We start from the raw sequence: 56,066 nt of genomic DNA on the forward strand, positions 1-56,066 counted from the left end.
GCGGATCGAGTGGACAAGCCGAAGCAGTAGTAGTGCTGCAGGACTGGACTGATGAAGACCCACACCAGGTGCTGCACAACCTGAAGAAAGACGGCCACTACTATGCGCTGAAGAAAGACAGTGTTGTCAGCATAGCGGGGTATCTTCAGCGCGGGGCGATGGGCAACTGGTGGGAGAGCCGCTGGACGCGTATGGGCGCCATGGATGTGGCCGACGTCGGCTACGATGCATTTCTGGCCAATGGTGAGCCGGAAATACGCTTGTTTGAGCACGCGCTGCCGGGCGAGCGAGTGCGCTTGCGCCTGATCAATGCCGGCGCCTCGACTTACTTTCTATTGCACTCTGCCGGCCTCGATAGCCGAGTGATTGCGGCAGATGGTCTCGATGTGAAACCGGTGCCAGTGGACGAAGTGCTGCACGCGGTCGCTGAAACCTACGATCTCGAAATCGCTGTACCTGATAGCGGCGCAGCGGAACTGCGAGCAAGCGCACAGGACGGCTCGGGTTATGCCTCTATCCTGATTGGCCGCGGCGCGCCGCGCCACGCCGAGCCGATGACGCCGCCGGATCTGTATGCCAGCCACAGTGGGCACGACATGACAGGAGACGGCGCGCACGACCATCATCACATACACCACGGGGGGCCGCGCAGGCTAGCCTACAGTGATCTGGATACGCTGGAGGCGCAGCGTTACGCCGGTGGCCCCGAGGCACGCACGATCGACCTGCGGCTCACCGGCAATATGGAAACCTACAACTGGTCGTTCAACAATATTCCGCTGTCCAGGGCAGACAAGATTCTGGTGGAGCGGGGAGAAACCGTGCGTTTCAGGTTTATCAATGAAACCATGATGCATCACCCGCTGCATCTTCACGGCCACTTTTTCCGCGTCATTACGGCCGCCGGCAAGGGCCCTATGAAGCACACCGTTGATGTACCCCCGTTGGCGACGGTGGAAATCGAATTCCTGGCCAACGAGGAGCAGGACTGGTTTTTCCACTGTCACAACCTCTATCACGCCAAGACCGGTATGGCGCGAGTTGTTCGCTACAGTGACTACAACGGCAACCCCGAATTCATGGCGGCGAAAAAGAGCAGTCCAGACATTCGCGACACTGATTTCTATTTCGCCGCCGAACTGAAGCTGCATAACCAGCTCGGTATGGCCGAAGGGTGGACTGCAAATGCACGGCATCGATTCGAATTCGAGGCACAGAGCCTGGACTGGGAGGAGGAGCGCGGAGACCTCGCGTATCTGTACCGGTTGAACCGTTGGACCCAGGCCCTTGCGGGGCTGGAGAAAGAGGCTGGCGAAGATGTCGAATACCGGCTTGGGCTGCGCTATGTGCTGCCGATGATGGTCGATATGGATCTTTATCTGACGGACGAAGGGGATGTAGAGGTCGCATTTGACACTCATTTTCAGCTGACCAAGCGTGTCCAGGCCCACTGGGAGTGGGAATCTGAAGGCGAATACCACCTGGGAGTGGAATATCGTTTCAACGAGCGCATTTCGGCGGAGGCCGCCTATACTGACACTGTGGATGCCTCGCTGGGGGTGAAACTCCGCTTCTGACAGCAGGCGTCTCCAGGGGGGATTGTGCATTCATAATATGAATAGCAACAATCCCGACTATCTATTTCAGTTATGCTGATCCCGGGACTACTATTCCCACCACTGACTGGCTGACCTCGGTCGCCCGCCATCCCTAGTCCCCAACCGAACAGAGGTACTCACATGTCTACCCTCCAGAACGACATCAACGACATCACCCAGCTGTGCAGCCAGAATGGCTCTCCCTGGGACGGCATCAGCGCTGAATCTGCCGCTCGCATGCGCGCTCAAAACAAATTCAAAACCGGTCTGGATATTGCCCGGTACACCGCCGGCATTATGCGTAAGGACATGGACGAGTACGATGCGGATCCCGCCAAGTACACTCAGTCTCTGGGTTGCTGGCACGGCTTCATTGGGCAGCAGAAGCTGATTTCCATTAAGAAGCACTTCAACACCACCGACAAGAAGTACCTGTACCTCTCCGGCTGGATGATCGCCGCGCTGCGCAGCGAGTTTGGTCCGCTGCCTGACCAGTCTATGCACGAGAAGACAACTGTATCCGGCCTTATCGAAGAGCTCTACACCTTCCTTCGCCAGGCTGACGCTCGTGAACTAGGCGGTCTGTTCCGTGCCCTGGACGATGCCCGTGAAGCTGGCGACGAAGTTGCCCAGAAAGATCTGCAAAACCAGATCGACAACTTCGAGACACACGTTGTGCCCATCATTGCTGACATCGATGCCGGTTTCGGCAACGCTGAAGCCACCTACCTGCTGGCCAAGAAGATGATCGAGGCCGGTGCCTGTGCTATCCAGCTGGAAAACCAGGTATCTGACGAAAAGCAGTGTGGCCACCAGGACGGTAAAGTAACTGTTCCTCACGAAGACTTTCTCGCCAAGATCCGCGCCGTACGTTATGCCTTCCTTGAACTCGGTGTTGAAGACGGCGTCATCGTTGCCCGTACCGATTCCCTGGGTGCTGGCCTGACCAAGCAAATCGCGGTAACTCACGAAGTGGGTGATCTGGGTGACCAGTACAACAGCTTCCTCGACGTTGATGAGCTCGAGCCCGGTGACATGAATCACGGCGACGTGATCATCAACCACCACGGCAAACTGGTTCGTCCCAAGCGCCTGCCTTCCAACCTTTATCAGTTCCGTAAGGGCACAGGTGAAGATCGCTGCGTACTGGACAGCATCACCTCGCTGCAGAATGGCGCTGACCTGCTGTGGATTGAGACTGAGAAGCCTCACATCGGCCAGATCGGTGGTATGGTAAATCGCATCCGCGAAGTCATCCCCAATGCCAAGCTTGTATACAACAACAGCCCGTCCTTCAACTGGACCCTGAGCTTCCGTCAGCAGGTATTTGATGCCTGGACTGAAGAAGGTAAGGACGTATCTTCATACGACCGTGACCAGCTGATGAGTGCCGACTACGACGACTCTGAACTGGCTGCTGCGGCCGACGACAAGATCCGTACCTTCCAGGCGGACGCTGCTCGCGAAGCGGGTATCTTCCACCACCTGATCACTCTGCCCACCTACCACACTGCGGCCCTGTCTACTGACAACCTGGCCAAAGAGTACTTCGGTGACGCAGGCATGCTGGGCTACGTGGCTGGCGTACAGCGCAAGGAAATCCGTCAGGGTATCGCCTGCGTTAAGCACCAGAACATGGCTGGCTCAGACATGGGCGACGACCACAAAGAATACTTTGCTGGTGACGCTGCCTTGAAGGCCGGTGGTAAAGACAACACCATGAATCAGTTCGGCTGATTCTCGGTGTGACAAAAAAGGCGGGCTGGATAGCCCGCCTTTTTTTTGCCTGAATTTCACTTCGATTTCACCTGTCGCAAATTAGTGTAGGCTTGGTTCCAGCTTATAGATTCCCTGAGTTAGCGTGAAATTACTCCTGATCGAAGACAACAGTACTATCGCCAGCCAACTGGTCACCTTTTTTGAGGGCCTCGGCTGGGCCGTCGACTATGCCGCTGCCGGCCGGCAGGGTGTTGAGTTGGCCCGTGGCGCTGTGTTTGATGTGCTGGTGTTGGACCTCAATTTACCCGATATGGATGGCCTGGAAGTGTGCCAAACGCTCAAGGCCGAGCTCGACTACAACTTGCCAGTCCTGATGCTGACTGCGCGAGATGCTTTCGCCGACAAGGCCTCAGGTTATGGCCAGGGGGCGGATGACTACGTCACAAAACCCTGTGACTTGCGCGAGCTTAAATTGCGCTGCGAGGCCCTCGGGCGGCGCCACCAACTGCACAAGACCTCTGAGATCAGATTGGGAGATCTTACGCTGGCCACCAAAAGTCAGGAAGCCTGGCGTGAAGATGTCCCTCTGAAACTCACCCAGATCGGGTTTCGCATTCTGCTTGAACTGGCCGGGGCCTACCCCGGAGCCGTGACACGCTCGCAACTAATGCACTCCCTGTGGGGTGACGACCCGCCGGATAGTGACGCCTTGAGATCGCATATCTACAGTCTACGCAATGCGCTGGACAAGCCCTTTGCCAAACCCATGCTGAAAACCCTGCCCAATGTGGGCTACCGCCTGGTGTGCGATGAAACCTAGCATCCAAAAGCGCCTGTTCGGCATTCTTGTGCTGTTCGTGCTTGCCCTTACCCTGTTGTGGGCGGGCCTGTCACTGATGCTTGCCTATATCGTGGAAGACGAGATCATTGATCGCGTCTTGATCAGTGAGATCGCCGTGTTACAGCAAGCGTATCTCAGTACGGGCGAATTCTCCCAGCCTATGTTGCCCGAAGTGTCAGTTTACGCAGACCTCGAATCCGCTCCAGAGGCACTACAGACTTTAATCGTGCCCGGTGTGGGCGGGGAAATCTTCACCCCTGATAAAACCCACTATCACTATCGCTGGTTGAAGCTTGCGAACACCGCGCCGGCACTGCTGGTCGCCGAAGTTTCTCCGTGGTTGGTGGTGAGTAGAATGTCTGCGCCGCTGCTGATTCTGTTACTCGCCGGTTTTGCGGTGGCATTGTTGTTCAGTCTGGTTGCGGCATTCTACATCTCACGCATGACCACCCGGCCATTGCGTGAATTGACGCAGGCAATCGAGCAGGAGCCGCGACCGAGCCCGCTGCCTCATGTGGCGCAGGGCGATGAAGTCGGTGTGCTTGCTGCGGCGATGGAGGCCGCACTTGCCAGCCTTCAACTCGCACTTGAGCGAGAGACGACATTCACTCGCGATGTCAGTCATGAACTGCGCACACCACTGACGTCACTGCGCAACGCCATTCTATTATTGCCGGATTCGCTCGCTGAAAATGAACAGGTGGAGCAGTTAGCTACCTCCAGTGCCGCGATCGAGAGCTTGCTGACAACACTGCTGGCCCTGGCGCGAGCAGAGTCTTCAATCACGGCAGCGCTGCCCATACGTGCAATGATCGAGGGGTTGCTGCTGGATCGCGCAACGTTGCTGGAATCTGAAAGCTTCGACATTGAACTACACGTGCCCGACCGCACAATGGTGCAGGGTAACGAACAGATCACACAGCTGTTGCTAGGTAATCTGATCGACAATGCGATTCACTACGCGGCACCAGCGCGATTGTCTATTCGCATTGAAAGCGACGGCCTGACGTTTGCGAACCCGATCAATGCATCCGCCCGTTCGCCGCACGCAGCGAGCCTGGGGCACGGGCTCTCGCTGGTGCGACGGCTCGCTTCGACCCAGGGGTGGACAGTACAGCTCCAGGAATCTGCAGATACGTTCAGCATCCGTTTGAACTGGTAAAAAACTCTTCAAATTTCACGCCCGCTTGACATGTAGAGGCGCATTCTTATCCCATCAAACAGCTCATAAGGAGAGTATGACGATGTGGAAGGGTATTGGAGTTTCAGTTCTTGGAGTAGTGGCAGTGACTGGCGGATTTGTGGCCTGGCTGTTCAGCCTGGTGGATCATACTGTTGCGGCAGATCTGCCTACGAAAGTCCCCGGAGATTTACCTTACTATCAGCAGCGAGTGCCGCAGGATAGAGGCAATATTCTAATTGTCCTGACGAGTGAAACCATCATGGGAGACACCGGCAAGCGCACCGGTTACGAGCACACTGAATTGTCCCGGGCGTATTATGTGTTCACGGTAAATGGTTTCGAAGTCGACATTGCCAGCCCCTTGGGCGGTGAGCCCAGTGCCATTATCGATGATGAAGATATGGGGGCTCTCGACTACGCTTTTCTGAATGACGCAGAGGCGATGGCAAAGGCCCGCAATACATTGCCGCTAGAGTCAGTTGCTGGTGAAAACTACGAGGCGATTTTCTTTGTGGGGGGTAAAGGCACCATGTGGGATTTTCCAGACAACCCGGACATCCACCGTCTGGTGAGACACTTTGCTGATCAGGATAAGGTCGTTGGTGCCGTCTGCCATGGCCCGGCTGCATTGGTGAATGTTGAGCTGGACAATGGAGAAGCGTTTCTTGCGGGCAAGCCGGTGACTGGATTCACGAACGAAGAAGAATTGTTTCTTATTCCCGATGCCGCCGGAGTGTTCCCGTTTCTGTTGGAGGATCGTCTGCGCGAGCGGGGTGCCAAAGTCTCGGTAGGCATGCCGTATCTTGAGAACATCGCTGTCAGCGAGAGGTTGGTGACCGGCCAGAATCCGTGGTCTGTGTATGCGGCCGCCGAGGAAATGGTCACGCAGTTGGGTTATTCACCGGTGTACAGGGATGCAACGCGAATTGAGAATAGCATCGATGTACTTGGGCAGTATTACCTCTTGGGCAAGGTTGGTGCTCGTGAGGCGGTCGATGGACTGGTCGCGCAGGAGAAAGCATTCGATCGCAATCTGATAGTGATGCACAGCATTGTCGCTGGCATGCAGTGGCGCATCAAATCCGCGCTGGAGTTATTGGTGCTAGCCCAACATGCCAAGAAAGTGACAGCGGGATAGCACCAGAGGAGATTTGGGCTTGTCTTACTGGTCGAGGCCGCCCATCAGCATGTATTTGATTTCTACATAGTCTTCAATGCCATACTTCGATCCCTCGCGGCCTGAGCCCGATTCTTTCATGCCGCCAAAGGGCGCCATCTCGTTGGAGATGATGCCCTCGTTGATCCCGACAATACCGTAATCGAGGGCTTCCGCTATGCGCCATACGCGACCGATATCGCGGGTGTAGAAGTAGGACGCCAGGCCGAACTCGGTATCGTTAGCCATGGCGATAACTTCTTCCTCTGTGCTGAAGCGCACCACCGGCGATACCGGGCCGAAGATCTCGTTGCGGAACACAGCCATCTCCGAGGTAACGTCTGTTAGTACGGTGGGCTGGTAGAAAGAGCCGCCCATAGCATGGGCTGCACCACCTGCGGCGACTCTGGCGCCCTGGGCGATGGAATCCTGCACAAGCTTGTCGACATCATTCATTGCCTTCTCGGTCACGAGAGGGCCAATGATCACACCCTCTTCGGCACCATTGCCCACGGTCAGTTCTTCGGTGGCTTTGACAAACTTGGCCACGAACTCGTCGTAGACGCCGTCCTGTACAAACAAGCGGTTGGAGCACACGCAGGTCTGGCCAGCATTACGGTATTTGGAAATCATTGCCCCGGTGATCGCTGAATCGATATCGGCATCATTGAAAACGATAAAGGGTGCATTTCCGCCCAGCTCCATGGAGGTTTTCTTCATGGTGGTGGCACATTGCTGGACCAGCATCTTGCCGATGGGGGTGGAACCAGTGAACGTCACTTTGCGCACGGTGGGATTGGATGTCATCTCGGCGCCGATCTTGCTGGCGCCGCCAGCGACCACGTTCAGTACTCCTGCGGGTACACCCGCTCGTTCAGCGAGCTCCGCCATGGCGAGGGCAGACAGGGGCGTTTCCGAAGCGGGTTTGATCACGATGCTACAACCGGCGGCGAGGGCAGGTGCGGCCTTGCGTGCAATCATGGCATTGGGGAAGTTCCAGGGCGTGATGGCCGCCACTACACCTACAGGCTGCTTGATACAGACAATCCGTTTGTCACTGGAGGGGCCGGGAATAACATCGCCGTCGATGCGCTTGGCTTCTTCGCCGAACCACTCGATAAAAGATGCGCCGTAGCCGATTTCGCCGCGAGACTCAGCGATCACCTTGCCTTGCTCCGCTGTCATCAATTGGGCCAGGTCTTCCTGGTTCTCCATCATCAGGTCGAACCATTTGCGCAGTACCTGGGCGCGGGCCTTGGCCGGTACTTTTTTCCAGGATTGCATTGCAGCGTCAGCCGCCGCTATGGCGCGTGCGGTTTCAGTTGCGCCGACACTGGCCACCTGGGTGATTAACTCGCCGGTGGCGGGGTTTCTCACATCAAAAGTGGCACCATCGTCCGCATCTACCCATTGGCCATCAATGTAGGCTTTGTTCTGCAGCAGGCTTGGATCTGTGAGGGTCAGGGGCATTATTACGTTCCTTTAACAGTCGTTAGATTGATTCTGAGATTAGCACGGGCGACACTGAATGACGCCATAACAAAAAATAGGAGATCACCATGTCTGGATTCGACAACTGCGTTGCCCTCGTCACTGGCGGTGCCAGTGGCATAGGTGAGGCCACTGTGCGGGCTATTGTCGCCCACGGCGGCCGCGCTGTAATCGCCGATCTGCAAACGCAGCGGGGCGAGGCCCTGGCTGATGAGCTCGGCGACGCTGTTCGATTCATCGAGACCGACGTCACCAGTGAAGCAGCAGTCGAAGCCGCGGTTGCCGAAGCGGTGAGTAGCTTCGGCTCTCTCACCGCTCTGGTCAATAACGCCGGAGTGGTAGGTGCGGTGGGTTCTATTGCCGACACCAGTGTGGAGGCGTATCAGCGGACTATGGATATTCACTGCAAAGGCAGTTTTCTCGGTGTTAAACACGCTGCGCGAGTGATGCCGCGTGGGAGCGCCATTGTATCGCTTGCGAGCACGGCGGGCCTTATCGGAGGGCAGGGGCCGCATGTCTATACGATGGCCAAGCACGCGATTATCGGGCTCACCAAGTCGGCCGCTTCTGAGCTGGCGACCAAGGGTATTCGAGTGAATGCAGTCGCCCCCAGTGGCACTGTAACGCCCATGGTGAATGCGCTCGGCCTGGGTGACGCTGAGGCCACGGCAGCGGCTCTCGCGGCAGCATCCCCGCTGGGCATTGCTTGTATGCCCGAGGATATAGCCGATGGAATATTGTTCCTGTTGAGTAATGCATCGCGTCATATTACTGGCCAGACCCTGGCGATTGATGCGGGCCTGACCACGGCAGGAATGACGCCACCGCCGTTTTTCGACGAGGAGCCACAAATGTTGCTGCAGGCTGGTCAACGAGAGCAGGGCTGACGTTGTTCACGGCTTGCGTCTGTTGTCGCGGTGGTAGACAGCGTCATCCTGACGCCCGCCGCGCAGGGTGCCAGGGGCCAGTTCAAAATAGGGGTCGTTAGTGGGTGCACTGCGGCTCCAGTCCACTACTTCGCTGCGGTAAGCGAGTTTCCAGATGCCATTACGACATTCGTAGCGATCCAGGTAACGTCCTGCGATGATCATGTCCTCGAAACCGTCTTCGGCAGGAACCTTGTGGTAGGCCTGAAAATAGATCTCGCCAAAGGCTTGGTTGCCGTCTATGTCGATTAGTGTATTGCCGATGAAATGTTGGTTGGCGACGTGGTCTTTCAGTGCGCCCAAGGCAAAGTCGATAAACTCACCAGGGCTGGCGTTGTAAAAGCCGTACTCACACCAGCCATCGTCCCAGAACTGTGCCAGCAGGAGGTCGCGGTCAAGCCTGTCCAGGCCGCGCATGTACAGACTACTGATTTCCTGAATCGTCTGTTTTGCCAGTAACTGCTGTAGTTGTGCATCCATGCGTTCAGGCCTTCCGGAAAAATTGAATTGAAGGATCGTCGTCTCCAGCCGTGCCTTTGCTGAGTGCGACAAAGCCCTCAGACTGGCGCTCGTCCGTGATCGCTCGAGTGCGGCTCCAGTCCATCACGACATGTCGGTGCACCATGCGCCAATGGCCATCGCGTTTCTCGAGCCTGTCCAGGTAGCGGCCGCTGAAGCACATCTCCTGTTCAGCGCCCCGCAATAGGTGGGCGGCCTCCACATAGCTTTCGCAATGGGCCTGTTCCCCATTTATCTGAATAGTGAAGTTGCTTACACAGTGACGGGTGAGTTCGTAGACAGGGGCGAGGGCGGGGCCTATCAGCTGACAAAATTCAGCGGCGGGCCCAATGAAGTTGCCATAGTTCACTTCCGCTTCTGGCCAGTAGCAACTGGCGAGGAGGGTGCTGTCATTGCGATCGAGGCCACGGCAGTGGGCGTGCAGGATGTCGCTGATGGCCAGCTGGTCTGGGGGTGTCGCTGTCATGGCAGTTTTCCTGATTCTTGCCGCCCAGCCTTGAAAGGTAAGCCGGCTCGGCACATAATTATAAAAACAGTCAATCCTGATTGTATTAGCGTGGGCTATTGCCGTCCAGTCACGCAGGAGAGGATATGTCCGAAGAGACATTGGGAAGCGCCAGGGCCAGTGGCCCTACCGTTGCTGAAACCATTGCCGCTGATGCGGTGCCACCGCCACAGCCCTTGCTCGAACAACGCTATGAATTCCTTGGCGATGCCGATATCGATTGCAGTCGCTATACCTCGAGCGAGTTTGCCAGGCTGGAGGATGAACGCCTGTGGGCGCGGTGCTGGCAGTGGGCTTGCCGCGAGGAACATATCCCAGACGTGGGTGACAACTACGTCCACAATATCGGGCCCTGGTCGGTGATCGTGGTGCGAAGTGCGCCCGATACTGTGCAGGCCTTCGTAAACGCCTGTACCCACCGGGGAACCCGGATACTCGATGGGGAGGGGGCTGGCTACAGTAATCAGTTCACCTGCCCCTTCCACGGTTGGGGTTGGAGCCTCGACGGGGAGTTGGCGCAGTTGCCCGGCCGTTGGGATTTTCCGCACGCCGGGGATAAAAGTCACAGCCTGCGGCCGGTGGCCTGTGAGCTATGGGGTGGCTTTGTATTCATCAATCTCGATTCGAATGCAAAACCGCTCGAGGACTACATGGATGTCCTGCCTGAGCATTTTCAGCATTTTCCGCTCGAGCGAAGGCGCATCAGGGCCCACGTGCAGAAAGTGCTACCGGCCAACTGGAAGGCGGCCCAAGAGGCGTTTTTGGAGGCCTACCACAACTTCGAAACACACGATGCGCCCAATGGCGCTAATACCCAATACGATGTCTTCGGCAAATACGTAACGCGATTTATCCACAATATCGGCTGCTATAGCAGCGAATCACTGGACGACTATCCCGGCGATAAGTGGCGCTCTCCGCCGCTCACAGAGAACGAGATGCTCCAGATCCTTTCGGTATTCGGTCTGGAACACGAGGAAGTGCCCGAAGGTGAAACCGCCCGTAGTGTTGCTGCGGCAGATTTGCGCAAGCGTCTGGGCGAAGCCTGGGGAGTGGATCTCACGGCAGTAAGCGACGCATTGATGCTGGATTCTATCGAGTATCATCTGTTCCCGAATATGTTTTTCTTCCCGGGAATTACAGTACCGATGGTGTACCGCTTTCGCCCCAATGGTGACGACGTGAACACCAGCCTGTTTGACATAATGATCCTGGAACCCCTGGCTGACGGGGCGGAGCACCCGGAGCCTCCGGAGCCCGTGAAACTCGATGTAGAGCAGTCTTATACAGAGGCGGAAGTGCTGTCCTGGCTGGCGCCCGTATACGACGAAGACACCGGGAACCTTCACTTGCAGCAGCAAGGGTTGCGCGGAAGCAAAAAGCGAGGCATCACATTGGGCAATTACCAGGAGGCGCGTATTCGCCGCGTGCATATGACGCTGGATGAGTTTCTGCAGGAGGGCGAGCTATGAGTGATGGCAATTGGATCAAAGTGGCCGCGCTGGATAAAATTCCCGTGGGCAAGAGTTTGTGCGTCGAACTGGAGGGCAAGGAGATTCTGCTCTGCCACACGGCTGACGGTGTATACGCTATAGATAATCTCTGCACGCATGGTGCCGCGCGACTCTGCGAGGGCAAGCTCAAGGGCAACAGAGTGTTGTGTCCGATGCACGGCGCTGCCTTCGATGTGCGCGACGGCACCGCGCTGACGCGGCCTGCGGTCACGCCTCTGGGCAGTTATCAAGTAAGACTAGACGGAAGTGATGTCTTGCTAATCGCGAGATAAGCTACTCAGATCGCCAGTAAGACAAAGTGAGTTTATTGTGTTTCCTGAAGTGTGACCGTGTTTTTCATTAAACCCAGATAGGTGCCGAAGCTCAAAACAACATCGCCTTCGCCCAGGTAAGGCCATGGAAGGAGTAAGTTAGCCAGGCTGAAAATCACGCCGTCGGGCGTCCCGGTCAGAATGGGTGTGCCAGTCGGGATACCGTCGCATGGTGCAAGCCTGATGGTTGTGTTGCCCAATACGTAGTCGGAGTTACAGTCATCCAGGGCATTTGCCAGAATTTGCGGAGGGCTCCAGATCATGTCTCCCGCCGGTGCATGTTGTCTGGGATCCAGGTTTACATAGAGCGATATTACGATCTCGGTGTAGAGTTCCGGGTCCCTTGGAATCAAAAAAAGTGGTCCAATTGGAAAGTGTGTGATGCCGCCCTTGCCAGAGGGAAATCCTGTTTTTCCCATTTCTCCGCGGGTTTTCAGGTCCTTCACCAGCAGCCATCGATCCGTGAAGTCCCCGCAAAGGGTATATCCGAAGCTGATTTCTTTCTGGCCTTTGTAGTCTGACAGAGGGAAGGCACAAAGCTCGACTTCATAGTCCAGACGCGTGCCTTTGTGAACAGCCGCGTTCCATGGCGTCATCGTGGATAGCTTGGGAAATAGAAATGGGCCGTCTTCATGGCCCACTTCTTCAGCGTGTTTGCTGAAATTCGTTCCAGCCGCAATTCCCGGATGCCTGTCGTTCACCGGGGCTCCCAGCGAAGTCCAGGTATACGTACCAGAGGAGCTGTCTTTAACCGCCTGATTGAGACCTGATTCGCCTATCGAGTTATAGGCTTCGATAACGTCGAGGCCTGTGGCTTCAAGCCTGGTGCTCAAATCTATGGCTTCGACATGTTCGAAATCTGCAGACAGAACCAGCAGGATTTCCCCAGTGACTGTTCTGGCCAGCGTGTAGCCTTTGTCAGCTTCAGCGATAGCGAGTTCAGGCTCTCCGATAGAATCGATCTCATCTGCCAATAATATTGAGTCTGCCTTCACGACGCTCATCATTGGCATGAGTGAAACAATCAAAATAGTGAGGCATTTGTGAAAAGGCACTCATCGTCTCCTGAATAATCGTTATCCTCGCCGCTATCAATCAAGCAGGTCGATGAAAGCCGCAGATCTTATGGCCGTCCGGGTCCAGGAAGTAACACAAGTGCACCGGGCCCATCGAGCTGTCGCGCGGTCCCGGGGGCTCTTCGATGGCTATCGCGCCGTTTGCAATGGCGACGTCATGGAATTCCTTGATTTGCGCCGGGGAGTCGCAGGTAAAACCTATGGTGGAGCCATTAGCGACACTCACAGGTTGACCATCGATCGGCTCGGTGATGCAAAAGGTTGATCCATCATGGATGTAGAAAAGGCGTTTCTGCCCGGTGTCATTCACATGTTCAAATGGTGCCCCGGCGCCAAGAACCGCGAGAACGGCATCATAGAACTGCCTTGTTTTCTCAATGTTGTTGGAACCTATCATTACGTGATTTAGCATTACATCAATTCCTCTTCATTTAGCGATGACTCGTGTATGGAAAGCGAACTAGGAGGCCAGCCTCTTTTGTATCTCGCCAAGCCAATCCCCACCTTCAAATTCGATACTCTCTGTTCGGTAGGGCATGACAGCTTCAGAAGGCTGAAGCACGGCATTTTCCAGCGCGTCTTCTCTGAGGTAGCTGAACGCCTGGTATTCCTCAGAGCGGAGCATATCGTAGAACATCTTGCGGTTTGTGTATCTCACGAGAATGACGATATCCCAGTCGCCGGCATCTCCCTGTACCTTCTCCATTAGCTTGCCACAGTAAAGTGCCTCGGCTCCGCGTGCACCAAACGTTTTGAAGAAGCTGGCCGCATAGTCAAGATAACTGTCCTGAGATTCGGCAGACTTGAACTTCAACAAGTTCAAGACAATGACTGGTTCGTCGCTCATCTGTGCTGGTTGGGCCTTGTCCAGGTGGGTCAACGGGTTCATGTCCACGCTATTCTCCTTATGGCTTGTCGAGCAGTGGCTGCTTTCAAATGGTGAGGCCCGGTGAGCCTCCTTAATTAGGATAGCCCCATGTCTGCTTTTGTGCCCAATAGTAATCCCCAGGCATTGCTAACTAATATTCTTCAATTATACTTGAGTAATCAAGTATCTATTGAGTATATGAATATGAGAGAAGCATCTGTTTACGGGGAAGCGGCGAGGGCGGTTTGGCTGAAGAGTGCGATCGTGTCCAAGCAATTGGATAATAGCCTTGGCGCTATTCACGGGATCGGCCTGGCAGAATATATGGTGCTGTTGAACTTGGCGAGTTCGCCTACTCAGAGCCTTCGCCGCGTTGATATTGCAGATGCCATCTCGCGCACGGCTTCTGCTATCACCAGAATGTTGATGCCAATGGAAAAGATTGGCCTCGTTGAAAAGGAATCTAGTGCGCGAGATGCCAGAGTGAGCCTGGTGAAAATCACAAAAGCAGGGTTGGAGGTGTTTGAGCATGCTTCTCTGACGCTCAATGCGAAAGCTGAAGGTGTTCTAGGAGGCCTGTCTCGCAAGCAAGCTAATGACCTGGTTGGACTCTTGGCAAAGGTGTGACCTTTAGTAGACTGCCTTCGCCTGAACGCAGACTTGGGTCTATGATGTAACGATAAGACTAGTAATGGGGCATGTAAGAATGACAGCATACGAGTATGCAGACATTGCAGCGAGCAACTATTCCATTAGTTTCACAATTTTGTCTCTAATGGTGGCGCTGGTCAGCGCCTACTTTGTTGCAGCTTATTTTATGGGGAAATCGATTAACGGCTTTCAAGTTTTTCTATTGAACACAGTATATCTCTTGTGGATGTCAGGCTTGGCCTGGGTCGCCACTCGATTTCTGATAAGAGCGACTCAAGCAGCAACAATTTCGTTGTCACTCGACGAAAGTCAAACAGGCACGGTTTTTGCGAGTGCTTACTTGTTCCCCGCTCTGATGGCGGTTACGACACTATTGATCAGTTACGGTTTTATGTGGAGTCTTCGTCACGGCGAGGAAAAGTGATCGCGTACATAGCTGCTGTTTGTTTTCAGGGCGACTATGAGTAAGCTGGTATTACTAGGCTACGCTGGCCTTATTACCTATGCTTCTGTCCGCCCGATGGACAGTGCGCCACTGGAACCGTGGGATAAGGTTGGCCACCTGGCAATCTATGCGATTTTTGCTCTGCTTGCTCGGCGGGCTGTGCCCCCACTAAAAAAATACACCTATTTGTGCATCGCTATATTTATCTATAGTGGTGTTCTGGAGACCGTTCAGTCTCAGCTTCCAGGCCGGGCAATGTCAGAATACGACCTTCTCGCAAATGGTATTGGCATTGCTATCGGCTTCTACATTTCGAAAAAGATTTTCAATGGCCAACACATATAGAAAGGGCCAGGCCTCGGCCCATTTTCAATCTCGAAATTGGCCGCGTTCGCTTGGGAGCGGATACAGTCAATATGCTATCTTCTTCTGAGTTCGAACCGGTGGAAGTCGTGTACTGTGTCGGTTTGATTGAGTATCTGGTTACAGCCCGGCGGTCAGCCGGTTAACTGAGGAAAACAAGCATGAGTCTTAACGCAAGCCTGTTAGCGTTTGTAATACTGGTGATCTCGGCAGCGCCAAATCTGTCCATTGCGGCCGAGGAAAATAGCGTTAGTAAACCTAGCTTTGTTTTTGTCCACGGTACCTTTCAATGGGGCGGGCAATGGAACGCTCTCTCAAGTCTCCTGCAGAGCGAAGGTCTTACCGTGCACTCACCATCGATGACGGGGCTGGGAGAGAGAGAACACCTGCTGTCCAAGCAAGTAGGGCTATCGACACACATAGCGGATATTTCAAACTACATTACGTGGTTGGATATCCAGAATGTGATCCTGGTTGCTCATAGTTATGGGGGAGCTGTTATTACCGGGGTGGCGGACGAGCTTGGCGATAGAATCGCCCACGTTGTCTACATTGACACTGTGCCTTTGAATCATGGCGAGAATTTGCTCGACGCCTTTGGTCCAGAGGTCAAATCAATCGCCCAGCAGTCTGTTGAGGAAAGTGGTGATGGCTGGCTTATCGCAGCAGACGCATTGCGTGACCCGGCGCCAACAATGAGGAGCCACCCATGGAAAACATATACCGACCGGATTGATCTAACAGGCGTTCCTCCCGAATCTGGAACCATTATTGTTGCGACTGAAAATGCCGAGACTTTCGGCTATATGAGGCAAAAAGAAGCGCCATTGAGGGCGCGAAAGCGTGGATGGAATATTTTCACCATAGAGGGACCCCACCCACTTCAGGAAAGCAGTCCATCAAAGGAGGAGGTGGCGAAAGTTCTCATTGGGGTTGCGAGGGAGTTGGAGCAGGGTTCTGCGGAACCGCTTAAGCTTTAGTTCGCCACAGAGCAGCGTTAGTGTTCCCGAATAAAGGAGAGACGTTCCATTTAGTAACAGCGTGGATACTGCTCGCCAGCTTGCCACCTTCGCGTAATAGCGGACATCGGGTTATTCTTGTTGGAACTCGAGCAACAGGAATAAGAATATGACAGCGGAAGGAATGTTAGAGGTCGCTTTTGTCACTTGGGGAAACGTGGCAACTATGATGGGACTTTTGATTTCAGTTATAAGCGGTTATCTGGTTGTAGCATTTGTTGCTGGAGAGCGTATGACTAGATCGCAGGTTGTACTCGTCAATATTTTCTACGGGTTCATTTCAGGATTTCTTACTTGGGCATTACATGAAATGTCTCACCGGGCGGCCATTATCGAAACTGCTGGTTATAACTTAGCTTCAGGTGAGGTTGCCAAGCTCACCGCGAGAGATGATATTGCTCTGCTTCTCGTCATGGCATTTAGCCTGACAGTGGTTGGCAGTTACAAGTTCATGTGGGATATCAGGCACCCCAAAACCGAATGACCGCTTTGAAGTGTAAGCGGGCATCGTACCCTCCAGTGCTGATTCTTTCCCCAGCAGGTCGCTTCTGGCGGCAGGCTTCGGTGTACCCTTGGATGGGACCTAACAATAAGGACAGGGATGATGAAAGAGAGCAAGACAGGAAGATGGGCACAGGCGCTGGGATTCCTGGGTGTTATTGCTTCGCTGCTATTTGTAGCATACGAGTTGAAGCAATCAAGGGATATTGCAACCGCAGATGTTTATTTGGCAACGCTGCAGTTGGAAATGGAAGCCTATGGATTCCTATTCGCGGAAGACACGATCCGGCCAGTCGTAGACAAATTGTATACCGACGAGGAGCTTCTACCGGGAGAGCGTAGGCTTCTATTAGAATTTACAGATATGTGGACAAGCCTTTCAGATGCTGTGCATTTTCAGTACCAACTAGGGCTGGTGCCAGAGGAAGTGTGGGAGGCAGAGAGAGCCCATCTCACCGATCTTCTTGCCGTTCAATGTTACTCCGAATTCTTTCAGCAGTGGGGTAACAGGAATAGAGCCAGCTTCGTAGCGGACATAGCCGACATTCTGGAAGCTGCGCCAAGGCATGAAGGCTGCTTCGATGGTTGACGGATTCTGCCTAAAGTCTGACATCAGGGTATGGTAAGTGGAGAGCGAATGACCAAGAGATTGAAGCATGAGTGAGTATGAGCTTGCAGACGTAATAGCGAGTTATTCCGTTGCAGCCATGACTGCCATGACTCTATATCTGACTGCAGTTACTGCGTATCTGGTGGCGGCGTTTTCGGCGGGAGCTCGCCTTAGTAGAGCGCAAGTTGTCATCGTCAATGCACTCTTTGTATTTGTTTCTGGATTTTTTCTCTACGGGACTGCAGGTTATTTCTATCGGCAGCTTCAGTATGTGCACGAGCTAAGACTATTAGCGCCTAATCATCATCTGACCCTGAATATCGAGACGATCGGGTTTATTGCATCGGTTGAATTTTTGGGAATCATCGCTTCACTCTATTTCATGTGGAGCATCAGACACCCCAGGTCAGAGTAAGCGCGGTGTGGACTCTCTTCTAGGCTTCGCTAGTGGAACATTCAGTACCCAGCATCTCACAAATGATGCCCGCATCCTCTGCCAGCAAGCCTGTCTTATTTTCAAGTAGTGCCGCTATCAGCAAACGCGTATGAATCAGGTTCTGGAACTCTAGAGATCCCATGAGTTCGCGCGCATACACTGCCGTTTCCTCCTTGGAGTAGTAATCACTCCACTTCTTTCGATGTTGCTCATCACTGAATCCGAAGACCACCAGTGGAACTCTCTCGCCAAGATAGATGGTCAGTTCCTCATTGACGAAAGCGAGACCCCAGCTCTGAGTTCTGTACAAGCTCTCGAGCAGCTTCTGAAACTGAACCAGGTTGGAGCGCAACTCTGCTGGTAGAAGACTGTTTAGATCCCCTGAGCCAATCAACGAGTCAAGAGCACCGGTAGGCGGAAGATAGGTTGTAAACAGGATGGCTGATTGTACTAATTGAATGGCTTCTTCCGCATCTAGATCTGCAGGGCCTTCCCGAGTCAGCTTGAGCAATTGAAGCAACTGTTCCTGCTCCTGCTTGTGATAATCTCTCGTCGACATTGCCCCCGCATAGGTGGCCTGAAATTCTGAGCGCAACGCACTGAGGGCGTGCTCCCTCTTTTTGTTTTCCTGGAACTCTTCCCAACTGGAATCTATACCGAAGGCAATAAGTATACTGGCGACGATTGCCACGCCTTCAAGTAGCAGCTTCCGCAGGTTTATTTCTTGATCAGCCATTCTAATTCCTTGGAAATCATTAACACCGCATTCACTCTGAGAGTCGGGGCATGCTAGAACAGTGCCACTCCTTGGATAAAAACGGACGTTCACAGAAGAGTATCAAAAGGAATGCGATTAGGCGAAAGGGGAGGCTTGCTGAGTACGTCGGAATCGTTGAGCTAGCCTGGAGTGGTCAGGCCCAGAACTTCACTGATCTGCCGGTGCATATTCTGCACGCCGGGTTCATTGCGCCCAAATAGCACTTTGCGATCGAGACCGCTGTGTAAGCCGCGTGTGATCTTGTCCACCAGTGAGTAGTCTTCTGCTACAGCAACATCATTGATCAACTGGAAGTATTCTTCGCGCTGCGCTCGCTCTTCGTCACTTTGGGGAGCGTTTGGCAGATACATGCTGTGATACACCACAGACGTGTCTGGGCTCACCGGGTAAACGCGCCAGGTCTGGAAGTGGTCGGCGACGGCGAAGATCACTGTGTTGGGGAAAATATAGTTCACATAGGATGTGTATTCACGTGGGTCCCATTGCGCTTCCGGTATCTGGCGCAATTCATCGATCGTCAATGTTGCCGAGCCCATGGCATGATTGCGGCCGAAGGTGTGAAACGTACTGACATTCGAGTGGGCCATCTGGCCGATACTCTCTGGATGCAGTGACTCGAAGTGATAGAACTCCTGAAAGGTGTCCATGTTCAATTTCCAGTTGAACGCGGTCTCTACCTTCTTCGCTCCCAGGTAGTAGTGGTTTTCGAGGCCGTTGCCTTCCAGTCGAGCTTCCATACCGCTCAGGACATCGTCGATTTCGAAACGCAGGTCAGGATTTGGCATCACGAAAATAAAGCCGTACTTTTCTTCTACCTGCAACTCACGCAAGCCAAGGCTTTCTCGGTCCATTCCTTCGAAACCTTCCTGGAAAGGGATTCCGATAAGCTTGCCGTCCAGGTCATAGCTCCAACCGTGATAGGGGCAGGAGAACATGCGGCCCTTCTTGGCTTGCCCGCTTGCGCACTCATTGATTGGCGCACCACGGTGAGAGCAGCTGTTCACAAAGGCCTTGAGCAGACCTTCGCCGTTGCGCACCACCAGAATGGGGATTCCAGTATCGTCGAAAGCGAAATAGTCACCGGGGTTGGGGAGGGTGCAGCTGGGCCCGACAAACTGTGGGTAGTTGCGAAACAGGGCTTGTCGTTCGAGGTCGAATCGCTCGGGGTCGATATATTCTTGTACATCCAACGACATCACCGCATCGGCCATGGTAGTCGTGTTGTTTGCGACCAGCTCTAGCAGTCGCTTTGTTTCTTTGACGAGTGCATCCCGGTTCATGGTTTTGGCACTCTAGAGCCCAAGCACCAGCTTGGCTACGATGTTGCGTTGCACTTCCTGTGAGCCGCCGAAGATAGACGCTGCGCGATTGTTGAGATAGCGGGGGAGCACTGCGCTCTCGGGGTCGGGGCGGTAGGGGCTGGCGCCAGGCATGGGGTTCAGTTCCAGGCCGCGGTAACCGAGAATATCTACCGACACTTCGTTGATTGCCTGTTCAATGCGAGTGGTGTTTAGTTTGAGAATCGATGATTCTGGCCCCGGGTTTCCGCCACCGCTGACATCTGAGAGGATGCGCAACTCGGTAATCTCCAGCGCTTTCAGGTCGATCTCGATGTTCGCGATGCGGCGCTTGAGTGTCCCTGTGCTGTCGAAATCCACCACTGCGTCGGCCGTATCGCGATAAAGCTTCCAAAGGCGTTCCAGTTCGTGCAGTACCAGCGGTCCGGAAAAGCCACCGCCGCGTTCGAATTCCAGTAGGTATTTGGCGTAGGTCCAGCCCTTGTTTTCTTCGCCAATGCGGTTTGTTTGGGGCACCCGCACGTTATCGAAGAACACCTGATTTACCTCGTGGTCACCGGCCATGGTGATGATGGGTTCGACCGTGATACCGGGCGAGTCCATATCCAGCAGCAGGAAGCTGATGCCTTGTTGTGGCCGGCCCTCATTGCTGGTGCGTACGAGGCAGAAAATATGGTCTGCCAGGTGGGCGTGGGTGGTCCAGATCTTCGAGCCGTTGACGATGTAGTCTTCACCACTGGGCTCAGCCTTGAGTTTGAGGCCCGCAAGGTCAGAGCCCGCGCCTGGCTCGGAGTAGCCCTGGCACCAGTAGTGCTCGCCTGACAGAATCTTCGGCAGATGCTCGGCTTTCTGCTCTTCACTGCCAAAGGCCATGATCACCGGCGCCAGCATTAGCAGGCCCAGAGGAATGAGCATCGGCGCGCCTGCGAGGTAGCACTCGCGACTGAATATGTATTTCTGGGTGGCGGTCCAGCCAGTGCCGCCGTGCTCGGTGGGCCACTGGGGCACGGCCCATCCTTGCTCGACCAGGATGGCTTGCCACTGCAGTGCCAGCTCTTTTTCTACGAATACGCTGGCGTTGCTGGCGGTGGTCTCGACAATTTCTTCGGTGAGGTGGTTGGCCAGGAACTGGCGCACCTCCCGCTGGAACTGCAGATCCTCGGCGGAGAATGTGAGGTCCATGGATGGCTCCTTCTACTATGCACAGGCAAATTAGCAAAGCCCCCTGATAAAAACAATCAGAATTGACTGTTTATTTTTAATTGGCTAATGTGAGGCTCAGATTGCCGCCATTACATAAGTAATAACTCATTCCCGGCGGCCCAGCAGGAGAGCATAAATGGCCAAGTGCCCCGCAGATTTTGACTTCTTTTCCCCGGAGGTCATCGAATCGCCATTCGAGTTTTACAAAGTGGTGCGTGAGCAGGCGCCGGTGTATCAGCTTCCGGGCACGAATATCTTTTTTCTTTCGCGCTGGGAGGATATTCGCACCGTCAATCGCGATACCGCAACTTTCTCCAATGACTTCCAGGATGTTTTGCAGGGGCCTGAACCCTCAGATCAGGTGAAGGCGATCTACGCCACTGGTTACGAGCAACCCCCCACGCTGCTCACGCTAGATCCCCCGGCACACAAGGTCTATCGCTCGCTGATCAACAAGGTGTTCTCGGCCAAGCGTGTTGAGACGATGCGTCCCTATATGGAAACGGTGGTGGATGAATTGCTCGATGATATGCTCGAGAAAGGAGAGTGCGATTTCGTCCATGACTTCGCGACGCCTCTTCCGGTGTATGTAATCGCCGACCAGCTCGGCGTACCGCGCAAGGACCTGCGCCGCATCAAAACCTGGTCTGACGCCTTTGCGTCGCGCCTGGGGGGCATGGCTGATGAGCAGAAGCAGATTGAGGACGCCACGCTGATTGTCGAGTGGCAGCACTACATGGCCGAGATTATCGCCCAGCGTCGGGCTGAGCCCCGGGACGATATTATTTCCGATCTGGCCAATAACACGATCAAACCCGCCGATGGCGAGCGCCTGATGACGGTTGAAGAAATACTCAGCATGGTCGAGCAGTTGTTGGTGGCAGGCAATGAGACAACCACCTCGTCCTTGGCGGGTGGCCTGTTGTCGCTGATTCAATTACAGGATCAGATGCAGGCCCTGCTCGATGATCCCTCTATGATCGATAACGCGGTGGAGGAAATGCTACGTCTGGAATCTCCTTCCGCGGGCCTGTGGCGGGTGGTGACTACAGACACAGAGATTCGTGGTGTGCAGATACCCAAAGATTCTTTGCTGATGCTGCGTTATGCCGCGGCGAACCGGGATGAAGCGGTATTTGATGAGCCGGACAAGATGGACGTGTGCCGCAAGAATGCCGATGAGCACATCGCCTTTGGTTATGGCACGCATTTCTGTCCCGGTGCGTTTCTGGGCCGCAAGGAGATGCAGGTGGCATTCCAGAAGATCCTTGAGCGTATGACCAATATTCAGCTGGTCGAAGGTAAGAACGATCTCATGCACTCGCCCAATATGGTGTTGCGTGGGCTGAAAGAGCTACATATTAGCTATGAAAAGCGCGAGGTGCAGGCATGAAGGCGGCTGTATTCGAGGAAGTTGGCAAGCCACTTTCGATTCAAGAGATCGCTGACCCCACGCCTGAACGCAATGAGCTGGTGATGAAAGTGGGGTATTGCGGGGTGTGCGGCACTGATTTGCACGCCACGCGTGAAGGGCTAACCACGGCGTGCTGCGGTCAGGTGCTTGGCCATGAGTATGTTGGTGAGATCGTCGAGGTTGGTCCGGATGCCATCGGTGACTGGCAGGTCGGTGACAGGGTTTGTTCGCTGCCATTTATTTGCTGTGGTACCTGCCCGGCTTGTGCGACAGGCCGCTTTTACGAGTGCCAGAACAAGAAAGTATCGGGTATTGATGCCCAGGGTGGCTTTGCCGAGTATGTGCCAGCCGGCGCGCAGGAAACACTCAAGCTCCCTGACAGCCTCGACCTGGAAACGGCCACACTGATCGAGCCCCTGGCCGTAGGTATTCACGCTGTACGCGTATCAAAGCTCCAGGCGGGTAGCAGGGTGCTGGTTATTGGTGCCGGGCCGATCGGATTGACGGTTGCCCTCTGGGCGCGCTTCTTCGGTGCTCGCGATGTGGTGGTGAGCGAAATGGCATCCAGCCGCATGGAGCTTGCCAAGCAGATGGGCGCCACTGCCGTCATCCAGCCCGACCCCGCCGCCGGGGCAGAGGCACTGGCTGCGCAATATGCAGACCTGACAGGCGGCGCTCCCGATGTCATATTCGAATGTGTGGGTGCGCCGGGGCTGATTCAGCAGTGTATTGAGATTGCGCCACACGGAGGCCTTATCGTGCCTGTAGGCGTGTGTGAGCAGCCTGATGGCTTCATGCCATTGCTGGGGTTATTCAAGGAATTGCGGATCCAGTTCGCGGTGGCTTATACCCGCGATGATTTTGAAACGTCGCTGGCGATGCTCGCTGAAGGTCGTATCGATGTGCGTCCAATGATTACGGATGTCGTCAGCCTGGACGAATTGCCCGATGCGTTTGAGGCGCTACGCACGCCTAAGGATCAGTGTAAGGTGCTCACCAAAATTGGCTGAGCACCGTTATCTTCGCTAGCGGTAGTAGTCCTTGCCCACCAGCTCCAGCATGCGGTCATCGTGTGCCTCGCCCTGCAGACAGTTGGCTTTGATCCACTCCTCGTCTGACACTTTCGCACGCGCGGCGATCATCTCTTCGGCGTCTGCGCCCACCGGGTAGCGGAAGCGCGGTGTATCTGAATCGATGGCATCTTCGATAGCCGTTGCCACGTCAGCAGGCATGGCGGGCCGTCCAAGATTGAACTCGAACCAGCGTCCTAACCGCATCAGGGTGTTCATGTAGGGTTGCTCAATTGATTCATCCATCGGCTCGGCCTTGCCCCAGATCGGTGTGAGCACGCACCCTGGTTCGATGATGGACACCTTCACATTAAATTCAGCCATTTCGAATGCGAGTGATTCGCTTAGGCCTTCCATTGCAAATTTTGACGCGGAGTAGTGAGCGTGACAGCCCATGGGTACCCGGCCCGCGAGGGAGCCGACGTTGACTATTCGCCCGCTGCCTTGCTTGCGCATAATCGGAGTTACTGCCCGCAGCACATTTACTGTGCCAAAGTAGTTCGTTTCGAAGATCCAGCGCACGTCTTCCATCGATGTCATCTCAACCGCCTGGCCTGCGCCAACGCCAGCGTTATTTACCAGGGCGTCGATGCTGCCGGTCTCCGCCATGATCTGAGCGATGGCGCTGTCGATGGATTCAGGCTGAGTGATATCCATCTGTACCACAGTTACTGGCAGTGACTCCGCGGCAATAGCCTTGCGCAGGTCATCCACGCCGTCCGGGTTGCGCACAGCAGCGTAGACCTGGTTTCCCTTGCGGGCCATGTGGAGGGCAGCTTCCTGGCCGATGCCTGTGCTGGCGCCGGTGACGAGAATAGTGGACATGTTTACTCCTCGGTAGATTGGCCCTGACGGGCCTTGTAGTCGATTCGGTACTCGCAGGTCACACAACGCCGCATTCCATCACGCATGCTGTCGTTCTGTGCCTTGAGTGTTACCAGTTCCTGTTCCAGTTCGCGAATGCGTTTTGCCTGCTGTGCCAGCTTCGCCCTGGGCTCGATAAGATCCTTAAGCTGCACGGCTAGTCGGTGGACCAGGTCATGCGCACGGTGCAAGAGGTTTCGGGTAGGTGCGGATCGAATTCCATTTTGAGGCCGCCGTTCTCCCCTTTAAACATGGCCTCGAACGGCCCTTTACAGATGGCCAGGCATCCCTCTTCGGGCAGGGCATTCGGGTTAGGCAAGTCGGCTTGCCTGCCGCAGGTATGCCATGCGCAGTCGGGTATTTCCATTACTGTGAGGCCGTTGGAAGGGTCAAATTCCGCGATCGTCGCTCGGCCGGTGAGCCAGTGGGCGGGATTGAAGGTCTCGAACATGAACGTGCTGAACCAGCCCGGTTGCGTCGAACCGTCGGATTTCTTCTTGGTCTTCTTGTCTTTGTTCTTGTCCGACATGCTGTTCATCATATCCATGAAGTCGGAGGCGTTTTCGTGTGAAGTCGCTACTGCATTGCCAATAACGATTTCGTCGAATTGTTTCGGGCTGTAATACTTGCGCAATTCAAGTAGTGACCACTCCACCTCGCGGACAAAGTTACCGTAGCGCTTGCGCCATTTTTCGCGCGGTGAGTCAAGGAAGCGCACGACCTCGCGCTTTTCCTTGGTTGCGGCCCAGTCCCGATCGACTTGTTCCTTGTCGCCTGACAGGCGCAGTATCGGCAGGAATGTATGGGTGACCAGCGGCATGGCTTTCTTCACCAGCATGGTGTTCGACATCCACATATCTATCCACGCCTGCGGCCCCCAGTTGTACCAGAGGCCCGGGCGTTGGGCCGGCGAAACCCGGCCAGTGCTGCGGTCGGTTGTGATGAGGTCGTTGTCAGCCATAACGGTAGTCTAGTTCATCATTCGCAGGGTGATCCCGTAGGTGGAGCCCGGGGCTGTGATACCCGCGTAGCCGCCCAGGGTCGGGGCGTCGAGGCCGATGGCGAAGTACTCTTCATCGAGGAGATTCCGGCCCCACAAAATCGCTTCCCAGGTCCTCGCTTGATTGCTCAGGGTAAGGCGAAGGTTGATCAGGTTGACGTCATCATTTTCCAGATTGGGGTCGAGGTCCTGATCCAGGAAATACCCGTCTGTGTAGCTGTGTTCGAGTCGTGCAGTGCCGAGTAGGTCGCTGCCGAGCTCGTGATCGTACTGGAGGTAGGAACTGATAGTCCATTCAGGCGCGTTGTCGATTGGCTGTCCTGCCAGGTCCTGAACGCACACTGATGCAGTGCCAGGCGAGCCGCCCTGGGCACCACCTTCGATGTAGTACTCTTCGAAGGACTGTTCAATCGTGCACTGGCCGTTATCGAAGGACTTGTACTCTGCTTTGTTATAGCCCAGTGCGCTGCCGAACATCATGTTGACTGCCGGCAGATAGGTCAGTTCCAATTCTGCGCCGTAGCTCTCCATGTCGCCGGCATTGGTGACCTTGAGGGAGGCACCGTCGAAGGACTGGGCCTGGAAATCTTCGTAGTCGACAAAGAACAGGGCGCCATTGAACTGCAGGCGGCGGTTATTCCAGGAGGTTTTCCAGCCGATTTCGTAGGACGTCGAGATTTCCTCATCGAACTCGCCGGTTTCTCCCAGCGCCTGGCGACGCTGGTCGTAGCCGCCTGACTTGAAGCCGCGGCTCACCATGGCGTAGCCCATGACGTCGGGGTTAAAGAAATAGCGGAAATTCAATGAAGGTGACAGGGCCGAATCACTGCGATCGTCGTCGTACGCAATGTCGGGGCCTGCAATGGGCGGGGTATCAAAGGGCACCGCCGGGGTTGTGATCTGAGTGCCTTCCCGTTCCTTTGTCTCGTAGGTATAGCGGAGCCCCAGGGTCGAGCTGAACGCTTCAGTAATGTTCCAGACGGCCTGGCCAAACGCAGCGTAACTGGTGGTCGTGTACTTGTTGGTGTCTGTGTTGAGCGAGCCGCCAGGCGAGAAGTCCGCCATGGTGATATCGCCGAACAGAATGATCTTCTCCAGTAAGTCTTCGCGTTGCTCAAACTCGCCGATAGAGTCCATTTCAGACTTGTAAGCGTACAGGCCCGCCTGGTAGTCGATGGTTTCGCCGCCTTCAGATGTGAGGCGTAGCTCGGAGGAATACTGGTCGAGGTCGATTTCGGTGGTGGTCTGGTTGGCATCGTAAGCGGTGAAATCGCCGTCGAACATGCTCATTGACTCATAGAAACGCCAGGCATTGATAAAAGTTACTGTGCTGCCACTCTCGAGGTCTCTATTCCACTCCAGGCCTGCCCCGCCGACATCGACCTCGTTGCCCAGAGGCGCATTGAACCAATAGTCGTCGCCGAAAGGGTCAACCTCTGGCGGAGAATAGCCCTCTATGGTTTCAAAATCGTTGTAGCGCAAAATAGGCTGGCCGAGGGCGTTGTTGCCCAGCATCTCCTGCCATTCGGCAGAGGGCGTGCTGGTTGCGGGTGAATTCAAGGTAGAGAGGCCATCGTAAGCAATAGTCGCAAAGGCGCAGCAGTCCGTATCTTCCTTGGAGTAGTCCACGGAGAGGATGAATTGGCCGAAGCCGTCAGTGGTAGTATCGCCCTCCAAGTCGAACAGGATTCTGGCGCGGCCACCATACTTATTGGTGTCGTTCACGCCCTCGCCATTGAAGCTGTTGCGATACATATGGTCGCCGTCGATGCCGTAGGCGGTAAGACGCATGGCGTGGTCTGAATCACCCAGCGGAATATTCACCATACCCCGGAGTTCCATCCGCTCCTCGCTGTCATACCCCGCTTCCGCCAGGTATTCGAACTCGCTGGTTGGCTGCTTGGTGATAATGCTGATGGCCCCAGCTGCCGTATTCTTGCCGTAGAGGGTGCCCTGGGGGCCTCGCAGCACTTCGATCCGCTCCACATCGACCAGGTCGGTGATGCTCATGCCAGCGCGCCCCTGATAGACACCGTCGATGAACATCCCGACGCTGGGGTCGATGCCCGAGTTTGTGCCCACGGATCCGATACCGCGAATCCGGTAGGATGTGCCGTTGGAATCGTTACTGGGCGTTATCTTCAGGTTAGGGGTGTATTGCTCCAGATCGGTGAGCTGGTTGACCCCCGTGTTTTGCAGGAAATCTGAGCCAAAGGCAGACACAGACATGCCTACCTCCTGCAGCCGCTCGACACGGCGGCTGGCAGTGACCAGAATTTCTTCCAGTACCAGTGTTTCTCCGTCCTGTGCGAGCGCGCCTGGGCTCGCGAGGGGCAGGAGCAGGGCAGCCCCAAGGGTTGATCCAAGCATCCTCATGATCATTACCACTCGTTTTATCGTTATTCTCAGATGACAAAACAGTAACAAATGTCTTTTAAAAAACAAACAGAATTGACTGATTTTATTACTGGCGGTATGTTGGACGCTGCCAAAAAACGATAAGAGAGTGCTGCCATGGCCGAGCCGATGCCCACCGATAACACCTTCCTCAACTTCCCCTGGGCACCAATCCAGATGGAGTGTGAGGCCAGTGACCTTGTGATCGAGGGTGAGATCCCGGCCGATCTCTCAGGGAGCCTCTACCGTGTGGGCCCCAATCAGCGCTGGAAGCCTCGCGGCGACTACCACCTGTTCGCCGGCGACGGCATGGTGCATGCATTCCACATTGACGAGGGGAGAGTGGACTACATAAACCGTTGGGTCCGCACAGCCAAGTTCAACCTGGAAGATGTCGAGGGCAAGGCACTGATAAATGCCCTGAACCCCTTCGATTGTGACCCAGACTGTGCCGAGTTTGCGCTCACCGACAAGGAAGGCCTGGCCAATACCGCAGCAGTGTGGCACGGCGACCGTCTGCTGATCATGGAGGAGGGCCACCAGCCCTATGAGATCGACCCGATCTCACTTGATTCCATAGGGAGTTGGACCTACCGCGGCAAGTTGCACACCGCGATGACGGCGCACCCCAAAGTCGATCCCGACACCGGAGAGATGGTGTTCTTCGCCTATATGGCGACCGGGCCTTTCTCCGAGGATGTCATGGTGCATAAGGTGAATGCCGATGGGATTCTTTGCCAGAGCATTCATATTCCGACACCGTATTCCGCAATGGTGCATGATTTCGCCATTACCGAAAACTATATCGTTGTGCCGATTTTCCCGATTACAGGCAGTCTGGATCGGGCGATGGAAGGTGGGCCGCCCTTTGCGTGGGAGCCTGACAAAGGCGTTCATGTGGCAGTGCTGCCGCGCGACGCAGAAAGCGCTGACGATATTCGCTGGCTGAAAATGGATGCCTGCTTTGTATTTCACTTTATGAATGCGTACGACAGCGATGGTGTGATCACCATCGATGCGGCGCAGTTCCCTCAGGCGCCACTGTTCCCGACGCCGGATGGTGAATCCACCGGCGAAACCAAAAGCAAGTTATGCCGTTGGACGATCGATTTGAACAACCCGGAGGCAGAAGTCGAGTCGGTGCCGATGGCTGAATTTGAGCTCGAGTTTCCGCAGATCGACCCTCGCTATGCCGGAAAGAATTACCGTCACGGCTGGTACACCACCACCGACGGTAAAGTGAAGAGCGGCATGGACGTGAATAGCAATCTCTACAACACGATCGGCTACTGGGATCACGAGAGTAATACCACGGTGCAGTTTTCCTGCGGCAACGGCATGGTGTCTGAAGCACTGTTTGTGCCCAGGTCTGAAGACGCTGCAGAGGGGGAGGGCTACTTGTTGGCGGTAGTGACAGACTTTACTACCCGGCTAAGCGGCCTGTGGATTTTTGATGCGCTGGATATCAGCTCAGGGCCCATGGCCAAGGCGCATTTGTCCCATCGAGTGCCGCCGGGCTTTCATGGCACCTGGAGACCCTCCGCGTAGTTCTCAGCTAATGTTGAACCCGAGGTGGCCGCTAGTGGTCACCTCATCGCAGATCGCCTGATAGGCGTCAGCGCTATCAGTCCGGCAGTGCCACCCGTGCTTCGCCCTCCAGCAACACGCCGCGTTCGGCGTGCTCTAACCAGATGTCGCAATCGGCGATATGCTCGCCGTTCTCAACGCTGACTCTGGTTACCTTGCCGCGCGCAACGACACATTCACCGTCCAGCACCACCTGCGGAAAGCGTGTCACCAGCCGGCGGATACAGGCCGGCCCTGCCCAGGCTTGCAGCATGTTGACCATATAGCTGAGGCCCAGTGGACCCTGGTTGATCGTTCGGTGACCGAGGTTCATAGGTAAGGCTGCAACGGCCTCCCGGTCCCAGTGAAGCGGGTTTGGATCGCGCAGTAGCGCAGCCATGGTGCGCATCCGCTCGGCGGAAACTTCAGGCATCACCCACTCGGGTATGGAGTCTCCCTCGGACCACTTCACAGTGTGTTCCTCGTGTAGTGCCAGGTGATAGTCGAACGCGCGACAGGTCTGCCTTCCTCGCTGACATCGAAGACGAACTGAATCCGATCGTATTCGCGCTCGCCTTCGTTGCAGCGTTCTGCGCTGGCGATGCAACCCTCCACCCGGTAGTCCTGTTCTTCTCGCAGCGGTTCGAAAATTTCCCAATCATAGCTCTCGATCATGATAGAGAGATCCGACTCCGCCTGGCCCAGAGCGAACATTTCCGCGATGCTTGTGCCGCTTCCGGTGATGGGCAGATGGAACAGCGCCACGGGGTGGGCGAGGCCGTCCGGCAGAAGATCCGCGCCGGTACAGCCGGTGAGGAGTACATTCTCCCAGTGTTCCAGTCGGTAATTACCGCCGGCAAACCGGTGGCCCAGCAGGGCATTGATGTCCGCTTCAGCGGGGACGGAATACATTATTGAGAGGCCTTGTTCACAGCGCTTCGGCGAAGAAATCGAGCATGGCGCGCCACGAACGCTGGTCGGCTTTCTCGTTGTACAAAATACCGCGCTCTGGATTGTTTGCTACCTTGCGCGTGAACCCGTGCAGGGTGTGGCCATAGTTCACCAGTTGCCAGTCCGCTCCTCGCGCTGACATCTCCTGCTGGAAGGCGTCGATAGCCTCCAGTGGCACCATGGGGTCATCTGCGCCATTGAGCACCAGCACGGGGGCCGTGATGGTGGAGTCTCCCAGGTCGTTGGCCGCAAGCAGGCCGTGGAATGAGGCAGCAGCTTTGATGGCAGGGCCCCCGGATCGGGCCAGATCAAGAGCGCACATGCCGCCAAAGCAGTAACCCATTGTGCCGATGCGTGCCGTGTCGGCCCGAGGGATGTTTGCCGCGGCGTCGATAGCTGCAGTGAGCCGCGTGAGCAACATGGCTCGATCTTGCATGTAGGGCTGCAACACCTCCTGCACGCTCTCGAAATCTGTGTGGAAGGTGCCATCGCCATGAACGTCCAGTGCGAAGCCGATATAGCCGTCCTCGGTGAGGCGGCGGCACTTGCTGCGTACTTCGTCTCCCAGGCCGTCCCAGGCGTGTACCACCAGCACCACAGGGAAGGGGCCAGCACCCTCAGGGCTGAAGTATTCTCCGCAGCATTGTAGTTCGCCTGCGTAGTATTTTAGTGGGGTTCCTTGTTTACTCACATTCACTGCCTCGTGTTATTCAGCGCTGCTAGTTTGCCAGCTATTCAGGTGCAGGCAATCCTCAAGGGATTTGCGCGGTGCCGGCGAGAACTGCGTGCCCTGGGTGTACGCGATCGGAATCAGGGCCACCTGGGTATAACCCTCAGGAATGGACAGCAGCTGTGCGACTTCTTGTTCGTAGTTTAGATGCAGGGTGGTCCAGCAGGTGCCCAGACCGCGCTCGCGGGCGGCAAGCATGAAACTCCAGGTTGCAGGGATGATAGAACCGTACATGCCGGCGATGATGCCCGCCGGTAATCCAGGCGTATCCGGTCGTCCCTGCATACAGGGGATTAGTACCGCTGGAGCCCGGTGCAGGTTGGCGGCAAGAAACTGGGCTGAGTTGAGCACTCGCGCCTGAGTGGTGGCCATGCCGGGATCATCCAGGTGTTGTTTCATTGGCTGGGCTTCGCTGGCCTCGTAAGTGGCGAAGGCCTGGCGGTAGTATTCAGCGATGGCGCTGATTTTCTCCCGGTCGGTCACCAGCATGAACTGCCAGCCCTGGGAGTTAGAGCCGGAAGGTGCCTGCAAGGCAATCTCCAGGCATTCGCGTAGCAGTGTGTCTTCAACCGGGCGGTCAAAGTTGAGTCGCTTGCGCACGGCGCGGGTGGTGGATAGTACTTCGTCAGCTGTCAGGTTGAGTTTGGTCATGCTTCCTTTCCTTTCTAAGACTCACGCTGAAGTCTAGGCTATCTCAATGGCTCGAAATAAAACAGTAGGGACTGATTGTTTTGGGGAGAGCGCCTTGCTAGCATGGGCCAAAATCCCAGAGTGTGCACACGTGGACTTTTCTCTTACAGACGAACAGGTACTGCTACGCGAGAGCGTAGGGAAATACATTCAGGATGCCGGTGGCGTAGAGCGGCATCGCAAGCTCGCGGTCACTGAAATCGGGTTCGATCCCGCGGCGTGGGCTACCTTCGCGGAACTGGGGTGGCTGGCTTTGCCGTTCTCTGAAGAACAGGGTGGCCTGGGTGGATCGGTAACCGACTTGATGGTGCTGTCCGAGGCTTTGGGGCGGGGGCTCGTGCGAGAGCCCTACCTGCACACGGCGGTCACCTGCGGCGGCCTGTTGGCGGCGTTCGCTTCAGAGGAGCAAAAGCAGCTCTATTTGCCGCCGCTGATTAATGGCGAGGCCCAGTGGGCATTTGCCTTTGCCGAACAGAGCGGCGGTTATGCGTGGGACAAAATCACGACTTCTGCCGGAGGTGAGCTTGCAAGCCTGTTTCTCAATGGCGCCAAGATTACTGCGTTGAACGCCCAGATCGCGGACCATTTCCTGGTGACCGCGATGGTGGATCACGAGTTGGCGCTGCTGTTGGTTGATGGTGATAGTCCAGGCATTACGCGGACCTGTTTCACCGCGGTTGATGGCAGTAAGGGCGCACACCTGGAGTTTGATGCTGTCGCGGCAACACTGGTCTGCAAGCTGACAGTCAACGAGCTCGAGTCGGCGCTTGCCCCCGCGCTGATTGCGATAGGGGGCGAGTCGCTGGGTGCGATGCAGGTGCTACTGGAGGCAACGGTTGAATATTGTAAAACCCGAGAACAGTTCGGCCAGCCCATCGGTAAATTCCAGGCGCTGCAGCACCGCATGGCGGACATGTATCTGAAAATAGAAGAGACACGCTCGCTGCTGTATTACGCCGCGATTCTGACAGATGAAGGCGATGACCAAGCCGCAGCGGCCCGAGCGGGGATGAAGGTCAAGCTGGCTGAAGCGGGGCGCTTCATATCGCATGAAGCGGTGCAGTTGCACGGTGGTATAGGGATGACCGACGAGCTAATTGTCGGTCATCTGTTCAAACGCTTGCTGTTGCTGTCCAAACTGTTTGGTGACGGCGACTACCACATGGAGCGGTATCTGGCGCAGCGCGCCGCGTGAGCGTTAGGGGGTTACTTTTTCCTGGCTGAATGGCGGCCAATAGCCCCTGATTCGCCCTCCTGGAATATCTCTTCCAGACGATCTGTCAGGTAATCGAGCATGCGGTTCACGCGTTGGTCGCGGTTACTCACGATCTGTCCCACCGCCATGCCTTCCATCAGAAATTTGGTGAGGTCCATTGCGATCTGGAAGCGTTCGCCATGACCATTCCATTCGCTGAATAGCTCGGCGTTGGTTTCGGCCACATGTTGGTCAAAGCGACGGGTGGATTCTTCGAGAATGTCTTTCAGCTCCGCATCGGTGCGGCCGGCTACACACAATTCGTGGTAGGCGGTAAACAGGTCACCGGTGAGGTGTTGCCAATACGCTTCTACACCGGCGCGGCGGCGCTTGGCGCCTTTGGCTGAAGCCGGAATTTTGCGTACCCGGGCACTGTAGTCTTCCAGCAATTGCTGGTGCAGGTATTCCACCGCTGCCTGAATAAGCTCGGTCTTGGACGGAAAGTGGTGCAGCATGGCGCCGCGGGACACGCCTGCCTCGCTGGCGACCTTGGCCGTTGTGACGTTGGTATAGCCCAGGGTGATAAAGCAGTTGATCGCTGCGTCGAGAATGCGGTCGCGGGTCATGGCACTTTTTTGTGCCTGCCAGCTGATGTCCTGGCTCGCTCCGGTGGCGTCCGCCTTTGCCTTACTCATGTACTCTCCAAAAATTCAAAACCGGCTCGCCTGTTTTTCCGCTGCGAGCGGCGGGCATTGTAGCGCATTGCACACCGCTTAGGGTGCACGTTTGCAAATAGCCACTGGAATACTGCTCAGACGCGGCATGGCTGAATAGCGCTCGAGCTGATGCAGGTTGTCGATCAGCCGGTTGGTGTTGCTGCCCATCTCGCGGAATTGATCATCAACACCGCGCGACGGGTCGGGGCTGCCGCCCCAGCTGTGGGACATGGAGACAACGCCGGGTTTGATGTCGTCGCTGCGGCGCACAATGCCGGGTATCGCACCGTGACGTGAGGCCACACTGATTTCATCTCCATCAGTCAGTCCCAGCGCAGTCAGATCGTCAGAGTGCATAAACGTTGGGTTGTAGCTGTCCTTGGCGCGCAGCAGGCTCAGTTCTGGACCGGTGGAGTTGTGGGTGTATTTCATGCGGCGGCTGATCAGCAGCAGAGGAAAATCGTCATCCACCGTATGCATATCCGCGAATGCGCTCTCAAGTTCTCCATCCAGACCTTCTGGAAAAAGTTCCAGATAGCCTCTGGTTGCAGGGTCAGCAGCTTGGGCAATGACATCCGGTAAGTCGATAACATGACCTCCCTCGCGGGCCACTATGTCGTCTATCGGCACGCGAGAGCCTCGGGTCATGCTGCGCAGCAAGTCGAGCTTGGGAGGCAGTTGGGACATATCAACTGGTTCACCATTGAGTTCCAGTGCCAACTCCATGCGCTGGCCCAGTTCCCAGAAAACCTGCCACTCTTCTACCTCGTCGCCGCGTGCCGGAACGACCTGCGGGCTGTACTGGCTGTAGGGTTTGTCGTGCCAGATATCGGTGAGCAGGGTGACATCTTCCCGCTCCAGACAAACCTTGGGCGCGAGTATGTAGTCGGCCATCTGTGCGGTGGCGGATTCCTTGATGTCTATGCACACCAGCAGGTCGAGATCTGCCAGGGCTCTATGCATTTTTTCCTGGTCAGGGCAGGCGAGCAATGGATTGCCGCCGACACATATCAGGGCGCGAATCTTGCCCTCTCCCGGGGTGAGAATTTCATCGGCCATCAAGCCAGTGGGCATTTCTTTGAGAGGGCCGTACGGGGAGAGCACGGTGGTTTCGAAGACATCATCGACGACGCGGCTGGCGACACCCTCGGTCAGCCATTGAGGCTGGGGCGGCATGGCCTGGGCGTGCACTGGTGCTTCAGGTGTGAGGACGCCGGTGTTGGGCACGCGCTCCCCTGCGCGTGTGTGGCGACCACATATTGCATTCAGGCACTGTGATAGGTGTTGCATGAGATTGGGATGTGGGCCCATCTCCGGACCAGTGCCGGTGACAGCGGCACCGCGAGGGCCTGCGCCGAAGATACGCGCTGCCGCAAATATTTGTTCTTCCGGGATGCCCGCTGCGCGCGCGACTTCCTCGGGCGTAAATCGGCGAGTCGCTTCGTCGAGCGCCTCGAATCCCTGGGTGTGCTCGGCGCAGAAATCCTTGTCGTACAGCTCTTCGCGGATGATGATTTGAATCATGCAGGCGAGCAGGGCGGCGTCCTGGCCGGGCTTGATCTGTAGATGCAGGTCTGCGCGCTTGGCTACCTCCGATTCACGCGGGTCGATCACGATCAGTTTCAAACCGCGTTTGCGGCCCTCGCGCAGAGCGTTTGCGGGGCTGAAGGAGGGCACGCCACCGGGAACTGAGAAGTGCGAAATCAGGGTGTTGTTGCCGATCACCAGTGAGACGTCGGAATCGTTCCACATATGCGTGCCGGCGGTCCACGCACCCATGCGTGTAGGTGCAATGGCTACTTTGGCAGGCTGATCGATAGTAACGCTGGTATAGAACGACGGTGAGCCTATTGCACCGTGGAAAGCGCGGGCCACCGCGTGAGCGGCCGAATTCTGGAATGAGTAGGTGCCGTTATAGCTGGCAATGGCGCGCGGACCATGCTCGGCCAGAATTTCGCCCAGCTTGGCCGCAATTTCATCCAGTGCCTGTTGGCTGCCGATAGCTTCCAGCGAACCGTCGGGCTGCCGTTTCTGTGATCGCTGCAGGCGCTCTGGCTGGTAGATCTGTTCCAGCATCTGGCGACCCTTGACGCAGGTATAGCCGCCGTAGATCTCATTGTCGGTGTCGGGCGCCAGGGCGGTCAGTCGATCGTTTTCCACCGTCGCAACCATCGGGCAGTACGCGTGACAGAAACGGCAATACGTTTTGACTTCTTTGCGGGTCATTGTGTTGACTAACTCAAGCAGTGAAGAAGTCGCCACGAGGGCGGCCTTCAGGGTCATAGACGGGTTCTTCGAGGTCGGACCTAAACTTCGTGACTTCGGTATTGACGACGTTGTATGTGCCGAGAATGCCGAGCATTTGCAAGTAGTAGGGGCCTGCCAGGTGGGCGTTCAGGGCTTCAGAACTTTCCCAGTTTTCGTAGACGTAGACCCGGGTGTCCGAGGTCGGGTCGGCAGACCAGACATAGTGCCGGCAGCCTTCCTGGTTGCGTGTTTCGTCCATCAGCGCCGCTGAGGCGGCGAGGGCTTTTTCGCGGTCGCCATCGAGAATGTCGATGGTACCTGCTACGAGTACGGTCATAGCGTTCTCCGGTCCGTGATTATGGCGTTATTGTGCGGATAGCAAGAAAGCTAGCAGATGCCCCAGGATAAAACAATCAGAGCTGACTGCTTTTCTCTCCGAGGCTAACCTAGTGCGGTGTAGTCTCCCGGGAGTTCCGCCGGGCCCTGGTAGATGAATTGGTAGCTGCGCCGTTTGAACAGCCAGCGGCCATTTACCCGCACGTATTCATCGTCGTAGCGACTGAGGGCGAACATCGACTGTCCCTCCAGGTCGCGAGTGAACTCTTGCAGATACCAATGGCCTGTGGCCCGATCGCTGTTGATCTCAAACCGATGGGAAGAGGGCATGAGCACGGCAAACTCAAAGCCGGCCAACACCTGGCGCCACAAGGCGAGGATGGCCTCCCGGCCCTCAACCTCCATCCCCATCAGGTTCCAGCAGCCATCCTCAGCCCAGGTGCTCGCCCAGGCGTTGCCGTCGCGGCGGTTGGCTGCGTCCACGTAGGTGGCCATCAGGTCTTGCAGGGTCAGTTCATCTTCGATGTTGTTCATGCCGTTCTCCCGGGTGGCGAATAAGGACTTTAGCTCGCTCTTTTAAAAAAAGAAACAAACGAGACTGTTTTTATATTTTCTGTGCTGCTAGTATCTTCTGCAATCCGCCGAATACCGAGATAGCCATAACAAGGGGTAGCAACATGGATCTGAGTGCCTTTCCCTACCTTCAGGGTAATTACGCTCCTGTCAGCGAAGAGCGAGACTTGTCCGAAGACGAGCTGCGCGTTGAGGGAGAAATCCCCAAAAATCTGCTTGGCGCGTTTATGCGCGACGGTGCGAACGTCGCCTACCAGCCCAACCAATACGTCTATCCATTGGACGGTGACGGCATGATTCACGCTGTGTATTTCAAAGACGGTCACGTCGAATACAAGAATCGCTGGGTAGAAACAAATCATTTGAAAACCGAGCGTAAGTTTGGTCGTACCATCTACGGCAGTGTTGGCAAATTGCTGGAAGTGCCGCAGGAAGTGATTGATGCCGGGGGTGAACCGAGCCCGGTGCGCAATACCGCGAATACCAACGTGATCTATCACGGCGAGAAGTTGCTGGCGATGTGGGAGGGCGGTTTTCCTCATCTGCTCAACAATGATCTCTCTACGGTGGGCTTGTACGATTACGGCGGTGCGCTACAGCCCGGTGATGCGCTCACCGCGCACCCGAAAATCTGCCCTGATACGGGCGACCTGATTTCATGCACTCAACGCTGGGACAGCGCTAATTACACGGTACAGGTGTTCGACAAGCACGCCCGCCACAAGCAGAGCATGCAGGTAGAATTCCCCCGTAAGGGCATCATTCATGATCTACAGATCACTGAAAATTTCATCGTAATTTTCTATGCCCCATCTTTTCACAGTGTGGAAAAGGCCATGCGTGGAGAGGACCCATTCGAGTGGGAGCCGCAACTGGGCACCAAAATTATTGCAATTCCCCGCGACGGTGTAAGCCCACAGATAGTGTTCGAAACGGATGCATTCTTCAGCTGGCACTTCTGCAACGGCTTCGAACGCGATGGCAAGATCGTGATCGACTATATATGGATCAGCTCGATTCCCTTCGCCCAGGCTCAGGGCAGCGGAGCGGAGAAGCAACCGCGGCGCATGCATCGGATGACGCTCGATCCTAAGACCAGAAGCGTGAACGACGAACAGTTCTCCGATGTTTTCTGCGAATTTTCACGCGTGGATGAGCGACGCATGGGTAAGGACTATCGCCTTGGCTTCGCCACCTGCTCCAATCGCGATTGGGGCGATGCGCACGGCTATAACTGCACCGGCAGTTTTGACTTCAAGAGCGGCGAAGTGGCCCTCTGGGAGTATGGTCCGGAAGCCAATGCGGGCGAACCAGTGCACGTTCCGAACCCTGAAAGTGATCGCGAGGAAGACGGTTGGCTCATGTGCTATGTGCACAACCCCGGTGAGGGTCCATTCCTCAGCATTATCAGTGCAGGAGATGTGGCCGCTGGGCCGGTCGCCAAAGTGCACATTCCCGGTCGTGTTCCCAACGGGTTTCACGCCAACTGGATGCAGAATCTAACGCTATGAACAACCGAGTAGCTATAACTGAAGGCCTTTTCACCTGGCCATCGGAACAGCCGGCCCTGCTGGCTAGCCGCTGCAATAACTGCGGCATTGCGAGCTTTCCTGCCGGGCAGTCCTGCATGGCATGCAGCGGACAGGATGTTTCTCTAGAGGAACTGCCGAATCGAGGCACGCTTTGGACATGGACGATTCAGCAGTTCATGCCAAAGCCTCCCTACGCCAGTGGCGAAACCATGGAGACGTTCAAACCCTATGGAGTGGGTTACGTCGAACTGCCAGGTGGTGTTCGGGTTGAGGGGCGCCTCACCGAAAGCGATCCCGCGAAACTGGCGATAGGAATGGAGATGGAAGTGGTTTTTGAAACCTTTCGCACAGAGGAAAACGGCGATGAGGTCGTTAGCTTCTTCTTTAAACCAGTAGCGGGAGCCTGACATGGATATGGATGTAGCCATCGTAGGTATCGGTATTCACCCGTTTGGACGGACCCCGGGGCTTTCAGGCATGCAGCAGGGCGCTGTTGCGGCTCGTGATGCTCTCAAGGACGCGGGAATTGAGTGGAAGGATATTCAGTTTGCCTTTGGGGGCAGTGCCAGTTCGGGCAATGCCGATGCGTTGAGCAATGAGCTCGGCCTTACTGGTATTCCCTTTATGAACGTGGCCAACGGTTGCGCCACCGGCGGAAGTTCGCTGATTTCTGCCTACAACACCATCAAGTCAGGCTTGTTCGATCTCGGCATGGTGACAGGTTTCGACAAGCACGACCGTGGCGCTTTTGACGCCGATCCTGAAGCGCTGGGGCTCGGCCGTTGGTACGGTGAAGTCGGCATGATGCTGACCACACAGTTCTTCGCCATGAAGATCCAGAAATACATGCACCAGTACGGTATCAGTAAAGAAACCCTGGCGAGAGTGGCAGAGAAAGCCTTCCTGAATGGCTCTCTTAACCCCAATGCCTGGCGCCGTCAGCCAGTTTCGGTAGAGGAAATCGCGGGCGCCATGATGGTGAACGATCCACTGACCAAGTACATGTTCTGTGCGCCTGCAGAAGGGGGCGTTGCGTTGGTGCTGTGTCGCGCCGACAAGGCCAGGCAATATACCGACACCCCGATTTACCTGAAGTCCGCCGTCCTGAAATCTCGCCGTTACGGCTCCTTCGAGGTATTCGCGCCCAGTCAGGCACTCGTCGAGGCGGAAGGGCCCACTTACGATGCGGCCAAGGCCGCATTCGAAATGGCGGGAGTTGGCCCTGCAGATATTGATGTTATGCAGCTTCAGGATACCGAGTCTGGTGCCGAGATTATGCACATGGCAGAGAACGGTTTTTGTGAGCATGGCGAGCAGGAGCACTTGATTCAATCGGGCGCGACTCGAATCGACGGCAGTATGCCGGTCAACACCGATGGTGGTTGCCTGGCCAATGGAGAGCCGATCGGTGCGTCGGGCCTGCGTCAGGTGTATGAAACCGTATTGCAGTTGCGTCATGCCGCTGGCGACCACCAGGTGCCGGGAGAGCCCAGGCTGGGGTACACCCATGTTTATGGCGCGCCGGGTATCAGCGCAGTCACTATTTTACAGCGCTAGATCCTGAGTACTAGCTACCAGGTATTGCGCATTAGGTATTAGGTTCAGGGCCTCAGGAGAGACCAATAATGAGCAGAACGATTGAGCTTGAGGATGGCCGCGAGGTGATTCGCTCGGATGGGGAAACTTACCAGGAGATGCTCGACAAAGAGCCTAACCCGGTACCCGATGCGCTGCGAGAAAGCACCGAGACCTTCCTGGGCAGCGACAATATTTCCACTGATCGCTATCTGGCGCGTGACTTTCATGATCTGGAAGTCGAAAAAATGTGGAGCCGCACCTGGCAGGCAGTATGCCGTGAAACGGAGATTGCCAAAACCGGTGACTTTTTTGTCTACGACATTGCCAAGTACTCACTCGTGGTCACGCGGACAGAAAATGGGGATATCAAGGGCTACCACAATGCCTGCCTTCACCGCGGCCGCGCCTTGCGAAGTGTAGAGTCTGGCCGTGCGCGAGAGTTCAAGTGTCCGTTCCACGGGTTTCGTTGGAATCTGGAAGGCGATTTTCTGGGGGCGCCCTGTCAGTGGGATTTCCCCCATATAAACGAGGAAGAATTTTCTTTGCCGCAGGTCCAGGTGGATACCTGGGGTGGTTGGGTCTTCATCAATATGGACCTCGAAGCGGAGTCACTGCAGAGCTATATGGGCATTCTTCCGCAACACTTTGAGCGCTGGAAGCCGGAGAACACCTTCAAGGCCCTTCACGTCGAGAAAATTATCGAGTGCAACTGGAAGCTTGCCTGGGAAGCGTTCATCGAGTCATACCATACCGTTGCCACCCATCCGCAGATCATGTCCTACCTGGGTGACTCGAATTCCCAGTACGATTGTTGGGGCGACAATGTTAGCCGCACCATTTCTCCAATGGGTGTCGTTAGCCCTCATCTGGAAGATGTTCCACCGAACCAGACAGTAAATGAATGGCTGGAACATGCCATGGCCTTGCCAGACGGTGAAAGCATTGACGTCCCCGAAGGTATGTCTGCGAGGGAATATCTGGCCGATTTCTATTATAAAACCTGGAGCGAGCAGTACGGCGTAGACCTTGCCGAATTCTGCACCCAGAGTGAGATCATGGATTCGATTCTTTACTCGCTGTTCCCCAATTTCGCTCCCTGGGCCGGTTTTCATCCGAATCTGACTTATCGCATGAAGCCTTACGGTGATCGTCACGACATGTGCACGATGGAAATTATCTTCCTGATGCGCTACCCGGAAGACCAGCCGCGGCCAGCAGATGCTCCAGTGCAGAAGCTCGACAAGGATCAGTTGTTCTCCGAGGCAGAAGGGTTGGAAGGCGGGCTCGGAAAAGTATTCGACCAGGATTTCTCCAACTTGAAGATGTTGCAGAAGGGCTTACCCAATCTGCGTAGTGGTGAAGTGGTGCTGGCGAACTATCAGGAAGTCCGTATACGTCACTTCCACCAGACCCTGGAAAAGTACATCAATGCCTGAGCTTGATTCGCGGGCACTAGACTTACTGCAACCCTTTCTACTGACGGACAAGGTTGCATTGGTCACTGGCGCGTCCAGTGGCTTTGGTCGCGAATTTGCCGATGCTCTGTCGGCGGCTGGAGCCAAAGTCGTATTGGCAGCGCGTCGCCTGGAACTGATAGAAGCCGCGCGAGACGAGATTATCGCCAGCGGCGGCGAGGCGATGGCAGTGGCCATGGATATTACTGACAGCGCTTCAATCGCCAGGGCACTGGATGCTGTTGAAACGCAGTTCGGTACCGTCACGATTGTCGTAAACAATGCGGGTATCAGCATGCCCCGGCCATTGCTGGAAATGGATGATGATGCCTGGAATCAGGTCGTTGCGACGAATCTCAGTGGAGCGGCCTACGTCACCAGAGAGACCGCGTCGCGGATGGTGGCTGCCGGTGCAAAGGGCAGTGTCGTCAACATCGCATCCATACTCGCAGTGCGCGTACAGAGTTTTCTTACCAGCTATGCCGCCGCGAAAGCGGGCCTGGTGCAGTTCACCAAAAATGCAGCGTTGGAGTTGGCACAGCACGGTATTCGTGTGAACGCTATTTGTCCCGGCTACTTCGCAACTGATATTACCCGGGCCTGGCTGGCGAGTGAGGAGGGTCAGGCATTGCAGGAACGTATTCCCCAGCGACGAGTAGGCGACATTAGCGAGCTCTTTGGGCCGTTGCTGTTGCTGGCCTCCGACGCAGGATCTCATATGACAGGGGCGTCGATAGTGATCGACGGCGGCCATGTGCTCTCAGAGCTATAAACACTAACAGGTAAAAATTATGGCAACTCTGGCCGGTAAAACAGCGGTAATCGTAGGTGCGTCCGGTGAGGACAATATTGGCGTGGCAATTGCTCGCAAGCTTGCCGCGGAGGGTGCGAATGTTGTGGTGTCAGCCCGCAGAGAGGCGCCGCTCGAAGCGCTCGCGGCCGACATTGGCGGCCTCGCGATCGCGTGTGATGTTACCGACGAGGAGCAGGTAGAGGCATTGTTTAGTCGCGCCTCCGAGGCCACCGGCGGCGTTGATATAGCGGTGTACTCAGCAGGTGTGTATTCCTCGGTACTGATATCCGAACTGACAGCAGATGATGTCCGGCCGACCCTGGAGGTCAGCTTTATCGGTGCGCTGCTCTTCTTTAAACATGCGGCCGCGGCGATGCCCGAGGGGGGGTCTGTTATCACCGTGTCTTCCCTCACTGCCAGGCTGCCAGGCCCAACCCTCTCTGTGTATTCAGGCGCTCGCGCCGGGATCGACTACGCCATCAAGGTGGCGGCGCAGGAGTATCAGGGCCAAAAAGTTCGCTTCAATTCCATTGCCGCGGGTTTGATTGAAACTGATATGACGGGCCCCTTGTTCGAGATCGAACCCATTATCGCTGCCCACGTTGCAGAGACACCAGCGGGCCGTATGGGCACGCTGAATGATATGGCCGAGGCCGCACTTTTTCTCGCAGATGAGGCACGTTCCGGGTTTATCAACGGGCAAGTGCTTGACCTCGCCGGTGGTCAGCAAATGGGCCACTTGCCGCGCTTTTAAAGGAGAACACTATGCAAGGTTACGAAGACGTCACACTATACAAGCTCACTGATGAGCGCGAGCAGGAACTGTTAAAGAAACAGATCGAGTGCAATTTCATTTGGACCAACAAGGAAGGTCACGGTATGGGCGTGATCATGAATTACGTGGCCAAGGACGGTTCGATCTGGCTCACCGCGACAAAGCAGCGGCCCCGCATCAAGGCATTGCAGCGTGACCCGCGAGCGTCGGTAGTGATATCCAGTATGGGTACCGATATGGGCCCAGGTAAACAAATCACGTACAAGGGCAGGGTGGTGTTGCACGAGGACCAGGCTACCAAAGATTGGTTCTACCCAGCGATGGCAGACATTATTTCACCGTACCCGGCACCTACACCCGAGGCTGCGATCGAGCATCTCGATACGCCGTTGCGGGTGATTATCCAATTGATTCCGGAGATGGCGCTCAAGTTTGATGGCGACGCGATCTCCAAGGCCTCCTACGACGGCACCGTGCCGGCGGGAGGTGATTCCTAGTTCACACTGCCAGTCCTTCTCAGCGGTAACCAGGGAAGGTTGCGGTGTCTCTTGCTGTACCAGTAGCGTTTTATCCACTTAATAATAAAAGGTAGGGACCATATGAAACAGCGAACTATGCTCAAGACCGTACTTGCTTGTGCCGTTGTCACCAGCAGCGTAAGCACTCCCCAGGCAATAGCCCAGGAGGACAGGGTTGCCCTGGAAGAAGTGATCGTGACTGCGCGAAAACGTGAAGAATCCATGCAGGACGTGCCTGTGGCGGTGACTTCATTGACCGAGGAGTTGAATCGATCCACGGTTAAGTCCATTCGCGATGTGCAGAACTATGCTCCGAACGTGAATATTGATCTTATTGCCGGTAACAACGGTGCCTCGATTTCGATACGCGGTATCAGTTTTCAGGAGACCGACAAGAGTGTAGACCCACCGGCTGGTGTGATCCTCGATGGTGTTTATATGGGGGTAGTGGCTGGCGGTTTGTTGCATAACTTTGACATGGAACGGATCGAAGTGCTGCGTGGCCCGCAGGGTACGCTTTTTGGCAAAAACACCACGGCAGGTGCGCTTAATATCGTGCGTAGCGCTCCCACCCGCGAGTGGGGTGGCAAGGTTCAGTTAACCGGCGGGAGCTGGGACTTAACGGAAGTCCGGGGCCTTCTGAACACGCCGCTGGGTGATGATGGCGGCATCAAGTTATACGGCAGCTCCAGCAAACACGACGGCTATATGGACAGCAACGTTTACGACGGTGATGTAGGCGTACAAGACTATCTCCAGTTCGGTGCCACGGTGTCCTATAACTTCACCGAAAATTTTGATGTGTCATTCACTGCTGAGCGTATCGAAGACGAATCAGACGTGGGCGCCTGGTCGAACTTCAACAGCTTTACAGATCTGGCGTGCCTGATATCCCTTGGGGGTTTTCCTCCCGCGGGAATTCCTCCTGAGGCAAGCGGCGCGCCCTTTGGCAGCGGCTGCCAGGAGCTCGATGTAGATAGCGACGAGGATCACTCGCCCCAGAACGAGCCGAACTCCTCGGATGTAACCAACGATTTCTACAACCTGACTGCGAACTGGGACCTGGGAGACTGGGTGCTCACATCCATTACTGGCTACGTAGAACGCTCGGAGGCATTCCGGGTGGAGTATGATGCGGCGCAGGTTGAGTTTCTCACCGTTACTGCCGAGCAGGAATACGAGCAGTTCAGCCAGGAGCTCCGGATCAATGGTGACCTGACTGATAATATTAATCTTACAGCGGGCCTGTATTACTGGAACTCTGAGTATGATCAGTTCCAGGAGTCCTTTGATATGTGGTACTACCTGGGCATAGGGTTTGGCCCGGAAGGCGGCCTCTGGCCCGGAGCAGTGTCCAGCCAGTTGGATGGTACTGGTGAGAATGAGGCTTACTCTGCTTTCGCTTCCATGGACTGGCAGCTTACTGATCGATTGATGTTAAACCTCGGTGGTCGCATTACCAACGAAGAGCGCAAGCTTACGACCGGTACGCCGAATTTTATGCTTAATCTTCCTGATGGAACTGCCCTGGAGATTGTCCCCGGTGGTGCGGCTCAGGACTTCAAAGAGGATTGGACTGAGTTCTCGCCACGTATTGCATTGCTGTTTGATATTAGCGACGACATGATGGTGTTCGGCTCATTTTCCAGCGGCTTCAAGAGCGGCGGTTTCTTTGCTAGAACCCAGAACGTGGACGACATCAATTCCTATGATCCGGAGTATGTCGATACCTATGAGATTGGCATGAAGAGTGAGTGGTTGGATAATCGCCTGCGCTTCAATGCCACAGCCTTCTACAGCGACTACACCGACAAGCAGGAAGAGGTAATCACCAATCTCGGCAACGGCAATGTAACCACCATCGTGAACAACGCAGCCGACGTAGAGATTTCTGGCCTTGAGCTGGAGTTCACAGCACAGATTACCCGCGGCCTGAGTGGTTTCCTGAATGCTGGGTTTATCGATGCGGAGTTTTCGGAATTCACCGTTTCGGATTCTGACGGTAATCCTGTCGATAACTCCGGCCTGGAGTTGCGCAATGCACCTGAGTCGACGGTGAATGTGGGGCTGGACTATTACCTGCCTGTCGGCTTTGCCGAACTTGGCCTGCATTACAACTATCGCTGGCGCGACGAGTATCACACTATCCTGAACAACGACGAGCGTGGCCTGGTGGAGTCGGCAGGATTCCACAACGCCAGCATCGATATGGAGTTCAGCGAGAATTTCACAGTCAGTGTGTATGGACGTAACCTCGGTGATGAACGCTATGCCCGGGTGATTCCAATCGGCATCAGCACCTTCGGCCAGTACAGCCCGCCGAAACATTATGGTGTTGAATTGAACGTGAATTTCTAGATATACCCAGCTCGAACCGGCCCCTTCTACTTGTAGATGGGGCCTTTTTTTTACTGGCGTTTTGGGCCGGTTGCTGGCCAGTCACTTCATTGCTAGATTACTGTGCGTCATGCAAGTAACTTTGAGGCGTACACCCGTGGATAGCGCATTGAACTGACATGGAATTTCTAGCACAACAGAGTATTAGCTGCCCGTACTGCGGCGAGTCAATAGAAGTGCTTGTCGACCAGCAGGAGGCAGGGCAGGAATACATTGAAGATTGTCAGGTGTGTTGTCGGCCCATAACGTTTCTCATATCGATGTCCATCGAAGGCGAACTTTCCCTGTCGGTGCACGACGAAAACGAGGCTTTCTAGCAAGGGGCTAGCTGTTAGCCATCTTTCCTTTAGACACAGGTACTTTTTATGGATCTCGCGCATACTTACTCAATGGCAATTTCGGCGCTCGGCGCTTTGGCCATTCTGATGTTCTGCCAGCTTCTTGTGGCTGATGTCGTTGGGTTACGGTCCCGGCATATCCCGGGTTCAGCGGTCCCGGCAGACCATGAAAACCCGCTCTTCCGCGCTAGCCGTACCGTCGCCAATACCAATGAAAGTATTGCCATCTTCATACTGGCAATACTGTTCTGCATGCTGTGTGGGGCGCCCGCCAGTGCGACGGCGTATGCTGCCTGGGCGTTTGTTGTCGCACGGTGCTTGTATGCGGTTTGCTACTACCTGAATCTACAAATTCTCAGGTCAGTCATGTTTGGTATCTCCCTGTTGGCACTCACGGCCCTTCTCGTACTCGGTGGTTCGGCTTGGCTCTAGTTCGCGAGGCGGGGCCTGGCGACGCTCTTGTACTTTCTCGTTTTGCGGAGCAGACATTTAGAGACGCATTTGGCGCCAGTAACTCAAGCAGCGATATGAACAGTTATTGCGGAAGAAGTTTTGGCGTCGATATTCAGTTGGCCGAAATTGAGCGTGATTCAATTCGCACCTTACTCTGCCTGGAGGGAGAGCAACTGGCGGGCTATGCCCAAATCTGGAACAGCGTGCCGCCCGACGGGGTTGGCAACGATGATGCGAAGGAGTTGAGGCGTCTTTACGTCGCTGAGGAATGGCACGGTCTTGGACTCGCACAACAGTTGATTGATGCGAGTATTTCAATTGTGAGCGGAGACGGTAGCAAAGCGATATGGTTGGCGGTCTGGGAGAATAATCCAAGGGCAATCGGCTTCTACAACAAGATGGGCTTTGTTGAGGTTGGCGAGCAAGCCTTCTACCTGGGTAGCGACCGCCAGCGGGATATCATTATGGCTCTTTCACTCAATCCCAGCTGTCGCTGACTACTTACTGGTCAGCGCTTCAGTGGTTGCATCTTGCATCACACCACCATCAAAACTGATGGTTTTCTCCGGCACTACTTCAATGATTATCCTCATCGGGGTGTCGAGGAACGCCACGAAAGCTTCCGGCGTAGGGGCCGGGCTGTTGGCATGGCGGGCGAAATCTGGGTAGAACCAATCTTTGGTTTCCTGGTCCTTGTGCAAGATGGCCGTGCCTTTGAAGGTGATGGATTGGCTGATGTTTGCATCAACACCTGCACTTGAAATTACCACGCTGCAACGGGGGTCGCGGGCGAGGGCTTTCATGCGCGCGCGTTGCTCGGTGGCTGTGCACCAGATGCGGCCTTTGCGCCAAATATAGCTCATGGTAACGCCAAGCGGATGGCCGGCTTTGTTGGCCCAGATAAAGGTCAGTTCGTTCTGGGTCAGCAGCAGATTCTCCATCTTGTCGTTGCTGAGGCCGTACATGGTCACATCGTCGTAGTTTTCTACCGAGTCGCTCAAAATTCTCTCCTGTTGCCGCTGCTTGCGGGCTGTTGTTATTCTGAATACTATAAACAGTACGAACTGACTGTTTTTGTGATGTTATCACCCACTGGGGCGAAAGCAAGCAGAGGCTTTCTTAATCCAGAAGGACATAAAAATATGGGACGCGTATCAGGAAAGGTGGCACTGGTCACCGGTGCTGCTTCCGGGCTGGGTCTGGCTATTGCGCAGCGATTGGCTGAAGAAGGTGCCGAGGTTGTGCTCGCCGATGTGGCTCGTGAATCAGGCGAAATGGCAGCACAAGGGCTGGCTAATGCGAGCTTCGCCTATCTCGATGTCACCAGCGAATCTGCATGGCAGGCCTTGATTGGCAGCATGGATCGCTTGGATGTGTTGGTGAATTGTGCCGGTGTGGTTGAACTCGCCAGTATCGAGCACACCACCGAGGACATCTGGCGCAAGATCAATGCGGTAGGTACTGACGGCACTTTCTACGGCTGCAAGCACGCGCTTGCCAGTATGAAGGCACAGGGCAGCGGATCTATTATCAATATGTGTTCCACGGCCAGTATTCAGGGGGGACCCAATATCTTTGCCTATGCCGCTTCCAAGAGCGCCATTCGTGGGATGACCAAGTCCGTAGCATGTCTCTCCACACAGGAGGGTTATGGCATCCGCTGCAACTCGGTGCACCCGGGGAATATGCAGACGCCCATGTTGAGTCGCATGTACGACACCGTTCTGGAGCACGATCCGGAAGCCGCAGCAGACATGGACAAATTGTGGGTGGGAGATCCGGTGGACGTTGCCAACATGGTATTGTTCCTCGCCTCCGATGAAGCGCGCTCGGTCAACGGCGCTGAGATGGTCGTCGACAACACCACCAGCATTACTGAGGGTGCCGTGTTGCGGCACGATAAGTGAGGAGCCTATGCCTGAGTCACCAGTAACCGTTGAAGAACGGGCAGCGGCGATTGATCTGTACAACGCTTACGCTGAGGGAGTAGATACCAAAAACTGGGGGATGGTGCGCAGCTGCTTCGCAGACACGGTATATATCGACTACGCTACCGGTGTTCATGATCGCGACCCCAGCGACCCCTGGCCCGCAGACGAATGGGTGGAGGGGATTAAAGCCGTAATCAATGGCTTTGATCTCACCCGCCACATCATCAGTAACCATCGCTTTCGCCGTGACGGCGATACTGTGGTGTGCCAAGCCTATCTCACGGCGGATCATATTATCTGGGAGAATGGGGTGCCCGAGGCGCCCAATGCAGGCCCGGACGAACTGAGCCGGGTGGTAGGTGAATACACCAACCGCTGCGCACTGCTCGACGGTCGTTGGAGAATTGTCGCCTCGAAGTTGGTGGTGGCTTACTCAACCGGCCCAGATGAACTTTTTGTCACCGCAATGCAGCGAGCGGCTGCTATAGTTGAGTGACCCAAAATAAGGAGCATTAAGATGCGTGTATACGACAAGTTCTATATCAATGGCGAGTGGGTCGACCCGGTGGAACCGAAGTCCCTGGATGTGATTAACCCGGCAACGGAAGAGGTCTGTGCGCAGATATCGATCGGCTCGGCCGCTGATGTCGACAAGGCCGCCAAAGCAGCCGACGCGGCCTTTGCCAGTTTCAGTCGCACCAGCCGCGAGGAACGAGTCGAGCTGTTGGCTTCCATCTGCGAGGTTTACCAGAAGCGTTATAACGATATCGCCGACGCTATCACCGAGGAAATGGGTGCGCCGACACCGCTTTCGGTCCATGCCCAGGCTGCAACAGGCATTGGCCACATCTCCACGGCAATGGAAATTCTCAAGACGTTCGAGTTTGAAGAGACAGCCGGGCACAGCCGTATTTTCAAAGAGCCTATCGGTGTATGCGGCATGATCACGCCATGGAACTGGCCAATCAACCAGATCACCTGCAAGGTGGCGCCGGCGCTCGCAGTAGGCTGTACCGTTGTGCTGAAGCCATCTGAAGTCGCACCGTTGTGCGGCTATATATTCGCCGAAGTGATGCACGAAGCGGGTGTGCCTGCCGGTGTGTTCAATCTGATTAACGGTGACGGCCCAGGTGTGGGTACCGCTATTTCTTCCCACCCGCTGATCGAGATGGTTTCCTTTACTGGTTCCACCCGCGCCGGGTCTCTGGTCGCGCAAAATGCAGCGCCCAGTGTCAAACGCGTCACCCAGGAGCTCGGTGGCAAGTCGCCCAATATCCTGCTGGACGACGTGAACCTGGAAGAGGCAGTCACGCGCGGTGTGATGCACATGTTCCAGAACACCGGTCAGTCCTGTAATGCACCTTCACGCATGCTGGTGCCTCGCGCCAAGCTTGAGGAGGCGACCACAATAGCCGTGAATGCGGCAGCGACCGTGGTTGTCGGTGATCCGAAAGCAGAGGACACCACGATGGGGCCGGTTGTGAGCGAGGTGCAATGGAACAAAATTCAGGGCCTGATCCAGGCCGGTATCGATGAGGGGGCAACCCTGGCCTGTGGTGGTGTCGGCCGCCCTGACGGTATCGATAAAGGCTACTTTGTAAAGCCCACAGTCTTCAGTAATGTTAACAACGGCATGACCATTGCCAGCGAGGAAATCTTCGGTCCGGTTCTTTGCATCATGCCCTACGATTCGCTGGATGAGGCGATTGCCATTGCCAATGACACTCCCTACGGACTGGCGGGTTATGTGCAGGGCGAGGATATGGATCAAGTGATGAAGGTTGCTGGCCAAATCCGCGCGGGTAATATCAACCTGAACGGCCAGTCTGGCGACATGCTGACACCCTTTGGCGGTTACAAGCAGTCAGGCAACGGTCGCGAGTGGGGCGCCCACGGCTTCACAGATTATCTGGAAATCAAGGCCGTGGCCGGGGCAGCCTGACCGCAGAGCTGTCATCCCCCCAGGAAGTCTACGACTTCCTGGGTTTTTTTTTGGCCTTTGCCTTGGCGCGGGGTTTGCGCTGTTTGGCTTGCGCTGCCTTGAGCAATTCTTTGAACGATGCCTCGAGGCAGTCCCGATAGAATCCTGGGTCCGGCATCATCTCTCTGGTTGAAGTGGCGTTGATCGTAATCTTTCCAGCGCCGCTGATCACCGCGTGAAACAGCCCCATCATGTCCAGTAGTACCCCCATTCCCATCATCATATGCACTTTGGCACCGGCGAGATACAGCGGAAACTGCGGCCCGGGTACATTGGAAACAACTGTATGGGTGGGGAGGGGAACACCAGCTCTGGCAGCCGCGCGACTGGTGGCGCGCATACTCCACCCCATTAATTGGGGAACCATGACCTCACTCACATCCATGATCACGCTGGTGCCCAGCGCCTCCGAATATTCTTTCGAATGGACGGAGCTGTGCTGGATCGCTGCAAGGCGCTTGAGTGGGGCTTTTACGTCGGTGCCCAGGCTGATAGTCATCTGGCTAACCTGGTTGCCGTGGGACTCGGAACCCCTGGCGGAACGCATGGAAATAGGTGCACTGCAGGACAGGCTCGTTTCAGGAAGCTCGTCTTTATCCTCCAGATAGCGGCGCATGCCACCGCCGACAATAGCAAGAATGACGTCATTCACTGTCGCGCCGTCCACCGCCTTGCGGATTGTCTTTACGTCATCCAGTTGCATTACCAGCGTATCTGTCACCCGGGTAGAGCTGACCTCACCGTTAAACCGTGTGCGCACCATGGGAGTTCGCCCTTCGGTATCGTCCTCATGAGTCGCCTTGTTGGCCCGGACGACAGCGGGCACCAGCTGGCGCACTTTGCGATAGAAGGTGGCTGGCCGGCGCAGATTGGTCATATAGGCTTCGCGCCAGACTTTCGCCAGGGAGGGGTCTGTCTCACCCTCCCAGTCGTCCACTATGGGTGCGGTGTCCAGTTCGGCACTGAGGCTGTGAATTGCGGTGATTATTTCCGCGCCAGAAACCCCGTCGATGGCGGCGTGATGCACTTTTAGCATGAGCGCAAAACTGTTGTCAGGCAGGCCTTCGACGTCGTTCAGGCCCTCGATAACATAGGCCTCCCACAGCGGGCGTCGCATATCCAGGCCTCGGGATTGCAGGCGTGAAAGTAGAATGCAGAACTGGCGCCAGTCTCCGGGCTTGGGCAGGGCGATATGACGGACGTGGAATTCGAGGTCAAAGTCCGGGTCTTCCACCCAGTAGGGTGTGTCCAGACCCATGGCGCCGCCGGCAAGTTTGCGCCGAAAAATCGAAGACTTGTGCAGGTTGCGGCGGAATACATCGAGGATCTCCTTGAACCGCACTTTGCCATTTTCGCGGGAGGATTGGTCGTAGATCACAACTGGGCTGATATGCATGGGAGTGCGGTTGCTCTCCTGATGCACGAAGCTGGCGTCCATTTCTGACAGTTTTTCCACTCTATTGTCCTCTACTTGTATCGAGCCGACCTTGCAGCGGTCTGCGGGGCACCACAAGTACACAATATCAGCACATTGATTCGGGTCACTGATCTAGCGCAATTTCCCTGGCTGAGATTGTTGCCTAAACTGCTGAGTATGGGCATACAGCATATTCAGCAACTCTGCGACGTCATGGGACTCGGATATATGACCCAGGCGCCGACAGCCGTGGCTGGTGGGTTTCATCACGCAATGTGGTGCGTAGACACGGCCGGCGGTCGCCATGCTATCAAACAATTGGCGGCCGATGTGGACTTGGGAAATCCCACGGTGGTGTCCCGCTACAATGCCAGCGAACGAACCGCCCAGACGTTTGCGGCTCTAGGTGTGCCGGCACTCTCTGCAATCGAGCATGATGGCTATTTTCTGCAGCAATTCGACAACTCTGGTTATCTGGTTTATCCCTGGGCGAGCGCTACTGCCAGGGGCAGAAACCAGATCAAGCCGGGCCATGCTGAAACCGTGGCGACCATTTTGGCGGAGATGCATCAGGCGAATATACAAGTGCCAGAGCTACCTGATGAGCTGCCAAAAATCATTACCGCAGAAGACACTATAGCCCTGATCGAATTTGCGGTATCGCGCAATGTGCACGAGGCCAGATATCTGCAGGAGCGTATTGACGACGTTCTGGCTGTGCTTGCGGCGCTGGATGAAGCGCTGCCGCTTCTGGCCACTCACCATGTAATCAGCCATGGCGACCTCGATCACAAAAATGTTCTATGGAACGACGCAGGGAAGCCGCTACTCATAGATTGGGAGTCTGCAATGCATCTCAATCCTACTTATGAAACACTGCTGGAGGCGCTCGATTGGAGTGGCATTACGGCCCACTTTGATACGCATCCTTTCGCTGACTTCCTTGCAAGTTATGGTGAGGCGGGTGGGGTGCTGGAGGAGAGATTTGTACCTGCAGCCCTGGATACTGTGCTCGCGGCGTGGCTGCACTGGCTGATGTATAACCTGGGCCGGGCTATGGGTTTAGACGACAGTCGGCAGCGTCGCTTGGGCACTGAACAGGTCGATCTTGCATTGGCTGTATTGTTGCGTCTCGAAAAATTCCTGCCTCGGCTACGTGATATCGCAATTACCGCTGCGAACAGGGGGCCCCATGTTTGACCTGTCTCACTGCAGCGTGGAGCGGGACGATGCACAGAATTACTGGTTGCGCTGGGACGGCCCTCATCCTGAGCAGGAAGTCAGCGTGTATATGACGGACGATGCGGAAGCGTTTTATAACAATCCACCTGACGGCGAGCCGTTATTGAGAACCCGCGCGCGTGAGGCCCGGTTGGCGAACCCGCACAAAGACCTGCGCCATTACTTTTACTTGTTGTCGGAACACGGCGAGGGGTTGGTTCTGGCCGAGCGGCGCTTGGCGCTCGCAGGGACGCCAAATTTCCGCGACCTCGGCGGTTACGAGGCCTCGGATGGCGCGAGACTCAAGTGGGGCAAGCTGTTTCGCTCGAGCAAATTGTCGCAACTCACGGAAGAGGATCGGGGGCGGGTGCGTGGCCTCGGGCTGACTCTGGTGTGTGACTTCCGCCAGGCGGTGGAGCAGGAACTGGACCCGACCCACATCGGTGAAGATGCCAGCCATCTGCATGCCAGCCTGCCGGTCGCCCCTGGCAGTGCTCGCAACTTTCTCGACAATTTGCACAACGGCATTATCGCCGTCGATAACGCCAGTGAATTCATGCGCGATATGAACCGCGATTTTGTTGCCAGTCAGCTACCCCAGTACGCGGAGATGTTTCGTTTACTGTTGCAGGGGGATCATGCAACGTTGATTCACTGTGCCTCGGGTAAGGACCGCACGGGTTTTGGGTCGGCATTGATACTCGATGTGTTGGGCGTGCCCGAAGATACAATTGTCGAGGACTACCTGCTTACCAACGAGTATTTATCTGTGGAGCAAGAGTTGGGCCGCCTCGCTACAGGGGTCACTGATGAAGCTGGCGAGCCGCTGGCAGAGGAAGTTTTACGGCCGTTGATCGAAGTTCGCCCGGAATATATCAAGGCCTGTTTTGAGGAGATTGCCCGACGCTACGAATCGAAGGAACACTTCTATGAGGCTGAGTTGAAGCTGGATCCCGAGTCAGTGGGGGCACTTAAGGATCGCTATCTCCAATAAAGGCTTACTGCTGAGGCACCCACAACGATTGTGGATGCTCGTCGGTGAAGGTCATGCGGTCGTTCGCAGGTTGCCACAGGCGTTGCACGGTGTTGATCTGAACGCGAGCCCGCGCTGCACTGTTGTGCCGTATGAGGATGCGGTTTTGCAGGGTCAGTTTCTCGTCCGGCGAGGCATTCACGGTGAAGAAAAGCCAGCTGGCGCGGTAGCTTTCGAGCTCCATTCCCACTAGTGCTATCGGCAATAGGGAGTCGCCAGCATACACCCGAAATTCCTCGCTGAGCCAGGTGTGCACCATGCTTTGTACGGCGGGGGAATCCATCAGGGTGACGGCGCGCCCCTGCTGCAGTGCCAGCACTTCTTCCAGGTCCTCAGGGATAACACGCAGAGCGACCTCCAACTGCTCGCCAGACTCCGCCCAGCCGATCTCTGCGAAGCTGGTGTGAGATGGGTGGGCCTGCGTCTGTGCTGCGAACAGCACGAGCGTCAGGCAGCGCAAGAATGATTGAAAGCAGTGTGTCACTTGTCTTTCTTTTCCCAGTTATCTTTTTCATCGCGGCGCATATGATTAGGCTTCGGCGAATCCTTGTGCAGACGGAAACGGGACGTCTTTACCTTGCGAGGCCAGCTGTTGTTGTAAGTGTCAGCGTCGGCGGTGCTGCGATAGGGATCGAACTCGATACCCGTGATCTCGTTCTCGGTGACGAAGAGTTTGGTGACTTCCTCGGCATTTCTACGCCAGATCTCCGCGGGAATCTGCAGTTCTTCGGTGTCCCCGTTAGCATAGCTTATCCGCAGTGGAAGAGGTGTTACCAGACCGCCCAGATTTGCAAATTTCACGGTGTAGAAATTTTTGTCCTGTGCCAGTAGGGCCTTCTCCTGGTCGTTCAGCGCTTTGAGGGTCTTTTCATACTGGGCGTAATCCCAGGGGGTGACCGTGTATTCATCGTAGTCATTATAGAAATCATTGAGCGCCGGGTATTTTTCCACCAGTAGCGCCAGATCACTGTTGCGCTGCTCGCTCAGAGTGGGTTCCATCTTGTCGTCTTTGGCCTTTTGCCATGCCTTTTCCACCTCTGGATCGCGTGTATCCAGGGTGAACTGAGTGATATCGGTGATAGCGACGTCCACGTAGTCAGTCCCGTAGAACCAACCGCGCCAGAACCAGTCCAGGTCAGTTGCAGACGCATCTTCCATGCTGCGGAAGAAGTCAGCAGGAGTGGGGCGTTTGAACATCCAGCGGTTGGCGAATTCGGCGAAGGCGTAGTCGAACAGCTCGCGCCCCATGATGCTCTCGCGCAGGATGTTCAGAGCGGTAGCGGGCTTGCCATAGGCGTTGTTGCCAAACTGCAGAATGGACTCTGAATTGGTCATGATGGGCACTACTTCGCCGCTGGTCATGTACTCCGTCATGTTTTCAGGCGGCCCGCGGCGAGATGGGTAGCCCTCTTCCCATTCCTGCTCGGCGATGTATTGCAGGAAGGTGTTCATGCCCTCGTCCATCCAGGTCCACTGGCGTTCGTCGGAATTGACGATCATGGGGAAGTAGTTGTGGCCCACTTCGTGGATGATGACAGAGATCAGTCCGTATTTGCTGCGCGACCATGATTTGCTGTGATCTTTCTGTGATTCATCCCAGTAGGTGCCGTCTTCATAGGGGCGCGGCTTGTTGAAGGTAATCATCGGATATTCCATGCCGCCCACAGGACCATTTACCGAAATGGAAACCGGGTAGGGATACTCGAAGGTGTAGCGCGAGTACACATCGATGGTATGGGCGATGGAGGCGGTAGAGTATTGGCTCCAGAGCGGCTCTGCTTCGTTTGGATAGAAGGACATGGCCAGCACGTTTTTGCTGCCTGAGGGGGCTGTCTTCGCGTCCCAGATGAATTTCCGTGAGGAGGCAAAGGCAAAATCGCGCACA

At 55.5% G+C, this 56,066-nt stretch carries 60 protein-coding genes (2 of these 60 cut by a window edge); 35 read left to right on the forward strand and 25 right to left on the reverse strand.

All coding sequences use genetic code 11. The features are described from left to right. The 5 genes from EY643_RS05310 to EY643_RS05330 form a co-directional block, all read left to right on the forward strand. Positions 1-1,577 carry the 3' portion of a multicopper oxidase family protein gene (locus EY643_RS05310; protein ID WP_152661216.1) on the forward strand. Its footprint begins 412 nt before the window's first position, so 1,577 of the gene's 1,989 nt are visible here — the last part of the coding sequence; its start codon lies beyond the left edge, outside the window; the stop codon is at positions 1,575-1,577. Positions 1,578-1,739: 162 nt separating this feature from the next. Continuing rightward, on the forward strand, positions 1,740-3,335 hold the full coding sequence (locus tag EY643_RS05315) for an isocitrate lyase (RefSeq protein ID WP_152661217.1): 1,596 nt from the start codon (positions 1,740-1,742) through the stop codon (positions 3,333-3,335). A 124-nt stretch (positions 3,336-3,459) separates the two neighbouring features. Next, entirely contained in the window at positions 3,460-4,137 is a 678-nt protein-coding gene (locus tag EY643_RS05320) for a response regulator transcription factor (protein ID WP_152661218.1), read from the forward strand. Further along, positions 4,127-5,320, forward strand: a complete 1,194-nt coding sequence (locus EY643_RS05325) for a sensor histidine kinase (RefSeq protein WP_170287287.1) — start codon at positions 4,127-4,129, stop codon at positions 5,318-5,320. Before EY643_RS05320 ends, EY643_RS05325 begins: the two co-directional genes overlap by 11 nt. A 124-nt stretch (positions 5,321-5,444) precedes the next feature. Continuing rightward, entirely contained in the window at positions 5,445-6,479 is a 1,035-nt protein-coding gene (locus EY643_RS05330) for a type 1 glutamine amidotransferase domain-containing protein (RefSeq protein WP_240732828.1), read from the forward strand. A 24-nt stretch (positions 6,480-6,503) separates the two neighbouring features. Here the strand turns inward: EY643_RS05330 and EY643_RS05335 are convergent, their stop codons facing one another. Further along, entirely contained in the window at positions 6,504-7,967 is a 1,464-nt protein-coding gene (locus EY643_RS05335; protein ID WP_152661221.1) for a succinate-semialdehyde dehydrogenase, read from the reverse strand. Between the two features lie 89 nt (positions 7,968-8,056). Here EY643_RS05335 and EY643_RS05340 point away from each other — a divergent pair, with 89 nt between their 5' ends. Further along, the gene (locus tag EY643_RS05340) at positions 8,057-8,875 is read left to right on the forward strand and encodes an SDR family oxidoreductase (protein ID WP_152661222.1); all 819 of its coding nucleotides are present in this window, start codon (positions 8,057-8,059) and stop codon (positions 8,873-8,875) included. 6 nt (positions 8,876-8,881) lie between these two features. Here the strand turns inward: EY643_RS05340 and EY643_RS05345 are convergent, their stop codons facing one another. Continuing rightward, on the reverse strand, positions 8,882-9,394 hold the full coding sequence (locus EY643_RS05345) for a nuclear transport factor 2 family protein (protein WP_152661223.1): 513 nt from the start codon (positions 9,392-9,394) through the stop codon (positions 8,882-8,884). A 4-nt stretch (positions 9,395-9,398) separates the two neighbouring features. Further along, on the reverse strand, positions 9,399-9,899 hold the full coding sequence (locus tag EY643_RS05350) for a nuclear transport factor 2 family protein (protein ID WP_170287288.1): 501 nt from the start codon (positions 9,897-9,899) through the stop codon (positions 9,399-9,401). A 125-nt stretch (positions 9,900-10,024) separates the two neighbouring features. Here EY643_RS05350 and EY643_RS05355 point away from each other — a divergent pair, with 125 nt between their 5' ends. Beyond that, positions 10,025-11,410, forward strand: a complete 1,386-nt coding sequence (locus tag EY643_RS05355; protein WP_152661225.1) for an aromatic ring-hydroxylating oxygenase subunit alpha — start codon at positions 10,025-10,027, stop codon at positions 11,408-11,410. Beyond that, on the forward strand, positions 11,407-11,724 hold the full coding sequence (locus EY643_RS05360; RefSeq protein WP_152661226.1) for a Rieske (2Fe-2S) protein: 318 nt from the start codon (positions 11,407-11,409) through the stop codon (positions 11,722-11,724). Before EY643_RS05355 ends, EY643_RS05360 begins: the two co-directional genes overlap by 4 nt. A 32-nt stretch (positions 11,725-11,756) precedes the next feature. Here EY643_RS05360 and EY643_RS05365 read toward each other — a convergent pair whose 3' ends face one another. From EY643_RS05365 to EY643_RS05375, 3 genes are read right to left on the reverse strand one after another with little or no spacing between them, the layout of a single operon-like run. Then, entirely contained in the window at positions 11,757-12,818 is a 1,062-nt protein-coding gene (locus EY643_RS05365; protein ID WP_152661227.1) for a fumarylacetoacetate hydrolase family protein, read from the reverse strand. 40 nt (positions 12,819-12,858) lie between these two features. Then, positions 12,859-13,251, reverse strand: coding sequence for a VOC family protein (locus tag EY643_RS05370; RefSeq protein ID WP_152661228.1), 393 nt, complete (start codon positions 13,249-13,251; stop codon positions 12,859-12,861). A 48-nt stretch (positions 13,252-13,299) separates the two neighbouring features. After that, complete coding sequence (locus EY643_RS05375; RefSeq protein WP_240732888.1) at positions 13,300-13,728, reverse strand: DUF1330 domain-containing protein; 429 nt, start codon at positions 13,726-13,728, stop codon at positions 13,300-13,302. Positions 13,729-13,815: 87 nt separating this feature from the next. On the opposite strand from EY643_RS05375, the gene EY643_RS05380 reads away from it, so the two are divergent. The 7 genes from EY643_RS05380 (at position 13,816) to EY643_RS05410 (ending at position 17,711) form a co-directional block, all read left to right on the forward strand. Continuing rightward, positions 13,816-14,334: a MarR family winged helix-turn-helix transcriptional regulator gene (locus tag EY643_RS05380; protein ID WP_240732829.1), complete on the forward strand. Its 519-nt coding sequence runs from the start codon at positions 13,816-13,818 to the stop codon at positions 14,332-14,334. A gap of 79 nt (positions 14,335-14,413) precedes the next feature. Then, complete coding sequence (locus EY643_RS05385; RefSeq protein ID WP_152661230.1) at positions 14,414-14,782, forward strand: hypothetical protein; 369 nt, start codon at positions 14,414-14,416, stop codon at positions 14,780-14,782. 36 nt (positions 14,783-14,818) lie between these two features. After that, complete coding sequence (locus EY643_RS05390; protein ID WP_152661231.1) at positions 14,819-15,148, forward strand: VanZ family protein; 330 nt, start codon at positions 14,819-14,821, stop codon at positions 15,146-15,148. A gap of 179 nt (positions 15,149-15,327) precedes the next feature. Continuing rightward, positions 15,328-16,146 (forward strand): alpha/beta hydrolase, encoded by an 819-nt coding sequence (locus EY643_RS05395; RefSeq protein ID WP_152661232.1) that lies wholly within the window; start codon positions 15,328-15,330, stop codon positions 16,144-16,146. Positions 16,147-16,294: 148 nt separating this feature from the next. Further along, the gene (locus EY643_RS05400; protein ID WP_152661233.1) at positions 16,295-16,669 is read left to right on the forward strand and encodes a hypothetical protein; all 375 of its coding nucleotides are present in this window, start codon (positions 16,295-16,297) and stop codon (positions 16,667-16,669) included. A 120-nt stretch (positions 16,670-16,789) separates the two neighbouring features. Continuing rightward, the gene (locus EY643_RS05405; protein ID WP_205743154.1) at positions 16,790-17,275 is read left to right on the forward strand and encodes a hypothetical protein; all 486 of its coding nucleotides are present in this window, start codon (positions 16,790-16,792) and stop codon (positions 17,273-17,275) included. 67 nt (positions 17,276-17,342) lie between these two features. After that, positions 17,343-17,711 carry a hypothetical protein gene (locus EY643_RS05410; RefSeq protein WP_152661235.1) on the forward strand — a complete coding sequence of 123 codons (369 nt, stop codon included), beginning with the start codon at positions 17,343-17,345 and terminating at the stop codon, positions 17,709-17,711. A gap of 19 nt (positions 17,712-17,730) precedes the next feature. Here the strand turns inward: EY643_RS05410 and EY643_RS05415 are convergent, their stop codons facing one another. The 3 genes from EY643_RS05415 to EY643_RS05425 form a co-directional block, all read right to left on the reverse strand. Continuing rightward, positions 17,731-18,468 carry a hypothetical protein gene (locus EY643_RS05415; protein ID WP_152661236.1) on the reverse strand — a complete coding sequence of 246 codons (738 nt, stop codon included), beginning with the start codon at positions 18,466-18,468 and terminating at the stop codon, positions 17,731-17,733. A 161-nt stretch (positions 18,469-18,629) separates the two neighbouring features. After that, positions 18,630-19,790: an aromatic ring-hydroxylating oxygenase subunit alpha gene (locus EY643_RS05420; RefSeq protein WP_152661237.1), complete on the reverse strand. Its 1,161-nt coding sequence runs from the start codon at positions 19,788-19,790 to the stop codon at positions 18,630-18,632. Positions 19,791-19,802: 12 nt separating this feature from the next. After that, positions 19,803-20,990 carry an acyl-CoA dehydrogenase family protein gene (locus EY643_RS05425; protein WP_152661238.1) on the reverse strand — a complete coding sequence of 396 codons (1,188 nt, stop codon included), beginning with the start codon at positions 20,988-20,990 and terminating at the stop codon, positions 19,803-19,805. A 157-nt stretch (positions 20,991-21,147) separates the two neighbouring features. Here EY643_RS05425 and EY643_RS05430 point away from each other — a divergent pair, with 157 nt between their 5' ends. After that, the gene (locus EY643_RS05430; protein ID WP_152661239.1) at positions 21,148-22,404 is read left to right on the forward strand and encodes a cytochrome P450; all 1,257 of its coding nucleotides are present in this window, start codon (positions 21,148-21,150) and stop codon (positions 22,402-22,404) included. Continuing rightward, entirely contained in the window at positions 22,401-23,435 is a 1,035-nt protein-coding gene (locus EY643_RS05435; RefSeq protein WP_152661240.1) for a zinc-binding dehydrogenase, read from the forward strand. Before EY643_RS05430 ends, EY643_RS05435 begins: the two co-directional genes overlap by 4 nt. Before the next feature lie 15 nt (positions 23,436-23,450). Here EY643_RS05435 and EY643_RS05440 read toward each other — a convergent pair whose 3' ends face one another. Genes EY643_RS05440 through EY643_RS05455 form a run of 4 tightly spaced genes read right to left on the reverse strand, consistent with a single transcriptional unit; the run spans position 23,451 to position 27,735 of the window. Beyond that, positions 23,451-24,320, reverse strand: coding sequence for an SDR family oxidoreductase (locus tag EY643_RS05440; RefSeq protein WP_152661241.1), 870 nt, complete (start codon positions 24,318-24,320; stop codon positions 23,451-23,453). A gap of 2 nt (positions 24,321-24,322) precedes the next feature. Next, positions 24,323-24,514, reverse strand: coding sequence for a hypothetical protein (locus EY643_RS05445; RefSeq protein ID WP_152661242.1), 192 nt, complete (start codon positions 24,512-24,514; stop codon positions 24,323-24,325). Between the two features lie 2 nt (positions 24,515-24,516). Continuing rightward, positions 24,517-25,320 (reverse strand): hypothetical protein, encoded by an 804-nt coding sequence (locus EY643_RS05450; RefSeq protein WP_152661243.1) that lies wholly within the window; start codon positions 25,318-25,320, stop codon positions 24,517-24,519. Positions 25,321-25,329: 9 nt separating this feature from the next. After that, a complete protein-coding gene (locus EY643_RS05455; protein ID WP_170287289.1) occupies positions 25,330-27,735 on the reverse strand; it encodes a TonB-dependent receptor in 2,406 nt (801 codons plus the stop codon). A 138-nt stretch (positions 27,736-27,873) separates the two neighbouring features. Here EY643_RS05455 and EY643_RS05460 point away from each other — a divergent pair, with 138 nt between their 5' ends. Beyond that, on the forward strand, positions 27,874-29,304 hold the full coding sequence (locus EY643_RS05460; protein WP_152661245.1) for a carotenoid oxygenase family protein: 1,431 nt from the start codon (positions 27,874-27,876) through the stop codon (positions 29,302-29,304). 76 nt (positions 29,305-29,380) lie between these two features. Here EY643_RS05460 and EY643_RS05465 read toward each other — a convergent pair whose 3' ends face one another. From EY643_RS05465 to EY643_RS05480, 4 genes are read right to left on the reverse strand one after another with little or no spacing between them, the layout of a single operon-like run. Beyond that, positions 29,381-29,794, reverse strand: a complete 414-nt coding sequence (locus tag EY643_RS05465) for a MaoC family dehydratase (RefSeq protein WP_205743155.1) — start codon at positions 29,792-29,794, stop codon at positions 29,381-29,383. Then, positions 29,791-30,234 (reverse strand): hypothetical protein, encoded by a 444-nt coding sequence (locus tag EY643_RS05470; protein ID WP_152661246.1) that lies wholly within the window; start codon positions 30,232-30,234, stop codon positions 29,791-29,793. Before EY643_RS05470 ends, EY643_RS05465 begins: the two co-directional genes overlap by 4 nt. Positions 30,235-30,250: 16 nt before the next feature. Then, a complete protein-coding gene (locus EY643_RS05475; protein ID WP_170287290.1) occupies positions 30,251-30,964 on the reverse strand; it encodes a dienelactone hydrolase family protein in 714 nt (237 codons plus the stop codon). A 15-nt stretch (positions 30,965-30,979) separates the two neighbouring features. Continuing rightward, positions 30,980-31,654 (reverse strand): nitroreductase family protein, encoded by a 675-nt coding sequence (locus EY643_RS05480; protein WP_152661248.1) that lies wholly within the window; start codon positions 31,652-31,654, stop codon positions 30,980-30,982. Between the two features lie 130 nt (positions 31,655-31,784). On the opposite strand from EY643_RS05480, the gene EY643_RS05485 reads away from it, so the two are divergent. Next, positions 31,785-32,888 (forward strand): acyl-CoA dehydrogenase family protein, encoded by a 1,104-nt coding sequence (locus tag EY643_RS05485; protein WP_170287291.1) that lies wholly within the window; start codon positions 31,785-31,787, stop codon positions 32,886-32,888. An 11-nt stretch (positions 32,889-32,899) separates the two neighbouring features. Here EY643_RS05485 and EY643_RS05490 read toward each other — a convergent pair whose 3' ends face one another. The 4 genes from EY643_RS05490 to EY643_RS05505 all read right to left on the reverse strand — a co-directional run bounded on the left by EY643_RS05490 (position 32,900) and on the right by EY643_RS05505 (position 36,721). Further along, positions 32,900-33,583: a TetR/AcrR family transcriptional regulator gene (locus EY643_RS05490; protein ID WP_152661250.1), complete on the reverse strand. Its 684-nt coding sequence runs from the start codon at positions 33,581-33,583 to the stop codon at positions 32,900-32,902. A gap of 78 nt (positions 33,584-33,661) precedes the next feature. Continuing rightward, the gene (locus EY643_RS05495; RefSeq protein WP_152661251.1) at positions 33,662-35,887 is read right to left on the reverse strand and encodes a molybdopterin-containing oxidoreductase family protein; all 2,226 of its coding nucleotides are present in this window, start codon (positions 35,885-35,887) and stop codon (positions 33,662-33,664) included. Beyond that, positions 35,844-36,188, reverse strand: coding sequence for a putative quinol monooxygenase (locus tag EY643_RS05500; protein WP_152661252.1), 345 nt, complete (start codon positions 36,186-36,188; stop codon positions 35,844-35,846). The genes EY643_RS05495 and EY643_RS05500 overlap by 44 nt, the downstream gene beginning before the upstream one ends. Positions 36,189-36,292: 104 nt before the next feature. Then, positions 36,293-36,721 (reverse strand): nuclear transport factor 2 family protein, encoded by a 429-nt coding sequence (locus EY643_RS05505; RefSeq protein WP_152661253.1) that lies wholly within the window; start codon positions 36,719-36,721, stop codon positions 36,293-36,295. A 143-nt stretch (positions 36,722-36,864) separates the two neighbouring features. On the opposite strand from EY643_RS05505, the gene EY643_RS05510 reads away from it, so the two are divergent. The 11 genes from EY643_RS05510 to EY643_RS05560 all read left to right on the forward strand — a co-directional run bounded on the left by EY643_RS05510 (position 36,865) and on the right by EY643_RS05560 (position 47,095). Next, on the forward strand, positions 36,865-38,271 hold the full coding sequence (locus EY643_RS05510) for a carotenoid oxygenase family protein (protein WP_152661254.1): 1,407 nt from the start codon (positions 36,865-36,867) through the stop codon (positions 38,269-38,271). Next, a complete protein-coding gene (locus tag EY643_RS05515) occupies positions 38,268-38,699 on the forward strand; it encodes a Zn-ribbon domain-containing OB-fold protein (protein ID WP_152661255.1) in 432 nt (143 codons plus the stop codon). Before EY643_RS05510 ends, EY643_RS05515 begins: the two co-directional genes overlap by 4 nt. 1 nt (position 38,700) lies before the next feature. Further along, positions 38,701-39,849 carry a thiolase family protein gene (locus EY643_RS05520; protein ID WP_240732830.1) on the forward strand — a complete coding sequence of 383 codons (1,149 nt, stop codon included), beginning with the start codon at positions 38,701-38,703 and terminating at the stop codon, positions 39,847-39,849. A gap of 68 nt (positions 39,850-39,917) precedes the next feature. Further along, complete coding sequence (locus EY643_RS05525) at positions 39,918-41,306, forward strand: aromatic ring-hydroxylating oxygenase subunit alpha (protein ID WP_152661256.1); 1,389 nt, start codon at positions 39,918-39,920, stop codon at positions 41,304-41,306. Further along, complete coding sequence (locus EY643_RS05530; protein WP_152661257.1) at positions 41,299-42,096, forward strand: SDR family NAD(P)-dependent oxidoreductase; 798 nt, start codon at positions 41,299-41,301, stop codon at positions 42,094-42,096. The genes EY643_RS05525 and EY643_RS05530 overlap by 8 nt, the downstream gene beginning before the upstream one ends. A gap of 19 nt (positions 42,097-42,115) precedes the next feature. Continuing rightward, positions 42,116-42,871 carry an SDR family NAD(P)-dependent oxidoreductase gene (locus EY643_RS05535; RefSeq protein ID WP_152661258.1) on the forward strand — a complete coding sequence of 252 codons (756 nt, stop codon included), beginning with the start codon at positions 42,116-42,118 and terminating at the stop codon, positions 42,869-42,871. 11 nt (positions 42,872-42,882) lie between these two features. Continuing rightward, positions 42,883-43,389 (forward strand): pyridoxamine 5'-phosphate oxidase family protein, encoded by a 507-nt coding sequence (locus tag EY643_RS05540; protein ID WP_240732831.1) that lies wholly within the window; start codon positions 42,883-42,885, stop codon positions 43,387-43,389. Positions 43,390-43,491: 102 nt separating this feature from the next. Then, positions 43,492-45,768 carry a TonB-dependent receptor gene (locus tag EY643_RS05545; RefSeq protein ID WP_152661259.1) on the forward strand — a complete coding sequence of 759 codons (2,277 nt, stop codon included), beginning with the start codon at positions 43,492-43,494 and terminating at the stop codon, positions 45,766-45,768. Positions 45,769-45,926: 158 nt separating this feature from the next. After that, positions 45,927-46,124, forward strand: coding sequence for a CPXCG motif-containing cysteine-rich protein (locus EY643_RS05550; RefSeq protein WP_152661260.1), 198 nt, complete (start codon positions 45,927-45,929; stop codon positions 46,122-46,124). Between the two features lie 48 nt (positions 46,125-46,172). Next, the gene (locus EY643_RS05555; RefSeq protein ID WP_152661261.1) at positions 46,173-46,577 is read left to right on the forward strand and encodes an MAPEG family protein; all 405 of its coding nucleotides are present in this window, start codon (positions 46,173-46,175) and stop codon (positions 46,575-46,577) included. Positions 46,578-46,672: 95 nt separating this feature from the next. Further along, positions 46,673-47,095 carry a GNAT family N-acetyltransferase gene (locus tag EY643_RS05560; protein WP_205743156.1) on the forward strand — a complete coding sequence of 141 codons (423 nt, stop codon included), beginning with the start codon at positions 46,673-46,675 and terminating at the stop codon, positions 47,093-47,095. On the opposite strand, the gene EY643_RS05565 is transcribed toward EY643_RS05560, so the two are convergent. Continuing rightward, entirely contained in the window at positions 47,096-47,599 is a 504-nt protein-coding gene (locus EY643_RS05565) for a pyridoxamine 5'-phosphate oxidase family protein (RefSeq protein ID WP_152661263.1), read from the reverse strand. It abuts the gene before it with no gap. A 141-nt stretch (positions 47,600-47,740) separates the two neighbouring features. On the opposite strand from EY643_RS05565, the gene EY643_RS05570 reads away from it, so the two are divergent. From EY643_RS05570 to EY643_RS05580, 3 genes are read left to right on the forward strand one after another with little or no spacing between them, the layout of a single operon-like run. Continuing rightward, positions 47,741-48,505, forward strand: coding sequence for an SDR family oxidoreductase (locus EY643_RS05570; RefSeq protein ID WP_152661264.1), 765 nt, complete (start codon positions 47,741-47,743; stop codon positions 48,503-48,505). 7 nt (positions 48,506-48,512) lie between these two features. Further along, entirely contained in the window at positions 48,513-49,025 is a 513-nt protein-coding gene (locus tag EY643_RS05575) for a nuclear transport factor 2 family protein (RefSeq protein WP_170287292.1), read from the forward strand. Between the two features lie 21 nt (positions 49,026-49,046). Beyond that, entirely contained in the window at positions 49,047-50,471 is a 1,425-nt protein-coding gene (locus EY643_RS05580) for an aldehyde dehydrogenase family protein (RefSeq protein WP_152661266.1), read from the forward strand. Between the two features lie 28 nt (positions 50,472-50,499). Here EY643_RS05580 and EY643_RS05585 read toward each other — a convergent pair whose 3' ends face one another. After that, a complete protein-coding gene (locus tag EY643_RS05585; RefSeq protein WP_152661267.1) occupies positions 50,500-51,966 on the reverse strand; it encodes a wax ester/triacylglycerol synthase family O-acyltransferase in 1,467 nt (488 codons plus the stop codon). Positions 51,967-52,104: 138 nt separating this feature from the next. On the opposite strand from EY643_RS05585, the gene EY643_RS05590 reads away from it, so the two are divergent. Both EY643_RS05590 and EY643_RS05595 read left to right on the forward strand, forming a co-directional pair. Further along, positions 52,105-53,127, forward strand: coding sequence for a phosphotransferase (locus EY643_RS05590; protein WP_205743157.1), 1,023 nt, complete (start codon positions 52,105-52,107; stop codon positions 53,125-53,127). Continuing rightward, positions 53,120-54,142 (forward strand): tyrosine-protein phosphatase, encoded by a 1,023-nt coding sequence (locus EY643_RS05595; protein WP_152661269.1) that lies wholly within the window; start codon positions 53,120-53,122, stop codon positions 54,140-54,142. The genes EY643_RS05590 and EY643_RS05595 overlap by 8 nt, the downstream gene beginning before the upstream one ends. Positions 54,143-54,146: 4 nt before the next feature. Here EY643_RS05595 and EY643_RS05600 read toward each other — a convergent pair whose 3' ends face one another. Then, on the reverse strand, positions 54,147-54,665 hold the full coding sequence (locus EY643_RS05600) for a DUF6702 family protein (RefSeq protein ID WP_152661270.1): 519 nt from the start codon (positions 54,663-54,665) through the stop codon (positions 54,147-54,149). After that, positions 54,662-56,066 carry the 3' portion of a M1 family metallopeptidase gene (locus tag EY643_RS05605; protein WP_152661271.1) on the reverse strand. It continues 935 nt past the right edge of the window, so 1,405 of the gene's 2,340 nt are visible here — the last part of the coding sequence; the start codon falls outside the window, past its right edge; the stop codon is at positions 54,662-54,664. Before EY643_RS05605 ends, EY643_RS05600 begins: the two co-directional genes overlap by 4 nt.

This window comes from Halioglobus maricola (assembly GCF_009388985.1).
Classification (GTDB): Bacteria; Pseudomonadota; Gammaproteobacteria; order Pseudomonadales; family Halieaceae; genus Halioglobus; species Halioglobus maricola.

Excerpts from the sequence above, each read along its gene's own strand:
- EY643_RS05540 (WP_240732831.1), top strand. The coding sequence starts at position 42,883 with ATGCAAGGTTACGAAGACGTCACACTATACAAGCTCACTGATGAGCGC.
- EY643_RS05570 (WP_152661264.1), top strand. The coding sequence starts at position 47,741 with ATGGGACGCGTATCAGGAAAGGTGGCACTGGTCACCGGTGCTGCTTCC.
- EY643_RS05530 (WP_152661257.1), top strand. The coding sequence starts at position 41,299 with ATGCCTGAGCTTGATTCGCGGGCACTAGACTTACTGCAACCCTTTCTA.
- EY643_RS05455 (WP_170287289.1), bottom strand. The coding sequence starts at position 27,735 with ATGAGGATGCTTGGATCAACCCTTGGGGCTGCCCTGCTCCTGCCCCTC.
- EY643_RS05595 (WP_152661269.1), top strand. The coding sequence starts at position 53,120 with ATGTTTGACCTGTCTCACTGCAGCGTGGAGCGGGACGATGCACAGAAT.
- EY643_RS05550 (WP_152661260.1), top strand. The coding sequence starts at position 45,927 with ATGGAATTTCTAGCACAACAGAGTATTAGCTGCCCGTACTGCGGCGAG.
- EY643_RS05555 (WP_152661261.1), top strand. The coding sequence starts at position 46,173 with ATGGATCTCGCGCATACTTACTCAATGGCAATTTCGGCGCTCGGCGCT.
- EY643_RS05430 (WP_152661239.1), top strand. The coding sequence starts at position 21,148 with ATGGCCAAGTGCCCCGCAGATTTTGACTTCTTTTCCCCGGAGGTCATC.
- EY643_RS05345 (WP_152661223.1), bottom strand. The coding sequence starts at position 9,394 with ATGGATGCACAACTACAGCAGTTACTGGCAAAACAGACGATTCAGGAA.
- EY643_RS05525 (WP_152661256.1), top strand. The coding sequence starts at position 39,918 with ATGAGCAGAACGATTGAGCTTGAGGATGGCCGCGAGGTGATTCGCTCG.
- EY643_RS05360 (WP_152661226.1), top strand. The coding sequence starts at position 11,407 with ATGAGTGATGGCAATTGGATCAAAGTGGCCGCGCTGGATAAAATTCCC.
- EY643_RS05470 (WP_152661246.1), bottom strand. The coding sequence starts at position 30,234 with ATGTATTCCGTCCCCGCTGAAGCGGACATCAATGCCCTGCTGGGCCAC.
- EY643_RS05415 (WP_152661236.1), bottom strand. The coding sequence starts at position 18,468 with ATGGCTGATCAAGAAATAAACCTGCGGAAGCTGCTACTTGAAGGCGTG.
- EY643_RS05575 (WP_170287292.1), top strand. The coding sequence starts at position 48,513 with ATGCCTGAGTCACCAGTAACCGTTGAAGAACGGGCAGCGGCGATTGAT.
- EY643_RS05500 (WP_152661252.1), bottom strand. The coding sequence starts at position 36,188 with ATGACCGTACTCGTAGCAGGTACCATCGACATTCTCGATGGCGACCGC.
- EY643_RS05590 (WP_205743157.1), top strand. The coding sequence starts at position 52,105 with ATGGGCATACAGCATATTCAGCAACTCTGCGACGTCATGGGACTCGGA.
- EY643_RS05350 (WP_170287288.1), bottom strand. The coding sequence starts at position 9,899 with ATGACAGCGACACCCCCAGACCAGCTGGCCATCAGCGACATCCTGCAC.
- EY643_RS05435 (WP_152661240.1), top strand. The coding sequence starts at position 22,401 with ATGAAGGCGGCTGTATTCGAGGAAGTTGGCAAGCCACTTTCGATTCAA.
- EY643_RS05410 (WP_152661235.1), top strand. The coding sequence starts at position 17,343 with ATGAGTGAGTATGAGCTTGCAGACGTAATAGCGAGTTATTCCGTTGCA.
- EY643_RS05560 (WP_205743156.1), top strand. The coding sequence starts at position 46,673 with ATGAACAGTTATTGCGGAAGAAGTTTTGGCGTCGATATTCAGTTGGCC.
- EY643_RS05390 (WP_152661231.1), top strand. The coding sequence starts at position 14,819 with ATGAGTAAGCTGGTATTACTAGGCTACGCTGGCCTTATTACCTATGCT.
- EY643_RS05355 (WP_152661225.1), top strand. The coding sequence starts at position 10,025 with ATGTCCGAAGAGACATTGGGAAGCGCCAGGGCCAGTGGCCCTACCGTT.
- EY643_RS05385 (WP_152661230.1), top strand. The coding sequence starts at position 14,414 with ATGACAGCATACGAGTATGCAGACATTGCAGCGAGCAACTATTCCATT.
- EY643_RS05370 (WP_152661228.1), bottom strand. The coding sequence starts at position 13,251 with ATGCTAAATCACGTAATGATAGGTTCCAACAACATTGAGAAAACAAGG.
- EY643_RS05515 (WP_152661255.1), top strand. The coding sequence starts at position 38,268 with ATGAACAACCGAGTAGCTATAACTGAAGGCCTTTTCACCTGGCCATCG.
- EY643_RS05335 (WP_152661221.1), bottom strand. The coding sequence starts at position 7,967 with ATGCCCCTGACCCTCACAGATCCAAGCCTGCTGCAGAACAAAGCCTAC.
- EY643_RS05450 (WP_152661243.1), bottom strand. The coding sequence starts at position 25,320 with ATGGCTGACAACGACCTCATCACAACCGACCGCAGCACTGGCCGGGTT.
- EY643_RS05380 (WP_240732829.1), top strand. The coding sequence starts at position 13,816 with ATGTCTGCTTTTGTGCCCAATAGTAATCCCCAGGCATTGCTAACTAAT.
- EY643_RS05315 (WP_152661217.1), top strand. The coding sequence starts at position 1,740 with ATGTCTACCCTCCAGAACGACATCAACGACATCACCCAGCTGTGCAGC.
- EY643_RS05490 (WP_152661250.1), bottom strand. The coding sequence starts at position 33,583 with ATGAGTAAGGCAAAGGCGGACGCCACCGGAGCGAGCCAGGACATCAGC.
- EY643_RS05400 (WP_152661233.1), top strand. The coding sequence starts at position 16,295 with ATGACAGCGGAAGGAATGTTAGAGGTCGCTTTTGTCACTTGGGGAAAC.
- EY643_RS05325 (WP_170287287.1), top strand. The coding sequence starts at position 4,127 with ATGAAACCTAGCATCCAAAAGCGCCTGTTCGGCATTCTTGTGCTGTTC.
- EY643_RS05510 (WP_152661254.1), top strand. The coding sequence starts at position 36,865 with ATGGATCTGAGTGCCTTTCCCTACCTTCAGGGTAATTACGCTCCTGTC.
- EY643_RS05340 (WP_152661222.1), top strand. The coding sequence starts at position 8,057 with ATGTCTGGATTCGACAACTGCGTTGCCCTCGTCACTGGCGGTGCCAGT.
- EY643_RS05535 (WP_152661258.1), top strand. The coding sequence starts at position 42,116 with ATGGCAACTCTGGCCGGTAAAACAGCGGTAATCGTAGGTGCGTCCGGT.
- EY643_RS05495 (WP_152661251.1), bottom strand. The coding sequence starts at position 35,887 with ATGACCCTGAAGGCCGCCCTCGTGGCGACTTCTTCACTGCTTGAGTTA.
- EY643_RS05405 (WP_205743154.1), top strand. The coding sequence starts at position 16,790 with ATGAAAGAGAGCAAGACAGGAAGATGGGCACAGGCGCTGGGATTCCTG.
- EY643_RS05375 (WP_240732888.1), bottom strand. The coding sequence starts at position 13,728 with ATGAACCCGTTGACCCACCTGGACAAGGCCCAACCAGCACAGATGAGC.
- EY643_RS05520 (WP_240732830.1), top strand. The coding sequence starts at position 38,701 with ATGGATATGGATGTAGCCATCGTAGGTATCGGTATTCACCCGTTTGGA.
- EY643_RS05505 (WP_152661253.1), bottom strand. The coding sequence starts at position 36,721 with ATGAACAACATCGAAGATGAACTGACCCTGCAAGACCTGATGGCCACC.
- EY643_RS05580 (WP_152661266.1), top strand. The coding sequence starts at position 49,047 with ATGCGTGTATACGACAAGTTCTATATCAATGGCGAGTGGGTCGACCCG.
- EY643_RS05420 (WP_152661237.1), bottom strand. The coding sequence starts at position 19,790 with ATGAACCGGGATGCACTCGTCAAAGAAACAAAGCGACTGCTAGAGCTG.
- EY643_RS05425 (WP_152661238.1), bottom strand. The coding sequence starts at position 20,990 with ATGGACCTCACATTCTCCGCCGAGGATCTGCAGTTCCAGCGGGAGGTG.
- EY643_RS05395 (WP_152661232.1), top strand. The coding sequence starts at position 15,328 with ATGAGTCTTAACGCAAGCCTGTTAGCGTTTGTAATACTGGTGATCTCG.
- EY643_RS05480 (WP_152661248.1), bottom strand. The coding sequence starts at position 31,654 with ATGACCAAACTCAACCTGACAGCTGACGAAGTACTATCCACCACCCGC.
- EY643_RS05545 (WP_152661259.1), top strand. The coding sequence starts at position 43,492 with ATGAAACAGCGAACTATGCTCAAGACCGTACTTGCTTGTGCCGTTGTC.
- EY643_RS05440 (WP_152661241.1), bottom strand. The coding sequence starts at position 24,320 with ATGTCCACTATTCTCGTCACCGGCGCCAGCACAGGCATCGGCCAGGAA.
- EY643_RS05460 (WP_152661245.1), top strand. The coding sequence starts at position 27,874 with ATGGCCGAGCCGATGCCCACCGATAACACCTTCCTCAACTTCCCCTGG.